46 protein-coding genes and 1 tRNA gene (1 of these 47 running past the window's edge) are annotated in these 57,671 nt (G+C 36.5%); 24 read left to right on the top strand and 23 right to left on the bottom strand.

Going from position 1 to position 57,671, the window contains the following annotated elements; genetic code table 11:
- Positions 1-67, bottom strand: the beginning of a protein-coding gene (locus tag D9O48_RS09225) for a hypothetical protein (RefSeq protein ID WP_126972679.1). The gene continues 929 nt to the left of window position 1, outside the view; the window shows 67 of its 996 coding nt (coding positions 1-67); its start codon is at positions 65-67; its stop codon lies off the left edge, out of view.
- A gap of 296 nt (positions 68-363) precedes the next feature.
- On the opposite strand from D9O48_RS09225, the gene D9O48_RS09220 reads away from it, so the two are divergent.
- Genes D9O48_RS09220 through D9O48_RS09210 form a run of 3 tightly spaced genes read left to right on the top strand, consistent with a single transcriptional unit; the run spans position 364 to position 2,077 of the window.
- On the top strand, positions 364-729 hold the full coding sequence (locus D9O48_RS09220; RefSeq protein WP_126972678.1) for an ArsR/SmtB family transcription factor: 366 nt from the start codon (positions 364-366) through the stop codon (positions 727-729).
- Positions 695-1,636 carry an SRPBCC family protein gene (locus D9O48_RS09215; protein WP_126972677.1) on the top strand — a complete coding sequence of 314 codons (942 nt, stop codon included), beginning with the start codon at positions 695-697 and terminating at the stop codon, positions 1,634-1,636. Before D9O48_RS09220 ends, D9O48_RS09215 begins: the two co-directional genes overlap by 35 nt.
- 21 nt (positions 1,637-1,657) lie before the next feature.
- Positions 1,658-2,077, top strand: a complete 420-nt coding sequence (locus D9O48_RS09210) for an SRPBCC family protein (protein WP_317127862.1) — start codon at positions 1,658-1,660, stop codon at positions 2,075-2,077.
- Between the two features lie 29 nt (positions 2,078-2,106).
- Here the strand turns inward: D9O48_RS09210 and D9O48_RS09205 are convergent, their stop codons facing one another.
- The 4 genes from D9O48_RS09205 to D9O48_RS09190 form a co-directional block, all read right to left on the bottom strand.
- Entirely contained in the window at positions 2,107-2,973 is an 867-nt protein-coding gene (locus D9O48_RS09205; RefSeq protein WP_126972675.1) for an alpha/beta fold hydrolase, read from the bottom strand.
- Between the two features lie 67 nt (positions 2,974-3,040).
- Positions 3,041-3,619 carry a Crp/Fnr family transcriptional regulator gene (locus tag D9O48_RS09200; protein WP_126972674.1) on the bottom strand — a complete coding sequence of 193 codons (579 nt, stop codon included), beginning with the start codon at positions 3,617-3,619 and terminating at the stop codon, positions 3,041-3,043.
- A gap of 197 nt (positions 3,620-3,816) precedes the next feature.
- The gene (locus tag D9O48_RS09195) at positions 3,817-4,881 is read right to left on the bottom strand and encodes an ATP-grasp domain-containing protein (RefSeq protein ID WP_126972673.1); all 1,065 of its coding nucleotides are present in this window, start codon (positions 4,879-4,881) and stop codon (positions 3,817-3,819) included.
- Positions 4,882-4,971: 90 nt separating this feature from the next.
- Entirely contained in the window at positions 4,972-6,234 is a 1,263-nt protein-coding gene (locus D9O48_RS09190) for a serine hydrolase domain-containing protein (protein WP_126972672.1), read from the bottom strand.
- A 292-nt stretch (positions 6,235-6,526) separates the two neighbouring features.
- Here D9O48_RS09190 and D9O48_RS09185 point away from each other — a divergent pair, with 292 nt between their 5' ends.
- Positions 6,527-7,513 (top strand): sialidase family protein, encoded by a 987-nt coding sequence (locus tag D9O48_RS09185; protein ID WP_233589223.1) that lies wholly within the window; start codon positions 6,527-6,529, stop codon positions 7,511-7,513.
- A 110-nt stretch (positions 7,514-7,623) separates the two neighbouring features.
- Here the strand turns inward: D9O48_RS09185 and D9O48_RS09180 are convergent, their stop codons facing one another.
- On the bottom strand, positions 7,624-8,811 hold the full coding sequence (locus D9O48_RS09180) for a serine hydrolase domain-containing protein (protein WP_126972670.1): 1,188 nt from the start codon (positions 8,809-8,811) through the stop codon (positions 7,624-7,626).
- Positions 8,812-9,074: 263 nt separating this feature from the next.
- Here D9O48_RS09180 and D9O48_RS09175 point away from each other — a divergent pair, with 263 nt between their 5' ends.
- Positions 9,075-9,533 (top strand): hypothetical protein, encoded by a 459-nt coding sequence (locus D9O48_RS09175; protein ID WP_126972669.1) that lies wholly within the window; start codon positions 9,075-9,077, stop codon positions 9,531-9,533.
- A 93-nt stretch (positions 9,534-9,626) separates the two neighbouring features.
- On the opposite strand, the gene D9O48_RS09170 is transcribed toward D9O48_RS09175, so the two are convergent.
- Positions 9,627-12,098: a glycoside hydrolase family 95 protein gene (locus D9O48_RS09170; protein ID WP_126972668.1), complete on the bottom strand. Its 2,472-nt coding sequence runs from the start codon at positions 12,096-12,098 to the stop codon at positions 9,627-9,629.
- A 240-nt stretch (positions 12,099-12,338) separates the two neighbouring features.
- On the opposite strand from D9O48_RS09170, the gene D9O48_RS09165 reads away from it, so the two are divergent.
- The 6 genes from D9O48_RS09165 to katG all read left to right on the top strand — a co-directional run bounded on the left by D9O48_RS09165 (position 12,339) and on the right by katG (position 16,980).
- On the top strand, positions 12,339-12,725 hold the full coding sequence (locus tag D9O48_RS09165; RefSeq protein ID WP_126972667.1) for a group III truncated hemoglobin: 387 nt from the start codon (positions 12,339-12,341) through the stop codon (positions 12,723-12,725).
- On the top strand, positions 12,722-13,150 hold the full coding sequence (locus tag D9O48_RS09160) for a hypothetical protein (RefSeq protein ID WP_126972666.1): 429 nt from the start codon (positions 12,722-12,724) through the stop codon (positions 13,148-13,150). The genes D9O48_RS09165 and D9O48_RS09160 overlap by 4 nt, the downstream gene beginning before the upstream one ends.
- Before the next feature lie 84 nt (positions 13,151-13,234).
- Positions 13,235-13,573: a cupin domain-containing protein gene (locus D9O48_RS09155; RefSeq protein WP_126972665.1), complete on the top strand. Its 339-nt coding sequence runs from the start codon at positions 13,235-13,237 to the stop codon at positions 13,571-13,573.
- An 18-nt stretch (positions 13,574-13,591) separates the two neighbouring features.
- Positions 13,592-13,930: a phosphoribosylpyrophosphate synthetase gene (locus D9O48_RS09150; protein WP_126972664.1), complete on the top strand. Its 339-nt coding sequence runs from the start codon at positions 13,592-13,594 to the stop codon at positions 13,928-13,930.
- Between the two features lies 1 nt (position 13,931).
- Positions 13,932-14,369, top strand: a complete 438-nt coding sequence (locus tag D9O48_RS09145) for an RrF2 family transcriptional regulator (RefSeq protein WP_126972663.1) — start codon at positions 13,932-13,934, stop codon at positions 14,367-14,369.
- Positions 14,370-14,703: 334 nt separating this feature from the next.
- Positions 14,704-16,980, top strand: a complete 2,277-nt coding sequence (katG, locus tag D9O48_RS09140; protein ID WP_126972662.1) for a catalase/peroxidase HPI — start codon at positions 14,704-14,706, stop codon at positions 16,978-16,980.
- Positions 16,981-17,118: 138 nt separating this feature from the next.
- Here katG and D9O48_RS09135 read toward each other — a convergent pair whose 3' ends face one another.
- Together D9O48_RS09135 and D9O48_RS09130 are read right to left on the bottom strand one after the other, a co-directional pair.
- A complete protein-coding gene (locus tag D9O48_RS09135) occupies positions 17,119-17,760 on the bottom strand; it encodes a hypothetical protein (RefSeq protein WP_158624857.1) in 642 nt (213 codons plus the stop codon).
- A gap of 184 nt (positions 17,761-17,944) precedes the next feature.
- Positions 17,945-18,439, bottom strand: coding sequence for a MepB family protein (locus D9O48_RS09130; RefSeq protein ID WP_126972660.1), 495 nt, complete (start codon positions 18,437-18,439; stop codon positions 17,945-17,947).
- 137 nt (positions 18,440-18,576) lie between these two features.
- Here D9O48_RS09130 and D9O48_RS09125 point away from each other — a divergent pair, with 137 nt between their 5' ends.
- The 5 genes from D9O48_RS09125 to D9O48_RS09105 all read left to right on the top strand — a co-directional run bounded on the left by D9O48_RS09125 (position 18,577) and on the right by D9O48_RS09105 (position 23,845).
- Positions 18,577-19,512: a ketopantoate reductase family protein gene (locus D9O48_RS09125; RefSeq protein WP_126972659.1), complete on the top strand. Its 936-nt coding sequence runs from the start codon at positions 18,577-18,579 to the stop codon at positions 19,510-19,512.
- A gap of 8 nt (positions 19,513-19,520) precedes the next feature.
- Positions 19,521-20,264, top strand: coding sequence for an SDR family oxidoreductase (locus tag D9O48_RS09120; protein WP_126972658.1), 744 nt, complete (start codon positions 19,521-19,523; stop codon positions 20,262-20,264).
- A 26-nt stretch (positions 20,265-20,290) separates the two neighbouring features.
- Positions 20,291-20,593 carry a cupin domain-containing protein gene (locus D9O48_RS09115; protein ID WP_126972657.1) on the top strand — a complete coding sequence of 101 codons (303 nt, stop codon included), beginning with the start codon at positions 20,291-20,293 and terminating at the stop codon, positions 20,591-20,593.
- A 71-nt stretch (positions 20,594-20,664) separates the two neighbouring features.
- Complete coding sequence (locus tag D9O48_RS09110) at positions 20,665-21,234, top strand: hypothetical protein (RefSeq protein ID WP_126972656.1); 570 nt, start codon at positions 20,665-20,667, stop codon at positions 21,232-21,234.
- Positions 21,235-21,466: 232 nt separating this feature from the next.
- Positions 21,467-23,845: an ABC transporter permease gene (locus tag D9O48_RS09105; protein ID WP_126972655.1), complete on the top strand. Its 2,379-nt coding sequence runs from the start codon at positions 21,467-21,469 to the stop codon at positions 23,843-23,845.
- 299 nt (positions 23,846-24,144) lie between these two features.
- On the opposite strand, the gene D9O48_RS09100 is transcribed toward D9O48_RS09105, so the two are convergent.
- Positions 24,145-25,881: an amidohydrolase gene (locus D9O48_RS09100; protein WP_126972654.1), complete on the bottom strand. Its 1,737-nt coding sequence runs from the start codon at positions 25,879-25,881 to the stop codon at positions 24,145-24,147.
- Between the two features lie 522 nt (positions 25,882-26,403).
- Here D9O48_RS09100 and D9O48_RS09095 point away from each other — a divergent pair.
- The gene (locus tag D9O48_RS09095; RefSeq protein ID WP_158624856.1) at positions 26,404-29,463 is read left to right on the top strand and encodes an amino acid adenylation domain-containing protein; all 3,060 of its coding nucleotides are present in this window, start codon (positions 26,404-26,406) and stop codon (positions 29,461-29,463) included.
- Positions 29,464-29,592: 129 nt separating this feature from the next.
- On the opposite strand, the gene D9O48_RS09090 is transcribed toward D9O48_RS09095, so the two are convergent.
- From D9O48_RS09090 to D9O48_RS09030, 13 genes are all read right to left on the bottom strand, one after another.
- Positions 29,593-29,997 carry a DUF5367 domain-containing protein gene (locus tag D9O48_RS09090; RefSeq protein ID WP_126972652.1) on the bottom strand — a complete coding sequence of 135 codons (405 nt, stop codon included), beginning with the start codon at positions 29,995-29,997 and terminating at the stop codon, positions 29,593-29,595.
- Positions 29,998-30,174: 177 nt separating this feature from the next.
- Complete coding sequence (locus tag D9O48_RS09085; RefSeq protein WP_126972651.1) at positions 30,175-34,248, bottom strand: hypothetical protein; 4,074 nt, start codon at positions 34,246-34,248, stop codon at positions 30,175-30,177.
- A gap of 6 nt (positions 34,249-34,254) precedes the next feature.
- Positions 34,255-35,559, bottom strand: coding sequence for a ComEC/Rec2 family competence protein (locus tag D9O48_RS09080; protein WP_126972650.1), 1,305 nt, complete (start codon positions 35,557-35,559; stop codon positions 34,255-34,257).
- Between the two features lie 1,158 nt (positions 35,560-36,717).
- A complete protein-coding gene (locus tag D9O48_RS09075; RefSeq protein ID WP_126972649.1) occupies positions 36,718-37,767 on the bottom strand; it encodes a serine hydrolase domain-containing protein in 1,050 nt (349 codons plus the stop codon).
- A 310-nt stretch (positions 37,768-38,077) separates the two neighbouring features.
- A tRNA-Lys gene (locus D9O48_RS09070) sits at positions 38,078-38,150 on the bottom strand.
- Between the two features lie 111 nt (positions 38,151-38,261).
- A complete protein-coding gene (locus tag D9O48_RS09065) occupies positions 38,262-38,474 on the bottom strand; it encodes a PLDc N-terminal domain-containing protein (protein ID WP_126972648.1) in 213 nt (70 codons plus the stop codon).
- Between the two features lie 136 nt (positions 38,475-38,610).
- Positions 38,611-40,941: an outer membrane beta-barrel family protein gene (locus tag D9O48_RS09060; RefSeq protein ID WP_126972647.1), complete on the bottom strand. Its 2,331-nt coding sequence runs from the start codon at positions 40,939-40,941 to the stop codon at positions 38,611-38,613.
- Positions 40,942-41,125: 184 nt separating this feature from the next.
- Positions 41,126-41,656, bottom strand: a complete 531-nt coding sequence (locus D9O48_RS09055) for a hypothetical protein (protein ID WP_126972646.1) — start codon at positions 41,654-41,656, stop codon at positions 41,126-41,128.
- An 86-nt stretch (positions 41,657-41,742) separates the two neighbouring features.
- Positions 41,743-42,375: a transcriptional regulator gene (locus tag D9O48_RS09050; RefSeq protein WP_126972645.1), complete on the bottom strand. Its 633-nt coding sequence runs from the start codon at positions 42,373-42,375 to the stop codon at positions 41,743-41,745.
- A gap of 291 nt (positions 42,376-42,666) precedes the next feature.
- Positions 42,667-43,875 (bottom strand): tyrosine--tRNA ligase, encoded by a 1,209-nt coding sequence (tyrS, locus tag D9O48_RS09045; protein WP_126972644.1) that lies wholly within the window; start codon positions 43,873-43,875, stop codon positions 42,667-42,669.
- Positions 43,876-44,164: 289 nt separating this feature from the next.
- Entirely contained in the window at positions 44,165-45,631 is a 1,467-nt protein-coding gene (locus D9O48_RS09040) for a cellulase family glycosylhydrolase (protein ID WP_199750541.1), read from the bottom strand.
- A gap of 197 nt (positions 45,632-45,828) precedes the next feature.
- On the bottom strand, positions 45,829-47,562 hold the full coding sequence (locus tag D9O48_RS09035) for a UvrD-helicase domain-containing protein (RefSeq protein WP_126972643.1): 1,734 nt from the start codon (positions 47,560-47,562) through the stop codon (positions 45,829-45,831).
- 42 nt (positions 47,563-47,604) lie between these two features.
- The gene (locus tag D9O48_RS09030) at positions 47,605-48,993 is read right to left on the bottom strand and encodes an aminotransferase-like domain-containing protein (protein ID WP_126972642.1); all 1,389 of its coding nucleotides are present in this window, start codon (positions 48,991-48,993) and stop codon (positions 47,605-47,607) included.
- 80 nt (positions 48,994-49,073) lie between these two features.
- On the opposite strand from D9O48_RS09030, the gene D9O48_RS09025 reads away from it, so the two are divergent.
- From D9O48_RS09025 to D9O48_RS08995, 7 genes are all read left to right on the top strand, one after another.
- Positions 49,074-49,559, top strand: coding sequence for a GNAT family N-acetyltransferase (locus tag D9O48_RS09025; protein ID WP_126972641.1), 486 nt, complete (start codon positions 49,074-49,076; stop codon positions 49,557-49,559).
- 284 nt (positions 49,560-49,843) lie between these two features.
- Complete coding sequence (locus D9O48_RS09020; RefSeq protein WP_126972640.1) at positions 49,844-50,797, top strand: DMT family transporter; 954 nt, start codon at positions 49,844-49,846, stop codon at positions 50,795-50,797.
- A gap of 189 nt (positions 50,798-50,986) precedes the next feature.
- Positions 50,987-52,075: an FAD-dependent monooxygenase gene (locus tag D9O48_RS09015; protein ID WP_126972639.1), complete on the top strand. Its 1,089-nt coding sequence runs from the start codon at positions 50,987-50,989 to the stop codon at positions 52,073-52,075.
- Between the two features lie 57 nt (positions 52,076-52,132).
- Positions 52,133-53,200, top strand: a complete 1,068-nt coding sequence (locus tag D9O48_RS09010) for a serine hydrolase domain-containing protein (RefSeq protein ID WP_158624855.1) — start codon at positions 52,133-52,135, stop codon at positions 53,198-53,200.
- 474 nt (positions 53,201-53,674) lie between these two features.
- Positions 53,675-55,300, top strand: a complete 1,626-nt coding sequence (locus tag D9O48_RS09005) for an FMN-binding glutamate synthase family protein (RefSeq protein ID WP_126972637.1) — start codon at positions 53,675-53,677, stop codon at positions 55,298-55,300.
- Between the two features lie 268 nt (positions 55,301-55,568).
- Positions 55,569-55,958 carry a GreA/GreB family elongation factor gene (locus tag D9O48_RS09000; RefSeq protein WP_126972636.1) on the top strand — a complete coding sequence of 130 codons (390 nt, stop codon included), beginning with the start codon at positions 55,569-55,571 and terminating at the stop codon, positions 55,956-55,958.
- Positions 55,959-56,189: 231 nt separating this feature from the next.
- Entirely contained in the window at positions 56,190-57,581 is a 1,392-nt protein-coding gene (locus D9O48_RS08995; RefSeq protein ID WP_126972635.1) for a hypothetical protein, read from the top strand.
- The last annotated feature ends 90 nt before the right edge of the window (positions 57,582-57,671 follow it).

Below are 57,671 nucleotides of genomic sequence, written 5' to 3'. Positions count from 1 at the left end.
CAGAAACCTGCGTGTAAGCTGAAAAATGAATCAATAACAAACTCAGTACGGTGAAGATAATTTTCATTGTAACTATTATTAATGGATAATTACTGTAAAGATGAATGGAATTTAAAAGCTTCACAATACGCAATATTTCGTATTTATATTATTTACTATAATACACGAAAACCGATCTGAATATATACACGGATGACATAGCAGTTAAACAACAGGTTAAAATTTATATTTAAAGTAAAATCGATAAATGATTGATTTGTTGATAATTATAAGTGAAGTGTAATGTTTTTGATGAATTGGTCAGAAAAATATTTGCGCAAGCAAATGCTTTCTTTTAAATTGCAAGCAAATACTTGCATATTTATGGAGGCACGCAGAGATGTTTTTCAGGCAATTGCTGATCCGACCAGAAGAGCGATCATCGGAATGGTAGCGAAAGAAGCTACCTCTGTGAATGTAATTGCCGAACAATTTGATGTTACCCGTCAGGCAATCAGCCTGCATATTAAAATACTCATCGAATGTGGTTTATTGAATGTTCGGCAACAGGGACGTGAACGTATTTGTGAAGCCAGGCTCGACCAGTTGCAGGAAGTCAACGAATGGGTAAAACAATACCGGAAATTCTGGTCTCAAAAATTAGACGCTTTGGAACATTACCTCAATACTATTCCTGATCATAAAACAAACAGCCATGCAAAATCTGGGAAAAATATCAAAAGAAAATGAAGGTTATAAAGTTATATTCGATAGAATACTACTACATCCGGTTGATCGTGTATGGAAAGCCATTACCGATCCAGATCAATTGAAATACTGGTTTACTGATATTACATTTGATTTTCGACCCGGAGGTCAAATCGTTTTTCAATTTCGCGATGAAGAAAAAACAAAATCGTATGGAGAAATTGTATCGATTGATGTACCCAACCGTTTTGTATGGACCTGGGAAGGTGAGCTCGCTGTTTGGGAATTAACCGCCCTTGACGAGTACACTACCAGATTATTGTTTACTTATAGTAAAATAAATGGAGATTATGCAGTGAATGTTGCTTCCGGATTTCATGACATCTTACAGTTACTCGAAAATCGCTTGGCAGGAAGTGAAGCAATGTCTCCTTTTGGAGCTACAGCCAATGCGCCGGAGTTTCTGCCAATCCGTACGCGCTATGCCGCTGCTGTTTACACCGATTATCCGGAAATTGTACAACAACCCCCTGTTGTTATTGAAAAAGTACTGAAAGCTCCTGTAGAAAAAATATGGGCGGCTCTGACGAATAAAGAACAAATGCTACAATGGTATTTTTCGATAGACGATTTTAAACCTGAGCCGGGTTTTGAATTTAGATTTGCCGGAGAAGGTTCTAAAGGTGATCATTATATGCATCGCTGTGTAGTAACAGAAGTAAATCCACTTAGTAAGTTGCAATATAGCTGGCAGTATGAGGGATATACCGGCTATTCACTGGTTACGTTTGAATTATTTCCACAAAAAAACGGTACAAGAATCAGCGTCAGCCATCAGGGACTAGAAAGTTTTCCGCAAGAATTGGCCGACTTTACCAGAAATAGTTTTACACAGGGCTGGACCGATATTATAGGTAAAATGTTACCGGATTATTTGCAGAAAGATTAAACCGGTACAAAGAAAAAATTAATTATAAAGAGACGATTTTCTATCCCTCCCAATCTGTTATTTGCTGCTTTTTCAAAACCGGAACATATGCGTTCATGGTGGAGAGATGATACTGTTTTTGAAATAAGCTTACAGGTAAACGGCAAGTGGAAAATTATCAGAAAATACGGTGAAAAAACTTATATTGCCTCAGGGAAGTATCTCGAAGTTAAACCTCCGCAAAGATTACAATATACCTATACTATGCCGCAATTTTCTGAGAATGAAGATATGATTACTATTAAGATTGAAGAGAAGGAGGGCGGTAGTTATTTTATCTTCGAAAAATCAGGGCCTGATATAGAAACAGAACTGGCGGCATTATCAGAAAATGAAATTTCTGAAAGCGAAAAAGGATGGCAACAAGGTTTTGATTTGATTGGAAAAACATATACTAAATAGAAAAGAGGTGAACAATCAGTTCACCTCTTTTAGTTTAATTTTTCATTTATAAATTTATTTATTAGCTGAATGGTTTTTTCCGGTGCATCTTCCTGAATATAAGTTCTCGCTTCGGGTATTTCCTGCCATTCTGCATGAGGAAATACATTTAACAATTGCTGCATTAGTTTTTTCGGAAACAGGCTTGTATCCAACCCTCCCCATATAATTAATACCGGTGATTGAAATGTTTGCAGTTTTTTTGCTGCAGTTATTGTATAGTATGGCCGCCAGTGTATGACCGCTTTCTTAAAGTCATCGCGTATTGCCGGATCGTGAACAAATGAGTGCACATATCCCTGCGACAATTCTTCACTAGTTACCTGTACTGATAGTTTTCCTAAAACAAATGAACTTTTCAGCCATTTTTTCTTCGAAAACAATCTGCTCATGACAAATAAAAAATAAGGAATATGTACGGCATATCTTAAATATACAAAAGATGCCGGTGGAAATACTTTTTTTACTTCGCAGTTAGAAAGTATCATACCCCGGATGCGTTGCGGATATAACGAAGCAAATACCTGCGCATAAGCACCCCCGGTATCATTGGCAACGATTGTAAACCGATCGAGTTTCAGATATTCAACGAAATCGTTGAGTAGACGTGAAATACCGGCAGGACTAAGGTCTGTTTGTTTGCTCAGGGCAATCTGATGTCCGCCCAAAGGAAGGTGAATAGCAATACAACGAAAATGTTGACTGAGCTCCGGTAATATTTTACGCCAGGTATAGCCATTGCCAAGCGCACCGTGCAAAAAAAGTAAGACAGGCCCATTTCCTTTTTCCCAATAACTGATACCATTATCGAGAGGAGCGATTTTTAGCTGTTCTGAGTAAGTTGCAAATGAAATCATATATCAATTTTCTTTTCTCAAAGAAAAGAGCCGGAGACGATATGATTGGCAGACAAATGTCCTTTTTTTAAGCAGTACAGATTTCTTTTCTGAGCCTGGTCAGGTGCCGGTTGCTGATGCCCAGATAAGAAGCAATATAATACAGCGGTACTTTTTGTAAAAGTTGGGGGCGTTCACGAAGTAGCCGGAGGTACTTTTCTTTGGCCAGATCGGTTTTACTTTGTGAGGCATGTTCTTCCATTTTCAGATATTCCTTTTCAGTCAGTAACCTGGAAATTTTATTCCAGAAAATAAATTTATCTAAGAGGTATTGTAAGTCTTTTTGGTAGATAACAAGAAGTGTCGTGTCTTCTAAAGCCTGTATAGAAAGTTCAGAAGGTGTATGAGTAATAAAGCTTTTAAAAGAGGTTTCAATATCATTATCGGTACAAAAGCAATAGGTGATTTCATTTCCCTTTTCATCTACAAAGAACGACCGTAACAGTCCCTGATGTATATAAGCCAGCTGTTTGCATATTTCTCCGTGCCGGATAAAATAAGCACCTTTCTGAAGTTTTTCCGCATGAAAATAGGGTTTAGCTGAGTCGAAAGCATGTTGATCAATAGTCGTAAACCGGGCTATTAATTCTTTAAAAGAATCCCACATACTCAATTTGATTTTGGTAATGAAAATACAAAAGATCCTAATAGCAGAACGCCGAAAAATAAGGAATCATACACCTGAACCAATAAACGTGCTTTATTTGTTAATTTATTGAAGGTAAACTGTTAAAGTACTGCTGTATTTTTGTTTATTCGTCTTTTTTGGGTATCTTATTAAGATATGTCTTTCCTTCTATAAAACTAATGATGTATGGCAAGTGACCAATGTTGCTTCAGCATATTCATCACTAAATCACTAAAACTCCAACCGATTTTTTGTGCAGCTAATGCAGTTAAACTGTCCTGATCAGGCCGATGCGGGCGGGCGGCACCAGTCATATTCGGTTTCATATTCAGGTCAAACAAAAAATACTTACCAGCAGCATTTGCCCGGCAATCAATTCTTACCGGAGCTTTTGCATTAACCAGTTTCGTAGCAAATTCACATTCTTTACGAAGCTGTATCATTGACTCTTCGTTCAACTCATTGTCTGATAATACCGCACTGTTATTTACAATTGCAACAACACCGTTATAAGGTGCGATGCCGTTCTGATGATTGAATCTTTTTACAGGAGGTAATGACCAATAATCTGGTTTTAAAACATTTTCACCATGAATGATATAATCGCCCGGTGGCATAATTGTAATAGTAACTTCTTCGCCGGTTAGATATTCTTCTACATATAACGCATTACCATAAATGTTACTATCTAACATCTCTATTAACAAAACATCTAATGATTGCTGATTGTTTACCAATGAAACACCCTGACTACCTCTTCCTCTGACGGGTTTTACCACTACCGGAAAGGAAAAATTTAAAGTGTAATTGTTCAGGTTTTCATGAGTAATCATTACTGATGCCGGAACAGGTAACTTGTGATTTTTTAATAACTCATTCGTTAACCATTTATCATCATAAACGTCGACATTTTCAGGAATCTGACCTACTACCGAAATACCTTTTTCTAAAAAGTATTCAATGGGATGGCCTTTGTATAACACTGTATTTAACCAGATAACAGTAGCTCCTTTATCAATAGCAGATTGTATGCCTTCTTTTGTATCAGGAAAAACCCAATCAAAGTCATTCATGATTTGAGGAGTTTTGGCCGGTGTTATTACCGTTATTTGCTGTTGCATCAGTGTATAAGCAATATCTGCACCGCTATCTGAATAACCGCCTGATTTCATCGGCTTAATAATTCCGTCTTTTGAAGGAGATATATTGGCTTGATAAATGATAGCTACCTTTTGCTGCATATATATTCGTTGATGCTATGTTGAGTGGTCAGTGTTATCAAATATACAAAACACCGGCATTAATTTTTTGTTCGGAAAAACACTGGTTTATTATTTTAAAGCCTCTTTTAATTTAATAGTATACTCGTCCAATAATGCATAAATGGCTTTTTGATGTTTACCGGTTTCATCACCGTTCCAATCGGTATTGATGATGAAATATCTACCGGTTTTATTTTTTACATCAAACCATATTACCGCAAAAAGACCAGGATCACCTCCTGTATGGCCAAAGTTTCCGGTAGAGCCGAATCCCATGGTAATACCCACATTATTTTCGTCGCTGTATTCACTCATACTCCGATTGATAAAGTTTTCGTCTTTTAATTGTGGTTTGTAATACTCGCGGTAACTGTCAACGGATAATAATGTTCCCTCCCCAAGATACCCTTTCATCAACTCACTGATCAGCTTACTCATGTCATCAGTGGTGGTAAGCAGGCCGCCATCAGGATAGGTGTTTAAAGTATAATACGGATAAGGAGTTGTTTTGTTATCGAAAGTCTGAGTGTATTTAGAGAAGTCAATTGTGTTCAGGCTCCAGCCGGAAGTATTCATTTCTAATGGCTTCAGAATATATTGGGTGGTAAACTCATCGTATCTCATTCCGGTAGCTTTTTCCAGTACCAGGGCGGCCAGTGTGGTTCCTACATTTGAATAATTAAAAATTGCCCCGGGCGCATGTTCAGTAAAATTATCTTTCCGGTACCATTTACCCTCTGTGGTTAACACATTTTTACAGAACTCTTCAATAGATATTCTTGCATCGGGAGGATTGAACTTTGTAGGAGAAATATCAATTTGAAGATTACGTTTCAGATCTTGGGTATCTTTCAACAGAACAGTATGGTCTAAATAAGCTTCGGTATCGTTGATAGATGAAGTATGTGTTGCTAATTGACGGATGGTAACAGGCGCCTCCGGATAATTAGGATTAGCAATTTTAAAAGACAGGTATTGATCGATGGTGTCATCAAGTTTCAATTTACCCATTTCCTGCGCTTTCATTAATGCAATGCCTAAAACCGGTTTTGACACCGATGCTATATTTTGAATAGTATGCTGGTCATAAGGTTGTTTCGTATTGATATTGGCAATGCCGAAACCATTTTGATAGAGTATTTCTTTTTCATTGACCAATGCTACACCAAAACCATTGAAATTAGCTTCTTTACTGATGGCTGATAATTTTTCGGTCAGTTCCTGCTGAATCGCCAGAAATTCTTCTGAGTGCTCCGGTTTTTCTGTTTTACAACCAACCAATAGTACAATTGTAAAAAAAGCGTTTGAAGATAAACGAATAATTTTTTTCATTTTTGTGCTATACTAATTTAACCATTAAGAAAATAAATTGATTTAAGCCTGAAGATCAATTAAAATTTTAAAATTAAAAATTAATAATGGCTATGAAGTTGTAAAACTGAATAGCATTAGCAGTATTCAATTATAAAGGGCTATTCAACACCTTCCACTTTCCATTATTACCGTCGGCTTAATTCTTTTTAATAGAATAAATCCTTAATTTCATCATACTTTCTAAAACTACACATTCTGTTTTATGTTTTGTACTGTTCGAAAAACTATTTTTCTTTTTATCTTGATATTGGTGAGTGCTTCGGTCTTTGCTCAAAGCATTATCCAATCAGATTTTTTATTTGAAGAAGGAAAGTATTTTTCCCAATGTCATGCATCTACTATTGTTGAATCACATGACGGTCTTTTACTCACCAGCTGGTTTGGAGGAAGCCATGAAGGCAATAAAGATGTTGTTATCTGGGGAATTACAGGCCATGAAGTACCAAAAATATGGGCAGACGGTAAAGTAAATGATACGTTACAATATCCCTGCTGGAATCCGGTTTTATTCAGGGCAGAGAAAGAAACAAAAATTTACCTCTATTATAAAGTCGGCCCCAATCCGCGCGAATGGTGGGGAATGGTTAAGACGTCTGACGATAACGGCCGTACATGGTCGAAACCGGTAACGTTGCCAAAAGGAATATTAGGCCCCATTAAAAACAAGCCTGTTGAACTGAATGACGGTACTATTATAGCTCCATCCAGTGTGGAGGTAACTGAAAACAGATGGGTGGCGCATGTTGAAGTGAGTACCGACCGGCAAAAAACCTGGAAGGCTTATCCGATTGATCATTATTCACGTTTCAATGTTATTCAGCCGGGTATTCTGGTACATCAGACCGGAAAAATACAGGTGCTATGCAGAAGTAAAGAAGGAGTCGTAGTTACATCATGGTCTGAAGATAAAGGCAAAACCTGGTCAGCGTTAGAAAAAACGAATCTGATTAACCCTAATGCTGCTACCGATGTTATTACGATTGGAAATAAATTCTATATCGTGTATAATCCTGATTTGCCGGGAAGGGACTGGTGGGAGGGAAGAGCTAAATTAAGATTAGCAGAATCAACTGATGGCCTCCAATGGAAAGATGTACTGATTCTGGAAGATCAGGAAAAGGGCGAATTCAGCTATCCGGCTATTCTGCAGGATAAAAAAGGAAGAGTTCATATCACTTATACCTACAACCGTAAAAATATAAAACATGTTATTGTTGACCTATCAGATGCTTATTAAAACAGATTAACTTTCTGTTGTACCTGTATTGCCTGAGGATAAAAATAACGATATGAAATTTTATATATTGAAAGAGCCTGTTAGTTATAGAACAAGCTTTTTTATTTAAATTACTTATTGAACACCATATCATATGGAATATACTGATTCCACTTCCATGGCGTATAAATGTCGGCAATTCCTGTTTCAAGCAGGTATTTCAGTATACCTATTGTATTAAAGCTATTCGACATGATAATCATAGCAATACCTTTATCAGGAAATACGATACTGTAATTTTGGAAACCACTGCCATGACCTTCTTTAAATGCAGCCCATCCGTAAGGTGATTTCACCAATCCCCAGCCTAAACCGTAGGAAAGCTGAGTTGAATCATTCCAGGTACCCTCTTCCAATGATCCCGGACCGAACTGTGTTTTTGAATAAATACGTATTTGCTGCCCGAATAACTCTTTATAAGAAGCTGCTTTTAATATTTTTTTATTCAATATTCCATTGATAAACTTTGAATAATCCTTCAGTGTGGTTTCTAATGTTCCTGCTCCACGCGGGGCATTGTCTTTATCTTTTTCAAAAACTTCTCCCTTTTCGTTATAACCAACTGCATAATCTTTATCAAAGGCAGACTGCCATTGATAACTGCTCATTGTCATTCCCAATGGTTTAAATAACTTTTCCTGTGCCAGCTCTTCCAGGTTTTTACCAGTTATTTTTTCCAAAACTACCTGTAAATAGGTTAGCCCTTCTCCTGAATAACTATAACGGCTGCCGGGTTCGAAATGTATTCTAAGTTTTTCATCTGGCTCAAACCAACGCCAGTTCGGTAAACCGGTGGTATGATTTAAGCACATACGTGCAGTTATTTTTGCATAAAGTGGTTCATTTTTCAGATCACGATAGTCTTCATGCCATATTTTGTGCGGATAAGCATAAATAGGTTGTGGCAGATAGTTCTGCAAAGGTGTGTCGAGCTCAATCACATCTTCTTCTACGAGCTTCATTACCAATACGGCAAAAACCGCTTTGCTGAAAGAAGCTCCATACAAATTGGTAGTAACTTGTAATGGTTTACCGGTTTGAGTATTACTGACACCAAACATTTTTTGATAAACCGGTTGCCGGTTATTAAAAATCGTTATGCCTAATCCCTGAACATTCGCTTTGTCAACAAGATACTGAATGGCTTTTGTAAGTGAATCGGCAGTGATTGCACTATTATCGAGCCGCTTAATAGATTTGTTCTGTGCATAACTGCCTCCTCCCATCAATACTAAAAGAAAGAACACCGCTATTCTCATATAGAGTGGTTATTAATTGAATAGATGTATATCCAAAATATATTTCGCAAGAGGTGCGAATATTTGTTAAACAGTTTTAGTAAATCAAATATAATGTAAAAATGGAATTTCCGCAACTTGGGTATAATCCACTTAAATTGAGTTGTATTGATCCGTAATGTATTACTATCCGGCTAAATAAAGTAAGACTGGGCACAAGATTTGAATATATATGGATGGATATCAGATATTTTATATAATAAACGATAATAAACAAGTTGACAATGAAAAAAGTAATTGCAGTATTGGCAACGATTGCCACTTTATATGCCTGCGGCAACGCTGAAAATGGCAAGTCGGATGCTACTAAAGCTACAGAAGAAACACCGGGTACTTCAACCATGAAACAGGAGGCCACTTATAAGTATGATGCGAACGGTGATAAGGTAATGTTACACCTGATTTTAGATGGAACAAAAGCCAGCGGACATTTAACTTATGAGATCAGCGGCAAAGATAAAAATGACGGAACCTTTGAAGGAGTGATACGTGACAGCCTGTTAATTGCTGATTATACTTTCAGGTCTGAAGGTACATTATCTTACAGACAAGTAGCTTTCAAAATTTCAGGTAATACAGCTATTGAGGGATATGGTGAAATAGAGCAAAAGGATGGAAAAATTATTTTCGTTGATGCTTCTAAATTGTCATTCGACCATAACATGGTGCTGCAACAACAATAATTGTAACATTCATTTAATGTAATACTATAATAAACAAAAGCAATCTGTAAAACACAGATTGCTTTTGTTTTTATGGCCGGCTTTTCAATAAAATTATTCAGCGGTAAAAACATATACACTACCGGTTTTGGTAGAGAAGTCAAAAACCTTAGAAGGTTTTAGGTGTAAGGTTTCTATAATTGCTTTGTTTGATTTTATCGGAGCTTTGATTTCAGGAACATAATAAAAGCTATTGGTGTTTGCTCCGGTTGCAGGTTTTAAAACAACTTTATCAGACTTTATGTCATTATGTATTCTGATGCGACAATTACCTCCCAGTTTTGAATAAATTTTGAGGTGGGTTATTTTTCCTTCTTTCCAATCTATATCAATTACAAAACCTCCGCGGGCGATTAGCCCTTTCACACTACCGGCTGGCCATTGTGCAGGTAGGGCCGGCAGGAGGTGGATCGTTCCGTCATGCGATTGAACGAGCATTTCTGCAATACCGGCGGTACAACCGAAATTACCATCAATCTGAAAAGGAGGGTGTGCGTCCAGCAGATTTGGATAAGTGCCTCCGTTTTGGCCTTTTTGTTCTTCCGGTGCAGGTGTTAGCTGATCTTCGATCAGTTTGTAAGCACGATTACCATCAAGCAACCTTGCCCAGAAATTTACTTTCCAACCCATTGACCAGCCGGTTGATTTATCTCCTCTGTAGACTAAACTATTTTTAGCAGCCTGAAATAGTTCCGGATGTTTATAAGGAGAAACCTGTGCAGCAGGATACAGGCCATACAAGTGTGAAATATGCCGGTGCTTACTGTTTTTGTTGTCCCAATCGTATAACCATTCCTGTAATTGAGCATGCTGTCCGATCTGCATCGGCGGCAGGCGTTTTATTTTTTCCCGTAAAGTATCTGCAAACAATTTATCAGTACCTAATATTTCTGAAGATAAAATAACATTATTAAATACATCGAATACCAGTTGATTGTCCATGGTAGCGCCGGCAGTAATCCCAATACCGGATTGGTAAGCATTTTCGGGCGACATGGAAGGTGTTACTACCAACCATTTATGATCCGGCTCTTCCTGTAAAACATCTGCATAAAACAATGCAGCTCCTTTAAGTACGGGATAATATTCTTTTAAGAATTTTTTATCACCGGTATAAAGATAATGTTGCCAGATGTGTTGGGTTAACCAGGCACCGCCCATTGGCCACATGCCATAGAAGCCTCCGTCAACAATTCCACTGATTCTCCACAAATCGGTATTATGATGCATATTCCAGCCGCGTGCTTTATACAATTGTTTGGCTGATTCTTTTCCGGTAACGGACAGGTCTTTCAACATTGCAAACAACGGTTCATGCATTTCTGGTAATGCCGTTATTTCAGCGGGCCAGTAGTTCATTTCGGTATTGATATTCACTGTGTACTTGCTATCCCACGGCGGAGATAATAGTTCATTCCATTTTCCCTGAAGGTTAGCAGGTTGTGTGCCGGGCATAGAGCTGGAGATCAGAAGGTATCTGCCGAATTGAAAATATAAGGATACCAGTGCGGGATCATTTCCCTGCGCAAAAGAAGCGATTCTCGAAGGGGTCGTTTTTTGAAGAGAGCCGTTACTGCCTAAGTCAAGACTTACACGGTTGAAATATTTTTTATAAGTGTGTATATGTGCTGCTTTAATGACAGCATACTTTTTATTACTAATTGCTTTTAAGTGTTTCTCTGCCTCCAGTGTTTCGTTTCCGCTGATATCCCGATAATTTTTGAAATTAGTACCAATCGAAATATACAAGGTAACCGTGTTGGCATTCTGAATACGGATAGAAGTATCAGTATTCGTCACGTAACCCCCCTCAACAACCGGCATTGCACGTACCTGATACCTGATTTTGCCGGTTTTGTTATCAACAGAAGAAGTAGTTCCGGAAAGAATTAACCGGTTATTTTCCGTTTGTACGGAATAGGTTTTAAAGGGAGTAGTAAAACTCATGCTAAAAGAAATACTCCCCGGTTTACTGGCGGTATATCGCACAGCGATTATCCGGTCGTTTAGAGGTGCGAGGTACTCTCTTTTATATTCAATTTCTCCGGCTGAATAGCTCACATTGGCAACCGCATTGGCAATATCAAGATTCCGTTGATAGCCGGATATTTCTGGTAATGCGTCAAAGCGTACCAATAAACTTCCTGCTGTTTGGTATTGCATACCATAGTTTAAATTTGCAGGTGCCTGCCGGGGAAAAGTGGCATTCGATAAATCCTGTGCTTCTTTATACTTTCCTGCAAATAAAAGTTGTCTTATCTGAGTAATAGCAGGGTGGGCATTCTCTGGAATATTATTTCCGGGTTCACCGGCCCAGATAGTTTCTTCGTTTAATTGAAGACGGTCTTCTGTAATACCTCCAAAAACCATGGCAGCCAGCGCTCCGTTTCCGATCGGAAGTGCTTCATTCCAGTTCGAAGCGGGTTGATCGTACCAAAGCAATAATTTCGGGTCGATATTTTGCGCAGAAGCACTGATTCCAGCGCTCATGAACAATAAAATGATGAGTGTTTTTACAATTTTCATACAACAATAAGCTATTTAATCTAAGGCATGGCCGTTTGCGCGGCGTTTTGTTAACAAATATATGCAATCGGTTGCAGTAAATGAAAGCTTTCAATTATAGTTTATGATTTTAGTCACCCATGTTCTTACACAAATGAAAAGATGATGAAAATCATACGTAGAATAGAGGATAGTTTTGTCTTTTATTATCCGATGCTGTTATTTTTGTATTTCTGACAGGTAGCATAAACCATTACAATTATGAAACACGATATAACAACATTAGCCGATATACAGGTGCTGGTGGATACGTTTTACGGACAGGTACAGAAAGATCCGCTCATTGGCGGAATATTTATCAGTGTCATCAAGGATTGGCCGGCACATCTCTCAAAAATGTACCGTTTCTGGCAAACAGTACTATTGGAAGAGCATACTTATCATGGAAGTCCGTTTCCGCCACACGCTGAAATGCCTTTGATGGCAGTACATTTTGACCGTTGGTTAGAAATATGGAGAACGACGGTCAATTCATTGTTCGAAGGCGGAAAGGCAAAAGAAGCTATCTGGAGAGGAGAGAAAATGGCAGCAATGTTTTTATCAAAAATTGAATATTACAGAACGACTCATAAAAAGCCCCTGATATGAATAAAAACTTTGCAATCGGTTCAATTTTTATCTGGATAGGTTTTGTGGCGGCCATCAGTTTCATGGAAGCCTGGCTAAAGTTCAGGGCGCCGGGTATTACACTGCCATTAGGTCTGGGAATCGGCCGTTTGGTATTCGCCGCATTGAACAAAGTTGAAATCACCTTACTGTTGGTAACCGGTGTGGTTTTGTATCCCTTCAACACTTTACGTCTTAAAACAAAGATTTCCTTACTGATACCTGCCGTGATTGTGCTGTTACAAACCTTGTGGATGTTACCGGTACTCGATCACCGTGCAGAATTGCATATTACCGGTGCGGATGTTCCGCATAGTAACATACACCTGATGTACGCTGTTTCGGAAGTGGTTAAAGTTGCTTCACTCATGACAGCTGGTATTTCTTTGTTTCGTGAAAAAGTATAATTCTTCAGAAAATTGAATCATCACGTAATGTAAAATTAACCGGATTAATTAGTTCTTATCGTAATAAAAAATTAAATTTATACTATGCAACTGTTCTCTATTTTGGATGATGTTGAATATGGTGAACATCAACCTGTCGTGAAAACATTTTTCAGTACTACAGAAGTGAAAGAAATCAGAATTGTTTTCAGAAAAGAACAGGTAATGAAAAAACATATTGCCCCGCACCCCATAGTAGTGCAGGTAGCAAAAGGTTGTATTGATTTTGGCGTAAATGATAGCCGGTATCTTTTAAAAGAAGGAATGTTGATTACTTTGGAAGCGGCTGTACCACATGATTTACTTGCAGTGGAAGATAGTATCGTTCGCTTATCATTACACAAAGGAGATGCCGTTAAAAGAGTAGAACAGGTTATTCAATAATGTATAAATAAAACTGATATGGAAAACAATAAGAAACGTTATACTTATGACACTCTGAGCGAAGCCGTAAATGACCTTCAGAAAAGAGGATATACTTATGATTTCCTGATTCCTGAAGAAAAAGAGTGTATTTATTGCCAGCAAAATTCTCTGGAACTGTCGGCAGATGAATTTTTTATTGACGAAATTTATCGTTTTGAAGGAATGACAGATCCGGGTGACGAAAGTATCGTATTTGCGATTTCTTCAGAAAAACATAATATCAAAGGATTGGTCATTAACAGCTTTGGCGCTGATTTTGGCTATCGCTCTTCAAAACTGGTAGAAGATCTCTACCGTAAATCAAGACGACTATAACATGGGCATTTTTTCGAAAACCTGTGAATATGCCATGCGCGCTGTTTTTTATATTGCCAGTCAATCGAAAGAAGGACAGCGTAAAGGGTTAAAAGAAATTGCTGAAAACATCAACTCACCCGAACATTTTCTGGCTAAGATTCTGCAGAAATTGAGTAAAGAAGGAATTGTTCAGTCGGTGAAAGGACCGAATGGTGGATTTTACATCGCACATAAATCACTTCAATTACCCCTGGTATCAGTAATAACGGTACTGGAAGGAGAGACGGCCTTTACAGGCTGCGGATTAGGATTAAGCAACTGTTCTGAAAAAAATCCTTGTCCTTTACACCTCGAATTCAAAAAAGTAAGACGCCAGCTGAACCGTATGTTTCGTGAAACTACCATTGGTGATTTTAATGAAGAATTGCTCAAAGGCAACTTTACGCTGAACAGATAAAAGAATATAAGAAAATATAACAGAAATCTTCAAATAATCACAAGAGTCTCGATCATATGGAGGCTCTTTTTTATGGGTAACAGTGGGGCAATTTTTGCATTAAAATGCTGTTTCTCATATAAAAAGAAGGTATAACAAAATGAAAATGTTAACTGTAGTTCTACAATCAGTTCTTTATTGACAAAAATTATTTTCGAAGCAAAGTCTTATAGATTTTATCTATCAAATTATAGAATTTATTGATTATGATTATCGATTTAATGTCATAATTTTGTCATTGTGCACGAATACCAGGTGCCCGGATTGTTCATCAATACCATAAACGTAATAAAAAATGGAAAAAGATTCAAAAGACATTAGTATGTGCCCGTTTCATAATGGGAAAATGAAGACAAATGTTGCAGGTGGCGGTACCACAAACCGTGATTGGTGGCCTAATCAGTTAAAGGTAAATATGCTTCGTCAGCATTCCTCTTTATCAAACCCGATGGGGGAAGATTTTAATTATGCGGAAGCTTTTAAAAGCCTTGACTTAGAAGCGGTGAAAAAAGATCTTCACGCATTGATGACCGATTCACAGGATTGGTGGCCGGCAGACTTTGGTCATTATGGCCCGTTATTCGTTCGTATGGCGTGGCATAGTGCTGGTACTTATCGTGTAGGAGATGGTCGTGGTGGTGCAGGTGCAGGACAACAGCGTTTTGCGCCGTTGAACAGCTGGCCTGATAACGTGAGTCTGGATAAAGCACGCAGATTACTTTGGCCGATCAAACAAAAATATGGTAACAAAATTTCATGGGCAGATTTATTAATACTTACCGGTAACGTAGCATTGGAATCAATGGGCTTAAAAACCTTTGGTTTCGCAGGTGGACGTGCAGATGTATGGGAGCCGGATTTAGATGTATATTGGGGTTCTGAAAAAACATGGTTAGGTGGAGACGTTCGTTATGCTGACGGCTCTGAGGGTGTTGCAAAAGCACACGGAGTAGTTTCTTCAGATGATAACGCTGACGGTAAAATTCACAGCCGCAATCTGGAAAAACCTTTGGCAGCAGTACAAATGGGGTTGATTTACGTAAATCCGGAAGGACCAGACGGAAATCCTGATCCGATTGCAGCAGCTAAAGATATCCGTGATACATTCGGTCGCATGGCAATGGATGACGAAGAAACTGTTGCATTAATTGCCGGTGGACACACTTTCGGTAAAACACACGGTGCAGCTCCTGCTACACACGTTGGTAAAGAACCTGAAGCAGCTGATCTTGAAATGCAGGGTTTAGGTTGGAGTAACTCTTACAAAACCGGTAAAGGTGGTGATACTATTACCAGTGGTTTAGAAGTAACCTGGACAACCACACCTACCAAATGGGGCAATAATTTCTTTGAAAACCTGTTTGGTTTTGAATGGGAACTTTCTAAAAGTCCCGCAGGTGCTCACCAATGGGTTGCTAAAAATGCAGAAGCAATCATTCCTGATGCGCACGACAGCTCTAAAAAGCATTTACCAACCATGTTAACAACTGATCTTTCTTTAAGACTTGATCCTGAGTATGAAAAAATCTCAAGACGTTTCTTTGAAAATCCTGATCAGTTTGCTGAAGCATTCTCACGTGCGTGGTTTAAATTAACACACCGCGATATGGGACCACGTTCCCGTTATTTAGGTGCGGATGTTCCTCAGGAAGAATTAGTATGGCAGGATCCTATTCCGGCCGTTGACCATAAATTAATTGACGATAAAGATATCGTTGATTTAAAAGCAAAAGTATTAGCATCCGGATTAAGCGTAGCTGAATTGGTTTCTGCAGCCTGGGCTTCTGCTTCTACTTTCCGCGGATCAGATAAACGCGGTGGTGCTAACGGTGCACGCATTCGTTTGGCGCCTCAGAGAGATTGGAAAGTAAATAACCCTGTTCAATTACAAAAAGTATTGAACGTGTTAGAAAGCATCCAAAAAGAATTTAACGCCGCTCAGAAAGACGGTAAAAAAGTTTCTTTAGCTGATTTAATCGTTATTGCAGGATCTGCTGCTGTAGAAAGAGCTGCAAACGAAGCAGGACATAACATTACTGTTCCTGTAACTGTTGGCCGTATGGATGCTTCTCAGGAACAAACTGATGTTGAATCTATTGGTCACCTTGAACCAATTGCAGACGGTTTCCGTAACTATACGAAAACTAAATTCACTGTATCAACTGAAGAGTTATTAATTGATAAAGCCCAGTTATTAACCCTGACTGCTCCTGAATTAACCGTGTTGGTAGGTGGTATGCGTGTTTTAAATACAAACTTCGATGGTTCAAGCCATGGCGTATTCACTTTACGCCCGGGTAAATTAACCAACGACTTCTTTGTAAATCTTTTAGACATGAGCACTCAATGGACTGCAGCTTCTGAAGATAAAGAATTGTATGAAGGGCGTGAGCGTGCTACAGGAAAAATCAGATGGACCGGTACCCGTGCCGATCTTGTTTTCGGTTCTAATGCCGAATTAAGAGCTGTAGCTGAGGTATACGCCAGCAGTGATGCACAAAACAAATTCGTCAATGACTTTGTAGCTGCATGGGCTAAAGTAATGAATTTAGACAGATTTGATTTAGCTTAATCATTATTCCTCGTAAAGAGGCTATCAATAGATTAATTTAAATAGACAGGTATTTAAAAATGGGTAAAAAGGCACCGTAAGGTGCCTTTTTTATTGTTATCATAAAAATTTAGAAAAAAATAATTTTCGTAATAGTACTTAGTTCAGATTTAGTCCGAAAGAAAGTCCTAACCAGGGTCTGTTCTGGTAAATCCATACGTTCCTGTTCTTATCTAACAGATGATCTAAACCGATGGCCAATCCAACCGTTACATTATTAACAGCAACAATACCTGCAACGCCTGATGACCATACAATACCATCATATTCCGGTACAATCATATTGGCAGTAGTTGTATGCGTGATGGCCGTATTACCAAATCCGCTGAAAGCACCAAACGACATCGCAAAATGGTTCACATTCCGTTCTGATGAATTCAACCCTAAAGGTGTTTTAGCTGAACTTAAATAATAACGGTCAATCCGGTAACCGGCAAATAAAGCACCGTTTAAATTTGCATTTAATTGCGAAGGTACTGTTGCACGCGATGGTCTGAACTTTAAAGGAATGGTAAGAAAGTCAAGATCAAATGATGCCTGTCTGAAAGTGGTCATTGAACCTGCAATGATTTCATTTCCGTAAGTATTGATAGGGTGGGTGGTGTCAATCCGCCATTGCCCGTCTGTTACCCGTACATCATATACTTTGATTTCGGTTTCATCATTGTCTATATATACTTTTTGTGTTACACCATCAGATTTTTGAATATAGAACCCATCTTCCAATTCGTTTTTACGCATCTTTTGAAAGACGTTACAAGAGCTTATTGCGATGGAGAGTAGCAGGTATGTATAAATTGTATTCTTTTGTGTCATAGAATTCGGTTGAAACTTTTATACCGTGTTTTCTAAGAAATATTCATTCCGATAATGGTATAAAGGTAATAATACTTTTGCGAATTGACTGAAAAGGATATTTGATCTGCTACTGTGGGAGACTGTTGAAAAGGGGATTTTTTTCTCTGTCTGACTCATCTGTTAAAGCAATAAAATAGGCCGACTGCCATTGTTTTGTTTTTTGTGCCTGTTTGTTTATTGCATCATCCCACGGTGCATATAACCTAAATCCTCTCTTACCTTCAGTGGTTGAATCACTGATGATTTTATTGGTAACCAATACTGCTGCCGGAAACAGAAAAATACCGGTGTTTTCACCCTTTTCTACAGCAATAATAAAATAATCAAATTGATCTTCCATATGAAAAGGAATCGTTTTGCCGTATTCATTTCTCTTCCACATAGCTACAAAAGATCCGTACTTTTGCGGAGTTAGTTTTGCTTTGCGGAACTTTATTTTCAGGTTTTTCAGTTTGAAATTATATCCCTGATAAGCCGAACTTTCGGGGTCCTGCTCTATATCGGTAATGTATACTCCGTAATCAAGCAGCAGTTTATCAATTGATACAATTTTACTCATCATATAGATTCGTATATAAAACAAAGCTAAGGAATTAAGCCGGCACAAATCGAACTGATACCAATAATTTAGTTAAAACTGTATCGGTGCAGACGAGCTATTTTTTTAGACTTTTGTTTTATACCTGATATGATTTATATATGGATTCGTTGAATACTGATAAGATATTTATTATAGGACCGGGGGCAATTGGTAAGTCACTGGCTGTATTTCTTCAACTGGCAGGAAAAGAGGTGGTTTTGTTGAGAGGAAGTGTTCGTAATAACAGTTATTATACTGAGGAGATAAGTGTTGAAATGCCCGGCGGAATTATTCATACAGCTAAAATAAAGATAGCCACACCAGATTATTATTCGCAGATAGAAGGAACAATTGTTTTCGCCAACAAATCTTTTGGAAATGAACGATTGGCGGGCCTGTTGAAAAATAAAATCAATCACTCTCCGATTGTTTTATTACAAAACGGTTTGGGAGTAGAGCGGTCTTTTATTGAACATAATTTCACGAATATTTATCGTTGCGTATTGTTTGTTACATGCCAGGTTCTGAATGATAAATTAGTAAGGTTTAAACCGGTGGATAGTTGCCCGGTGGGTATTGAACGCGGTAATTCCGGGCAATTAGAGAATATAGTGAATCAACTGACAACCGAACATTTTAAGTTCAATGTTGAAGAAAATATAGCTACTGTTGTATGGAAGAAAACAATCGTAAACTGTGTGTTTAATTCTGTTTGTTCTTTACTGGAAGCCGATAATGGTATTTTTTACAGAAGTAAAACAGCGTTGATGATTGCTCAAAGAATTATCTCCGAATGCAGAATAATTGCGAAAGAAAAGCAAATCAATTTAAGCCAGGAAGAGATTACGGAAAGTTTATTGAAGATTAGTAAATTGTCTGACGGACAGCTGATTTCAACTTTACAGGATATTCGGAATCACCGTGAAACTGAAATAGATACCTTAAATGCAGAAATAGTAAGAATTGCTGCGCAAATAAACAAGCTGAACGAAGTGAAGGAAACAAGACTGTTGGGAGAGTTAGTGAAGTTGAAATCTAACACAAATCACTCATAAAATATTATATGAAAACAATGATCATTACCGGAGCCAGTCGTGGAATTGGTGCAGCTACCGCACTGTTGGCTGCAGCAAATGGTTTTTCCGTAGTAGTAAATTACCGCAATAATAAAGCTGCTGCTGAAAAGATTGTTGAAGATATTATCGCTAATGGTGGTAAAGCTATAGCAGTTCAGGCTGATATTGCTCAGGAAAGAGAGGTGATAAAACTCTTTAGAGAAACAGATACTGTTTTTGGTAACCTCCATTCATTGATCAATAACGCAGGGATATTGGAAAAACAAATGCGTTTTGAAGATATGGATATTAGTCGTTTTCAACGCATTTTTACTGCTAATATTACCGCACAGTTTCTGTGTGCCAGAGAAGCTATCAAACGAATGTCTTTGAAACATGGAGGCAGTGGAGGAACCATTGTAAACGTTTCTTCCATTGCAGCGAAAACCGGTGCCCCGAATGAGTATATTGATTATGCAGCTTCAAAAGGAGCTATTGATTCTTTTACTATCGGTTTGTCAAAAGAACTGGCAGACGAAGGTATCCGGGTGAATGCTGTTCGACCGGCATTTATTCATACTGATATACATACTGACGGTGGGGAACCGAACCGGATTGAGCGTTTGAAAGAAAGTATTCCTTTAAAAAGAGGTGGTTTGGCAGGCGAAGTGGCAGAAGCTATTTTATGGCTGGCTTCGGAAAAGTCATCTTACTCAACCGGAACATTTATTGATGTTACGGGAGGCCGTTAAATTAGAGGGAGATAAATCGTCTGGTTATGATAAAAATTGAACAGGAACAAGCCTTAAGTGAACTTAAAAAATCATCAAAGGAGTTTGTTTCACTTTTTGCTTACAACAATTTAAGGGTAGAAGTATATCAACCTGATCGTATAGATCATCAGCAGCCTCACGAACAGGATGAGTTTTACCTGATTATTGCCGGAACGGGTAATTTTGAAATGGCAGGTGAAATTATCTTCTTTAAAACAGGCGATTTCTTGTTTGTTCCGGCTTTAACACCACATCGATTTTTAAACTTTTCAGAAGATTTTGTTACCTGGGTATTTTTTGTTGCTTAAGTAGGAAAATACTTATTTACTATACCGGCTTTTTATTATATCTTTTTGCAGACTAAATCTAAAGTACTCATATGCGGTTACTGCTATTGATTATAATGATATTATCCTTTAACACACCTTTTTGTCAAACAGCTGATAATGATATTTACCGGTTTGCAAAAGAAGTATTTCGATCAAAAAAATATCAGAAAAAAAGTTATCAGCGTTTTAATGATAAGGTGGAAGTGGTTGATGGCCAATTTTATCATTTCGGAGATAAAGTACTTACCATTGAATTAAAAGATAATAAATATAAAGAAATATTTTCAGCAGGTATTTTCAATCCTGATATTATTTTTGGCCAAACAACGCCTGTAATATCAGCCTCTACATATGATTCATTATCGCAGCAGCAAAAGATTTTCTACAACTTATCAAGAAACGATAGTTTATCGATTTGTTGTTTAAATGAATTAACAAAAATAAATCCTGATCATCACACCAGACGCTTTGTTATTTGGGTTTGGAGAAAGGGTATGATGAATCCGACAGAGTACTATTTTGAGCTATTTAATAATAGAGCTACTGCCTCCACTACTACAGAAGAATTTATTCGCCATTCTAAGATGACGTTTTACTATCAGGGAACTATCCTTTTATAAAACAAAGCAGGTTTTTGTTACTCTAAAGCTGCCAGCAAGTGCCTTAATGCTGATCTGACTGTAACAAATTCGTACAACAGGTGTTCGCTTTCGAACAGTGATTTTCTTGTTAATCTCTTCAATTGTTTAGTTATTAAACAGTTATGCAGTGGCATAGTTGTTGGCAAACCCTTACGTGTGAGATGCATTCGTACACAGGTATTCTTATAACATTAACCACTTTATACTCTATATGTTCAAAAATTATTTGAAAACAGCTTGGCGAAGTCTTGGAAAAAATAAAGCATTTTCTTCCATTAACATACTCGGATTAACAATTGGTATTACAGTATGTATGATGATTTTTGTTTTCATCATTAACGAATTTAGTTTTGATAATTTTCATAAAGATGGTGACCGCATTTACAGAGTGATGCGTGGATTTAAAAAGGAAAACAAACTGGCGAATGTAGCCTATGTGTCAGGCTTGTATGCTCCTGCAATGGAAAATGATTTTAAAGGACCGGTTGAAAGTGTGATTCGGGTGGGGCAGAACAGTAACCTGGTTACCATCGGCGATGTGTCTTTCCAGGAAAAAGAAGTATTGAATACTGACGCTAACTTCTTCTCGTTTTTCTCTTTCCCTTTAATCAGAGGAAATGCTGAAAATGTTCTAGAAAATCCTGCAAGCGTAGTGCTGACCGAAACAACTGCTAAAAAGTATTTTGGAAGTATAGATGAGGCTTTGGGACAAACTATCATGCTGGATAAAACATTGCCTCTGACTGTAACCGGTATTGCAAAGGATGTTCCTTCTAATTCTCATCTTGAGTTTGATTTGATTGTTCCTCTGGATAATTATAAAAATTACGGCTATATGACCGTTTGGATCAATAACGGCATTTACACTTATCTTAAAACTGCTCCGGGAGTGATTAAATCCGATATTGAGAAACAGTTTCCCGGATTCATGGAAAAATACATGGGGAGCGACATGCGTAAGTATGGCTTTGAGTTTATTTTATCATTAACTCCTTTAAAAGAAGTTTATTTTGATAGTGAAGCTTATGATTCTATTAAACACGGAGATAAGTCAGTTATTTATATTTTCCTTTCTATTGCTGTTCTGGTACTGCTGATCGCCTGTATTAATTTTATTAACCTCTCTACTATCCGCGCAGCTGAGCGTTCGAAAGAAGTAGGCGTGCGCAAAGTATTAGGAGCACTCAGAAACAGCATTGCCTGGCAGTTTATCGGAGAATCTGTTTTGTTAACCACTATCTCTTGTATTTTGTCTATCGGCTTATTATTATTGCTGATGCCATGGTACAACCAGTTGTTAGGTTATTCATTAATTGTTTCATGGAATGCATGGCCGATTTACCTGTTTTTGCTGGGAGTGATCATTATTGCCGGTTTTTTGGCAGGAAGTTATCCGGCTTTGTTTTTATCGGCATTTTCGCCGGTGCAGGCACTAAAAGGAAAACTACGCTTAGGAAAAGGTGGTGCTTCTTTCAGACAGGTATTGGTAGTGATTCAATTCAGTATTTCGGTATTTCTGCTCATAGGTGTATTTATCATTACTAAACAAATGAACTTTGTTAAGAATAAACAACTGGGATATCATCAGGAGCAAACTTTAGTGTTGCATATTGATAATATGGACATTTTCACCAACCGGTACTCTTTTAAAGAAGAATTACTGAATGAAAGCGGGGTGCATTCCGTTGCTTTAATGTCTGGTGAACCCGGCGGTTTTTTTGATACACAAACATTCGATGTACAGGATCATACAGAAAAATGGAATGCCCGAACTGAATTTACTGATTTTGAGTTTGTAAAAACTTTAGGCTTAAAAATCATTGCCGGCAGGAACTTTTCTCCTGATTTTGCTACTGATACTACAGATGCACTCTTGATTAATAAGACTGCTGCAGCCAAATTAGGCTGGACTCCTGAGCAGGCAATTGGTAAATGGATGCAAAATGCCATACGCGATGAAAAAAGAAGACAAGTAATAGGAGTAGTAGATGACTTCAATTTTGAGTCTTTAAAAGCTACTATTGAACCCCTGGTTATTGCTCCGAATCCGGATAGAAGAGTAGCCGTTGTTCGATTACAGGCCGGGAATATTCCGGAAGGAATTGCGTTGGTAGAAAAAGCGTATAAAAAAGCAGCACCTTCTTATCCCTTTGAATACAGTTTCCTGGATGAACAATTTGATGACCTCTATAAAAAAGACATCCGCCAGCAAACTATTTTACTCATATTTGCCGGTATGGCAATATTTGTAGCCTGTTTGGGCTTATTCGGATTAGCTTCTTTTACTGCAATCAAACGCTTTAAAGAAATCGGTGTGCGCAAAGTATTAGGATCGTCAGAAAAAGGTATTGTAATACTTTTATCGAAAGACTTATTAAAACCTGTTATCATAGCTACCTGTATAGCGCTACCGGTGGGCTATTGGATAATGAATAGCTGGCTGGCAGGTTTTGCCTATAAAACAACATTGAACTGGTGGGTTTTTGCTTTAGCAGCCCTGCTAACGTTCGGAATCGCCTTTATAACGATTTGTACCAAGGCAATCAAAGCAGCTTTTGCCAATCCGGTGAAGAGCTTGCGCACAGAATAATCTGTAAACCCGTAATCATTTTCTTTTTTTGCATTGAAAGCTTCAACCAAAAGTTGGAGCTTTTTTATTGATATTCAGATTGTTGTTGCTGACTTATCAGGGCTATTTACAATTTGGGCAACCACTTGACAATAATGATTTTTTTTTGTATCTTTTAAGAAGAGTTGACGTGAAATCGCCTCCTGACTTCCATATGAAAGCGTTTTTGTTGGCAGCTGTATTGTTGCCTATACTGTATGCATGCGATAACGAAACCGGTCACTGATACTTTTCGATATTAATAGCTGCGTTTATATATGTTATTGCTCAATTGATTTTTTGAATACTGTTTTTCCTTCTTTGATTGTTTCAAATACGCGGATTTTTCGAAGATCTTTCGGATCTATGGTTAATGGGTTTTGTTCCAGAATAACCAGGTCGGCTAATTTCCCTTCCTTTAATGAACCTTTCTGATATTCTTCATGATATTGATAGGCTGCATTGATCGTAATTGCTTTTAAGGCTTCTATCACACTGATACGCTGTTCTGCACCTAAAATTCTTCCTGAACGGGTTGTTCTGTTTACTGCAGCGTATACACCTGTTAGTAGGTCAGGCGGAGTAACCGGTGCATCGTGGTGAATGGTAAACGTAATACCGGAATTTTCTGCTGCTTTTGCCGGACTGATATACGCTGCCCGCTCAGGCCCGAAAACGCTTTGATAATGCCAGTCTCCCCACAAATAAACATGTGATGAAAAATATGACGGAATTAACCCGATTTCTTTTATTTTGTCAATATGGTCAGGCCGGCTGTTTTGAACGTGAACCAGCGTTGCCCTGAGTTTCTGGTTATAGATACCTTCCTGTTTTAACCGGTTGATAATGCTGAGTGCCTGATCAATTGCCGCATCACCATTTACATGCAGTTGAGCTGTTATATTATTTGAGAAGATTGTTTTTAAATCAGCGTATAACGTGTCATCCGAAAAAATAGGAAAACCTTTGTAATCGGATGATTTTCCTTCAGGTGGTACTAGATATGGTTGTGTAAGCCAGGCCGTTTTTCCTTGTGGTGAACCATCATCAGAGAACTTAAATCCTCCGAATTTTAAACGGTTCTCATATTTCATATAATAGGGTAGAAAAGATTGCCAGTTCTTTCTGTTTGCCTCAAAATCTGGAAAATATATTACATCGGCTATAAATAACCCCTTATCTGCAGCTTCTCTTAGTAAATCGATACTGTTACCCATGGTACGCCCATCACAAATAGTAGTTTGTCCGTAACTAAGCCACTCTTTCTGTGCTTTCAACAGATCTTTTAGTGATTGTGAAAGTTCTCCTGGTAGTGGCTCAGGTTTAGGTAAAGATGATGTAACCTTTAGCAGCGCTGAGAAACTGGCGTTTTCTTCCAGTTTTCCGTTTAATCGCCCTGTTTCAGGATCTCTACCATAATGACCACCTGCAGGGTCTTTTACATCTTCATCAATTTCTAAAAAATTGAGCATGGCACTGTTTACAACACTGGCATGTCCCGATGAATGAATAACTATGATCGGATGAGTTATGCTGACCGAATCCAGTTCTTGGCGGGTCGGGTGGCGATGTTCTGACATAATTGCATCATCATAGCCGTTGCCAATAACAGGTATACTTTCCTGTAGCTGAGAATTATTAATAAACTGACGTAGTTTTTCCTGTAAGTCTGCAATAGCATTCACTGTTCCATAAGGATCGGGTGATAAATCAATTACCTGCTCCAGCCCCGCGCGTGATGTTAAATGTCCGTGTGCATCTATAAAACCTGGTAAAAGTGTTTTCCCTTGAAGGTCTTCAAGACGGGTTTTTTTACCGGAAAAACTTTCTGCTTTATTCCTGCTACCTGTAAAAATTATTTTTCCATTCTTCACAACCAATGCCTCTATCTGAGGTTGATCATCCTCCATCGTAAGTATAGTACCTCCAACGTATATAACATCTGCTTCATCTTTTGCTGTTTGACAATTTAAGAAGAGAAATGAAAATAAAACAATGAACGGTATTTTTATCGGCATATGGTTGTTTTTTAATTTTTGATTTATCAGCAGATAAATAGCTTCTTGTTATATGTTCAACTGATAAGCCTCTTTAAAGATATACGTATATGTAAGTATTACAATAGGTATCGTATAGAATTAACAACAGAAATAATAAATATTTTTTCAGTGTTTTGACATTAGAATATAATTCTTCAATTTCATTTGTAAAAGCTGTTAACATGTATAAATGCTGTATGCAAACAGGTTAGTGTATGGTGAAGAATATTGATCTAAAAAGAATAAAAAGGTCTGCGAAAATATTTTTTTGTGAAGATGTTTCCGTAAAATACATTATTTGTATTTTATTTTCATACTTCTTTATTTTTCCTACTCTCTATATTTATTTCTTTTAACCGGGTGCTTTTGCTTCCGATAGAAATTGTATTGCATCAATCGATAGTAATTATTCCGCACATAGGTCTGATAAAAGCAAAGCATTTTTATGCTTTACAATTAAGAGATGGACATTTTTTTTCACCTTTTAATAAATTGATGAGTATGGAAAAAACTTTTTTTGTTCAGGCGGGTACGCATCCTTCCAATGGTTCATTGGATAATGTGGAAAATATCGTATCGAAAATAAGTAATGTCTCGGGTAAATACCCACAAAAGAATGCACTTCTTTTTAACGAGCATGCTATTAATTACAGTCAACTGGAAAAAACATCTGATGCACTTTCAAAAATGCTATATGAACTGGGAATATCAGCAGGTAAGGTGGTTGCCGTTGCAATGTGTCAGTCACCCGAAAGAATTATAGCAATGTTATCGGTATTAAAAGCTGGAGGATGTTATTTACCGGTAGAAAGTAGTCTTCCTGTAGCCAGAATACAAAATATGCTTGAAGATTCGGATACAAAAGTTTTAATTACTGATGACGCCGATAGATTTAAAAAAGAATTTCCTGATCTGGATATTATTGACTTTAATGAATCGAACGCCGGTCATTTTTTACTTCCAGATACATCTTTAGCTGCTGTTGCCATAGATAAAAATCAACCTGCTTACATCATTTATACTTCAGGTAGTACAGGTGTTCCTAAAGGAGTAGTTATTCACCATGAAGCACTTTCTCAATTTCTGGAAAGTTTTACCAGACTGTGGCAGTTCTCTTCTGAAGATAACTTTTTGCAGTTTGGATCTCCGGCCTTTGATGTATCTATTATAGATATCTGGATTCCATTATCTATCGGTGCAACGGTTCATCTTTATCCGGATAATAAAATTATCGGACAACCGATATTGGATTTTGTAGTCAAAAATGAGATTACTGTGATTCCTTCATTAACACCAACAGTAATGTCAACGCTGCCAACCAATCATTACATAGGTAAACTGAAAAAAGTAATTCTCGTAGGAGAAGCCCCATCTGAGCGGGTGGTAAGAGACTGGAAGAACAAAGTTACACTTATCAATGGCTACGGGCCTACGGAAACAACCGTTATTGTGGCCAGTCATTTATTTAGAGAAAATGATAGTCCGACCATCATTGGCAAATCTATTCCCGGTACTGATATCTTTATACTGGATGATGAGCTGAAATCTGTAGAAACCGGTGTTGAAGGAGAATTGTACATTGGAGGTAAACAGTTATCCAAAGGTTATTTAAACCGACCGGATGATACCCAAAAAGTATTCATTGATGCTCCCAGCTGGATAAAAGAAATAAAAGAGGAAAATTATAAATTATATAAAACCGGTGATCGGGGAGTGTTAAGAGGTGATCAGACAATTGAATTTATCGGCAGGTATGACGACCAGGTGAAACTCCGCGGCTATCGCATAGAATTGAAAGAAATCGAACACCATATCAGACAATTGGGTAATTTTTCAGATGTTTCGGTTACTGTATACCGATCTAAAAACAGAATGCCTATGCTGATCGCTTTCGTTGAAGTATCTGCGGATAACAGCGATGGTGTATTGCAGATGAAAAATAAATTGAGAAATATTGTTCCGGTGTATATGCTGCCTGATAAAATTTTTACGGTAGACAAGCTTCCTTTGACGATTACCGGAAAAGTTGATAAAAAAGAATTAGAGTCGCGACTGGAAGATTTATTAAGCCGGGCGCCGGTAGCACAAAAAACAAATAACCTGGAGGAAGAGGTTATCGAGATCTGGAAAGATTTATTGGGTTTAGACAACGTAGGTACCAAAAGTAACTTTTTTGATTTAGGCGGGCATTCATTGATGGTAGCTCAATTGTACGGACGACTACCGCAGGAGGTGAAACTACGCATGTCTCTTCCTGAAATATACAATTATCCGACGATTGAAAGCTTTATACAGGAAATAACAAAAAGAGAACAACAGGAAAGGGTGAATATCAATACGCGGGCAAAGGCGGTAGAAAAGCAACTCACGGCAGATGCTACACTTCCTGAAGGCTTTGAAGTCAACTGTACGCCTGATTTAGCTGCCTACGCTAACCCCGCTAATATCTTTTTAACCGGTGTAACCGGCTTTGTTGGTTCACAGTTATTGGTTGAGTTGATAAAAAGAAACCCCGCTGCAATGATTCACTGTCTGGTAAGAGCTGAAAATCCTGAACTGGCATTAGAACGAATCAAAAGTACTTTTATTAAATTCAGAATACCCTGGGAAAGCGTTTATGAAAAAAATATCAGCATCATTTTGGGAGATATTGAAGATAGGTTTTTGGGGATGAGTACAGAGCAGTATATGAAAATATCTCAATTAATAGATGTTGTATATCATATGGCCAGTAATGTCAGCTACATACAGCCTTATGAAATGATTAAAAAGCCGAATGTAGAAGGAACACAGAATATCCTTCTTTTCAGTACACAATCAAAACTTAAATTATTGATTGTTTCGTCTTCTACCGGCGTTTATAGCTGGGGCAGGGCGCTGACCGGTAAAACATGGATGACCGAGGACGATCCGATTGAACAGAATCTGCCCGCAGTGAGCCGGGATATGGGATATATAAGGAGTAAATGGGTGATGGATAATATTATCAGTCAGGCACGCGCTAAAGGATTACCGATAATGAATTTCCGTCTCGGTTTTGTGGTATGTCATAGTCAGACCGGCGCTACACCGCTCAATCAATGGTGGAGTTCAATGATGCGTTCGTGTATAGAACTAAATTCATTTCCATTAGTGATGGCACTGAAAGACGAGCTCGTAACGGTAGATTATGTATGTGAGGCGATTGCCCATATTGGAAGAAACACCGATGCTATCGGACTCAATTTTAATTTGTCGCCAGCTGCTGAACACGACCTCTCGCTGACCGATTTTTGTGTAAAGATTGCTGAATATTGCGATATTGAAATGAAAGGACTTGAGTTTCATGAATGGTTTAAGCAATGGGATGGTAATGAAGAACTGCCGATACATTCTTTGTTATATCTATTTAATGAAGAAGTGTATGAAGGTAAGACATTGGTAGAAGCCTATGAAAATACCTATTATGTAAAAAGTACCAATACAGTACGTTTTCTGAAAGGTTCAACCATTCAACAGCCGGTATTTACACGTGATGTAATCAGGTCTTATGTACGGTTTATGAAAATGGGGAAAGAGTAGTGGTTTGCTTTCATTTTGTACTTCTGTTCAGACTATTAAAAGTAAATTCTATAACATCAAAGTCTCAGCAAGGCTGAGGCTTTGATGTTCAAAACAATTCATTTTATAGTAATAATTATAATAACACCATCAACTTTGATTCTGCTGCTTTTTTCTCAAAAGTCCTGAAATTAAAACAACAGAGTATGCAAACATCAGCCATGAAGCAAAGCTTTTACTATAGCTTTCAGGCATATTAGGGAATAGTTTTTCAAAAAACTGTATGCATAATGTATCCAGTAGCATACCGGGTAAAACCATAATGGCCGCAGACTTTATACTTTCAAGGTGAGTCAGGTTAAATTTATTAAAAACCGAAGTTGAAATGAATCCTAATGCAGGAATCAGTATAATATACAAACCAACCATTACTGATGGATTGCCGACAATAAAAAAATATTGCCCTGCCACTCTAAATAATACAGTAGCTGACAGCCATACCAGAAATCCAACAATAAAACTAAACCGCAGGTAATTATCTTTGGTTGTTTTCATAATTTATGAATAAATAAGTGAATAAGTTTTGAAAAGAGAGTGGATTTGGCAGTGATTTTTTTCAGCTCAAATTTCTGTTTTCAGTTTATCGGGTACAAAGTTAATCATCATAATAGTAAAAATAAAAGCAACTTTTTAAAAGTTGCTTTTATGAGATTTAAGATACAAAAATAGAATCTAAATATTATTAACTTTTTTTCTGAATTTTTTATAAAATTCAGACTTGAAAGAAATATGCTGTCTCATCAATTTTTTACTTTTCTCTTTGAATCTATTAACTAGTTTTGGATTGTCTAATTCTTTGTATATAATAGCAATATTAAAAGCTATAATACTTTTCATGTAAACATCAATGTCCTTGTCTTTATATGTTATCAAATATGAATCTAAAAGATCTTCCGAACTACTCTCAATGTTTTCAGTTATTCTATTACTGATAACCATACTTTTAGTAAAAATCTTTGGATTCCCAAAAAGTTGATTCACATTATACTTACTTGAATTAAACATCTGACTTGAACTTATAGTCGTTTCATGAACTGTTTCTAAATCAGATATTATGTTTAAAATTCTTCTGCCATGACTTTTTAATCTTGGGTTAGTATTGGAGGAGTTTAATTTTAATGAACCATCCCGACTTACATTTTCAATTATAGATTTGAATTCTTGTAGATTTTCTTGTTGTGTATTCCAATTATTGATTCTTTTTTCTGAACGTGATTGATATTCTTCCAGATCTGAGAAATACTCAAAAATGTTTTTTTGCTTCTTACTATTTGTATTATCCTCGTATACAAGAGATGAGTAATCATTCATAAAAGATGAGTCAATATCACAGTTATTTATAATATTTTCAAGAATATACAATTTTTTTACCGGGGATGAATTATTATCCCTAATATAAACATCTTTATAAAAATCAAGCTCCTTGTCACTATTAAGACTTATATAATTGATATACTTATTTTTTTTACTTCCATAAATAGGTGAATTACTTAGATAGTATTTTGAACTATGGTCATCTTTTTCAGAAATTGCTTTAATTTTATTTTCCAAATTACTTGATTTTTTATCATTTGATAAATTAAATTCTATATTCTCTTCATAATCAACTCCCAGTAATTTGAAGCTAATATTACCTTTAAAATATAAAGAACTTTTTGTAATAGTAGCATTAGCTTCTATTTGACGTATTGAAAATACCCAATCTAAAGTATTGCCAATAATTTCAGTTAGTATACTAATACCTTTCAGAGCCAGAATATAGGCTTCACCGGTTAGGTCAGTGATGGAATCAATTAATTGTAAAGTTGCTTTTGCCGCTTCTAATAGACCTATTGCTATTTTTTTTGAAGTCCAATCAGACCCTATTCTGATTGAATATCCACTAATCTCTGCATAAACTGGAATATATTTGTAACTTTCGTACCAACTAAAGCTTAGATTATTTAAATAATTGATTCTGTTCTGACAATAATTTATATCTTGATCTAATGAGTTTACTTCCTCAACATACTTATTTATCTGTGTTTTATATTCTTCAATTTTTATTTTTTTCTCCTCAAGGGTACCTTTGACTTCTTCTGCTGTCTTTTTCATCCCTTGGGAAATTTTTTGTGTAATCGCTGTAAATCCATTTGACCTGAATAAAACTTCTAGTGACAAATCGATTCCTGATGAAAAATTTCCGTAATTACTTTTTAGTTTAAAATATATATAGTATTGCCAGATTATTGCTTCTGCTTCTATGTGAAGAGAACTGTTGTTAATGTTTATATAGGTGTCTGCTGTTAGTAATCCGTTTAAGAAATTTAGATTACATGATAAATTAAAATAAGGATTATCAGGGTATGTAGAAATTTTTAGGTAGGGACCAATGTTATCAGGAGAAGTATCAAATTTTGATTTGCCCAGCTCTATAATATCTCCAATTTTAACTGGTTTATTAAACGATACCTCACCCATTATTCCTTTATTCCTTATTGCGGAGAAATCAATTACTACAGAAGTATCAAAAATAGTTATCAATCCGGAAAATGAGATTCCTTCCTTATATTCTTTTTCAAATAATTCTACGCTAACTGTTGATTCATAAAAATGAACATACTTATAGTATTCAATAATACCATTCTCTAATTTTTCTTCATAAACGTAAAAATTATCTCTGTCAATGTATAAAATATTATTAGGAAGAGATAACTTGTTTTTTATAGTTTTCGATATGTCTTCATTAACTTTAGTTGGCATCAAAGATATTTCACCAGGAATCGGGTTATTTTCTGCACCTAGAATATCAGAGATGATTTCAGTGAAATTTATTCCACTAAAGTTTATTCCTACTAGTTGAAATTCCGGTTTTAACAAATCAACATAAACTATACCATTTATAATTTTATCTCTGAATGCTAACATTCCATAAAGACCAATACCTTGAGAGTTTGGCTGAATTAGAATTTGAATACTGGGGTCAATGATGTATAGGTTTTCCAGTATTTTAATTTTTGCTATTACTTCAGCACTTAAACTAACTCCACTGGTGCCAAATATTAAGCTGCCACGAAATATTAATTTTTCTTCTTTAACGGTGAATTCTACTTGTCCTCCTATTTTGAAATTTACTGAAGTTGTACTTATAGATAAAAGTAATTCAGCTTTAGTTATTTTTAAACCAACTACTTCTATGTCTAAATTTTTAACGCCGGCCTCTAATGATTTTTCCCTGAAAACATATGAAAATGTGAAGTTTTCAATTCTTGCCTTACTAAGATTAGGGTTGCCCGTAAATCCACAAAAGTTTTCAATAATACTAAGTATGTCTATATTATTACATACGATTTCTAGTTTTTCATTCGAAATCTCAAAAGTGGTAGTGTCTGCAATGAAATTTTTTATTTCACCTGCAAGTTTGAAACCATTGGTTTTAGAAAATTCGAAATGTTTGATGAATAGCTTCGGGTCAGACCCTCCACTTGAATGATATTTAAAGGGTAAACTAAATTCACAACTGAGTTCTCCTTTGATTTCAAACCCTGACGAATGTTTACTGATCGTTAGTTCATCTCCTTTTAGGATATCAATAAAATCAGGTTTTTCAATATCAATAAATTTGAATACATCTAAATTATAAATACTAAAGTCAAAGGTAAATCCTTCTTTTTTGTCATATTTAAAATATCCTGCTGTTTGTATACATTCGTCATTTTTGAGTATTTCACCTGTTATTTCGAAAGAAATTTCATAGTCTTCTTCTTTTTTGACATTTAATATTATTTCTTTTGGCATAACATTATAGTCGCCTATTTCAATTGAAATATCCTCGAAATCTATTTCAATTGTAACACTATAGTATTTGTTATCTATTAGGTAAAATTCAAAATTATTTATTGATATATTATCTAACCAGCTTAATTTACTCAAATGGTCTTTAGTTATTCCTAATTTTTCTAATAAAGATTTGATTGTAATATCCTCTAAAAGTTTTATACTAAATAAAGAAATTTTACTTTTAATATTATATTCAAAACCAATTTCAAACTTTAAATCCTGAAGTATTCCCGTAACTTGTCCGATAAATCCAACTGAATTTATTTGAGGTTTTTTGTCTGCAAAAGAAAATGACGTATTGAACTTCTTTATTGAAAAGTTGAAAGAATTGTTGAAATCAAATCGGGTATCAATTCCGACTATTTCAGCTATATCTTTCAAATTAATAATATCATTGTTTGTATCTACGGATTCTATATTTATCGAAATTTCATTATCATATCCTAAATGCCACTTTGAGATAAGTTCTTTGTCTCCAATTTTTAATTCAGTCTGAAAATAAAGTGCTCTGCTGCTTAATTGATCTTCATAATATCTGTTTTTGCAATAAAGTAGAATATTAGAAAAACATAACTTTTCTGACAGTTGAAATGTTCTATTAAATTGAATTTTATATTCATCATTTAGCCTTGTGTTAGAATCAATATCATACTGGCCTTTCAGCTGGAATATAATTTTATCACTTTCATCTGAAATATACCTGAGAAATTGATCTATTGCTTCTGTTTTAAATACACTGTCAGCAATAATTTTGGTATCTTCAAATGGTATTTTTATCCTGTAGTTTAAATAAATATTTTTTTTATTTAAAATTCCGATTGTTTCACCTTTACTTACAATATTATCACCTTCAATTTTTATATACTCAGATAAAAATGAATTATTGTATTTAGATAATGTTGTTTTAATTTTTTCTATAGCTTGCATTGGTATTTAATAAGTTTTTATAATACTATCTTCCTTGCTTTCTATGTATTCTTCGAAATGCTCTAATAAATCTCCACATTTGAGATAGTCTTCATAAGTTACTTTCTTAGTCATTAAACTTTTTCTCAGATTCCTGTATGCATTTATTTCAATTTTAATGCTTTCTTCCGGATTTAGTTTTTCTATATTCTCTATTGCAAGATCACAGCCCATTACATAAGCTGTTAATTCGGTGATAATTAAGTTTTCAATATCATCTAAAGTTGGAGATTTTATAGTTTTTAAATGAGAAAATAAAATGGGATCCAAACAACCTTTATGTGCTTCTAAAATACTGTAGGACTCAAATCTGTCAGATCCTTTTGAATAAACAGATAGTTTCTGGGCAGCATTTTTTTGAATAGTTAAAACCTTATTTACATTTTTATCAATTTCTAATGTTGTCGTAATATCTCCATTATTCATATTGAAAGCCGGAGTAAAGTATGGTGTTTTATCTTTAACAGCTCCCTTAGTTATACAATTCGTTTGAATAATACTTACATAATTATTTTTATTATTATGCACAAGATTGTATAACGGTTCAATATTCGGGTGGCCATGTCCATTTCCATGAGATATATACGCTAATGCAGGGATAGTTCCATTTACGAACTTTAAGCTTGTTGATCCTCTTGAGCCATGATGACTCAATTTCATAACGTCTATTTTGAATACATCATCTCCAACGAGCTGGTCTTCGTGTTTGCTTGGTAGATCACCCGCTGTGTAATAGGTAAATAATTCTTTATGATGATCGTCATGTACAACAAATAAACAAGCTATACTAGATAAGTTTTTAGCTGTATCTCTTAATTCTCCTAATGCAACTTTAGGTTTCCAGTGTACAAGTTTTTTAATGTTACTAATGTCATCATTAGCAGCATGAAAAGATAAAAAACAGTTATTGGTAAGTTTAATACCACGCTCATAGTAAGTGTCTATTGCTGATTCTTTCATCAGTGTCTTCCAGATAATATTATTTGCATGGTATTTTTTTTCACCCGCATTTACACATATGATTATGACCTTTTGTTCTTTTAATATTGTCAGTAAATTTGTAGACTTTAACCCTCCCCAATGATCTAGATCTGCATGCGTTATTATTAAAATATCTATTTTTTGGGAAAATATAAGGGTTGCTATTTTATCTCCATGCGCAATCGTTTTGCCGCAGTCTATTAACACTCTTCTTATTATATTGTCTTGACAAACTGTAACAATTTGTGCATCTGCCTGTCCAACATTTATATTTAATATTTCAAAAATCATTTGTTGATTTTAATTTAAAATAGTTTACCTGGTATATTGAAGATTATTTTTTGAATAATACCTTCAGAAAAAATAATCCCTTACCAAGATACACAACCTATCCTTATAGGATCCAAATGAAAGTCTTATTTATTTAAATTTTGTTTAATTATTTTGCTGTATACTTTGTTGTGTAACTGCACAATAGATAAAATTGATTTTAATCAATTTTGTGTTGATGGAATGGCGGTATATTTCATACGGTAAGTAGATTCGATAATATTAATTTACTAATAATTTTATCGAACTATTTCTATAAGTTTTTGACAACAGGATATTTCTATGCTTAAAAACTTAATTATAATCTGTTAAAGAGTTTGATAAATATAAGCATAATATTCATTTAGTTGTTAATGTTTATATTTTGATATGAAATTTACATAAATGAGTTTGTTCATATGAGCTATTAATTTGACATTAATCATTTACGTTATTTTATTATATATTATGATTTTCACATCTAAAATATAAGGATAAGTGTTTTTTAGGATATTTTCATAATATTATTACATTATGCTATCAGTCTATAGTACTAATGTTAAACTATTAAGATATGTATGACTATGATTGGGATTATATATTGATGAAGCATTTAATGCTGCCATTTCTTTTTTTGATATATCAAAACTATTGGCAGTGCTGCTTTTGTTTGATGGGTAAAGCTGGTTCTTCAGAAAAGATTTTACCGAAGTTAAGGAGTAGAGTCAGTTATCGAAAAATGAACCGGATAGCAAAATTCGTTTATAGATTGCCTGCTGAATGAACTTCTATATGTTGTTCAATCACTTTTGATTAAATTACAGAAAAGTTCGATTACTGTGGTGTTAATGAACAGGGTTAATGATTGGGTAATTATGGATTTCTGAAATTACTTATCAGAATAATAAATGGCAAAATATATTTGCTCTGGAATGGATACAATATTAGTGAGTTAATTATTCTTCTGTTAAAGAATTAATTCAAGATATTATTGATCTTCAACAAAATCAATTGAACTATTGATTAATTGATAGCTTCTACAAGCGTACACTCTGACTTTTGAACTCTGCATAAATTTTTAATAAAAGCAGATCTGCCAATATATCGCCAAACCTATTTTGTGTGATGGTTACTATTGAGTCATCGTATCTCTGGTAACTTAAATTCTTCCTTGTAAAGAATACTAACTATATTTTCTACGAAAGTATTTGCTGGAACTCTTTCGCCATTTGTACAATAGGAGATGGATATTTTATCTTTTGGATTGTAAATAAGTCGTGAATGAGAACCAAGTACATCACCACTGTGTCCTAGAAACAAGTTTTCTCCATATTCAAATAATGCCAATCCTCTTCCCCAATTTTCTTTTCCTATAACAGGCTTCATTATTTCAAAAATCTCCTTTTTTACAATCTTATATTGGAATAAGCTGTTGATTAGAATGTTCATATCTTCAGTTGTACTTGCTATATCTCCAACACCTATAACGTTGGTATATTCAATGTCTTTAATTTCAGTCCAATTTTCTAAGAATTTATACGACTTAAATGTGTTGCTTGTAGTTGATTTTATTGAAGTAAAGTTGTTTAGATGAAGTGGTTTTGCTATTTTTTCTTCAACTATTTTATTATAATCCTTTTTATATTTTTTTTCAATAATCATTCTCAGTAACAGGTATGCCGAATTTGAATAAAGCACTTTTTCATTGGGTTCAAAGCTTACACCTTGTTTCTTTATTTCCTCTAGAAGTTCTTTTTCTGATACTTTTTCTGTGACCCAGATAGCTCCATTTTTTATGGCAAAGTTTCCTAATCCACTGGTGTGTTCCAATAGGTTTTTGATAGTTATCTTTGCTGAATTTGGGATTTCCGGGTAATAATCAGACAATTTATTATCTAATTTTAATTGACTCTCTTCAACTAATTTTAGAATTAAAGTGGCTGTAATCATTTTAGTTACTGAAGCAATCTGGTATTTTGTATTCTTATTATAATTTACATCTATTAATTTTTCTTGCCCGAAACTCCTGTTATAAATTTCCCGACCGTCTTTATAAATTGATAAACTTCCAATTCCTCCGTTATGGTTTTCAATGTAGGTGATGTAATTATCTAATTTGTCTTTATTGATTTCCTGTGAAAAGAGATTTGCTGAAACAAGTAGTAAAATGGATAAGAATTTAAATTTCATTTTTACGTTATTTTTATAATCTCACACCGCCAGCAACTTAGCACTGAAATAGAAGCGAATACGAAATGCTCTTTTTTTCATAACCTTACCAATGCTGTGAGCCGTGGCTAAATTACCGAAAAAAGGCACTGCTTAGTATATCAGCTTATCATGTTTCAGTTCAGTTTTTAGTTAGCCTTCCTAAGATAAAAGCTTTCCTTTTGTAGTTATTGAACTAAGCTGCATATTTCAAGTTTAGAAGGATTTTTTGACGTTTGTACTTAAACCGGGCCAGAAAACAAAAAACCTCAACGAAAAGTTGAGGTTTTTGTGATCCCGCTGGGACTCGAACCCAGGGCCCATACATTAAAAGTGTATTGCTCTACCAACTGAGCTACGGAATCTCAGACTCTGTACATCCCCAACTGGTTGGGGTGGAATCGTACTGATTGGGCTGCAAATATAGAAAAATTAATTACATATCTGCATCATTATCAGCTTATTTTTTGAAAAAATTATTGATAACTGGGGTCTAACCGCTGAGAACTGCGGCTGAACAGCTGTAGTGCATATAAAATCATGCCCAGAAAGGGAAGACAAAAAATGATATATGTCCATCTGATTTTTGCCCGGTCAGATAACCCATCGTGGTTAGAAACATGGAACAGAACAAATCCGTGAATAGTGGCATAGGCCAAAAAGAGTAGATAGGCTATTAAGAATTTCATAGATTGGGCAAAAAGGGTTTGTAAAATAAAGATAGCTTAAAAAAACGGATTATGCAAGACCCTATTGAATGAAGAATGATGAATTACTAATTAATGGTGGTGAGCAGCTTATCGCTATCTGCCAGTTGATGATTAGCTATAAATTATATCTGTCTGATTCTTTGTTATACTCTGATTGATAGTTTCTTCTGTTTACATGATTTTGACGGAAAAAGTAGGTTAATCGTAATACCACCCGCCGTGAACTTTCGTTGATAAAGTATGACTGCTCAGTATTATTTACACTGAACTGATGTATGGCAGGCCGGGTATTAAAGATATCTTTTACCTGTAAGTTTAACTTCATTGGAATTTTGTTAAAACGCTGGTCAAGTTCTACATTCAACGCATAACTACCTTTTGCCTGAAAGTAAATTGCCTTTTTGGGGGGATCCACGTGCCCTGATACATTGATATAAGTATTCTTATGATTGTATTGTAATTGTGCGTTATAGTATACTGCCCATCCGTTAAAAGGTTCTGCTATCTTCGAGTAATCATTATGAAATCTGGAACTGTTATAATACACGTACGCCATATGAATCAAGCTCCATCTGGAGGTAAAACGATGGAGTTTACTAACCGATAAGCCAGTATTATGTAAAGTGAAAAAATTTTGCGGTTGGGATACCTGTAAATTTGTAAGAGTATCCAGAAAATATACAATTGCCTGTCCGTTTTTAGTAAGCGCATAATATAAATTGAACGACAGGTTATTTTTTGTATTATAACCTATTTCAAAGTAGTGTTTAAATTGCGGCGATAAATAAGGGTTTCCTACACTATAGGCATTATCATCATAATATTTTCTAAAAGGTGTTACATCTGAAAATTTAGGACGCTGTAAGCTGTAGTTATATCTGAAGCGGACATCACTACTTTTACCTACTGGTCTGCCAATAGAAAAACTGGGAAATAACCTGGTAAATTTATAGGCGTACTGGTCAGATGATAAATTATTATGTGTACTGAAATCGGTATGCTCTAAACGAAGTCCGGCCCGTGCATTCCAAAAAGATTTTGTATACGTTGCATCTGCAAAAGCAGCTGATATTTCTTCTTTTACATAATAAAGCTGACCTAAATTCAAGCCTGCATTCTGATTAAAAGTAAATAAATCATTGCCGGTTCTGTTAAGATTATATTTGGCACCCCAACTTAGATGTAAAGTTTTTATATCATAATTGAACCGCCAGTTTACAGAGTAGTTATTGTAAGTAAATTTATTTGTACTTCTGATGTCATTGGTCGAAGATGTTTTAAAAGTCTGTACTAAACGGTCATCTTCCTGAGCAGAAAAAACATAGTCCCAGTCAATTTCCATTCTTAACTTATTTCCAATCTGTTGATTCAGAAAGAGTGAATAGCTTTTTAGTTTTCCTTCGCGGTTACCTCTGGCTTTATAGTTATAATCTGCATTGCTGAGGTTTTGATAATGATAATTTCCGTCAGTGGAATTAGGGGCATCATAAATATTCCAGAAGAATTGTCCGCCTGCTGCTGTTTTCTTCGTTAGCTGATAGTATAGATAATAATTTAAGCTGAAAGGGTTTGCCTGCCGTTTGGTAAAATCTTCACCTTTCCAGGAATATTGGTGATTGTCTAAAGTTCGTTTTTCCCGAACCTCTTCATAACCACGTCTCCCTGTTAACGAAAGATAGGTTTCGAGTCGTGATGATTTTAATGAATAATAAGCGCCCATCCGTTGAATGGCATATTTGTTCTGATCATGCTCAAGGTACGCATTTGAATTGGTAACGGCTTTTACCTCTTTTTTATAAACAATGTTTACCATTACACCGGCCCCTGCAGCATCATTTACTGCACCTGTATTGTAATGATATTCAACTTTTTCAACCAATTCTGATGGTATGTTTTTCAGAAAATCCAGTAACTCTGTTCCCCGCAGTCTGGAGAGTTTTCCGTTTACGGCAATCATTATTTCTCCGATTCCGAATTTAAAGATGCTATTATCCTGTATTAATATGCCCGGTAATAACTGGATGGCTTCTTTTGCCGAAAAACCTTTTTTAAAAGGAGTGTTTTCCAGAATAACAGAAATTTTATCCGGCTCATTTAATAGCCAGTTTTTTTGCGCAACAACATTTACAGATTGTAGCGTTTCTCCACTGATAGCAAGCGTTAACTCGATGTCTATGGAGGAATTGACAGAAATAATTGTGTCTAAAAGAATTTTTCCAATATGCGTAATGAGAAGTTGGTATTCCGAAGCCGGAACATTTATTTGAAAATACCCATTATGGTCAGACTGAACTTCGAAGCTTAATTGTTGTTGTATGAGCTGCACGGTAGCATACTCGACAGGAGTATTATTTTTGTCTTTCAAATGGCCTTTTACAAAAGCCTGTGACCAAACAATTAACGGAAAAAATAGAATAAAGGTTAATGAATATAATCGAATCCTCATCTCAACGCTGAATTACACAACAATGTACATCATTGGATGATAAATAACTATTTTTTTAACAATATTAGCTATATGTTACCACTTTTATCCTTACACGATTTTAAACTGTTTGTATATACGACTATTTTGATAGACAATTGATCTTTTAAGAATATCAAATGATTATGATAAAACAAGAGAGGTTTTATCTCCACTTCCAGCCGGGTCTAACGGTGAGTGGAATACTCTTTTCTTTTTGTAAAAACTGGAGTATTTCATCTGGCATTTTTTCATGTGGTACAGCTATTGTTCTTTCTTTTGGAAACAGGAATAATACATAATTTTTAATTGCTACCAGTTGATTGAGTTCCTGATAGGTATAGTTTTCGGTTTGTTCGCCGGATACAATAGTAATTTGATCGCCAAAAGTAATTACATTATCCTTATCCAGTATGTCTTTTGAACTTCTTTTTAAACCGTTTTTATAGGATTTTTTAAATCGGTTTCCTTCCCAGAAAGGGTAGAGTAGGATCCATAAAAAACTAAAAGCGAAAAAAAAGTAAACCATTTTTTCACTTCCGTTAGCCCAGAATATATAGCCGAGTACACCATATAAAACCGGAATCATGAGCCACGAAAGCAGCCTTCTCTTTTTAATAGACGGATTTGTGCTGGTATTGTATAGTTTGGCTATCAGTAACTGATCTTCTGTAATGGTATACCTGGTAGATAACATATGTGTGATGATTATTCGGCGATAATGTATTTAACGTTTGCTAATATAATTCATATTTGTTGAATATAGGCATAAAAAAAGCGGCATTAAGCCGCTTGCTGTTCCAGTATTTGTATAGCATTTAGATTCTTTTTGTAGAAGTCGAGTACCAGCTTGATTTCTTCATATCCTGCTCTTTTGAGTGCTTCGCTGATGGTGCTTTGTGATTTGAAGTTCAGTAACCTGGCCAGTTGTTGTTGATTGGCCCAGGGTGTACTGAGTGCTTTTACCACAATAGGAGCAGTACTGGTCGTCCAGCTATCGGTATAAGTACCTAATAACTTCAACATGATGTTCATTTGTTCATTGAACGATGGCATGGCTGTTTTGATACACATTTTTTCTTTCTTCATCTGTTCTATGCAGTGTACAGCAAATTCATGTGCCGAGCCGTTGGCTTCAGAAATTTTACTGCCGTGATAGTTAATGGTTCCTATGCCGGCGCCGATCTTAACGTCGAGCCCTTTGTGTTGCCGGATATATGCCTTTACCAGTAGCATCGCTTCTAATGCCTGATTCGGAGGGGTTTTTAATAAGAAGTGGTCACTGTTGTAAATTTCCCAATCTGCTCCCTGATGTCCGAATTGCATTAAAACTGTTTTTAATGAATGCATCCAGTGTTGGGTCGGAATCTCTTCCATTCTCAAAATATGTCCGGTTAAAAAGGCGTAATAACTCATTTTTTAGTGATTATCGGTTGTTTTAGCGATTATTGGATTTATCGGTCTATTTAACGATAATCATTCGTTTTTTAGTATAAAATGGCCCTGTTTTGATTTTTTAGAACTTGTAAAGGGGATTTGAAATTCAGAGGGGAATATATATAACGACGATCATTAGTGTTATAGTATCTGTTACTCAAGTTTTTTTAACAGACAATGAACTCAACAGAAATACAATAAAGGTTGATACATATTTTGATCAACCTTTATTTTCAGCTTCTCCGGATTGATGAATGTTTTCATGATCTATTAAACCAATTCAAAAAAATCTCTCTTCCCAACCTTTACTTTTATACCGTGCACCATTTTTATCATTACAAGCGGATCTACTATTTTTGTATCATTGACCTGTATCCCTCCACCCAGAATTAACCTTCTGACAGCCGACCGGGTCAGCGCTGGTTTTAGTTGATGGCAGAGATCCAACAGGTTCTGCTCACCATTTTGTGTAGCACTAAAAGTATTCAGTGGTACCGGGGTGAATAGTTTCTCCTCAAAATTCCTGTTCTGAAACTGATGCTGAAAAAAGGCAGCTGCTTCTTCTGCTGCTTCAACAGAGTGGTACTGACGGATGATGTTTTTTGCAATTTCCTTTTTAACAGTCATCGGGTTTTCTCCTTGTTGGAGGGATCTATTCATTTTCTCTTTATCCTGTATGGAAAAATCTGTAGTAAGGTATATAAATTCCTTGATTAATGTATCTGGTATTGACATGGTTTTGCCAAACATCTCGTTGGGCGAATCGGTGAGCCCGATGATATTATTTAAAGACTTGCTCATTTTTTCTTTTCCGTCGGTTCCTTTTAACAAAGGCATGCACAACACGATCTGAGGCGACAGGTTAAAGCTTTCCTGCAATTGCCTACCCATAGTACAATTAAATAACTGATCGGTGCCGCCCATCTCGATATCACACGAAATCTTTACAGAATCGAAGCCTTGCAGGATGGGGTATACCAGTTCGTGCAGGGCAATGGGCGTGTTTTCTGTAAATCTCTTGTTGAAATCATTCCGGTGCATCAATTGAGCGACGGTTACCTTTGATAGTAGCTGAATAATTTCAGGAAAATTCATTTGATCTAACCAGTCGCCATTAAACAAAATAGTAGTTTTATTTATATCAATCACTTTTGAGAGCTGGTTAATATAAGTATTGGCATTGTGTTGAACTTCCTCGCTGCTTAACGGTTTACGGCTTTTGTTTTTGCCGGTAGGGTCGCCGATTCTGGCGGTAAAACTACCAACAATGATGATGATTTCATGTCCCAGCTCCTGAAACTGTTTTAGTTTTTTCAATACGACGGCATGCCCGAGATGCAAATCCGGTGCGGTAGGATCAAATCCTAGTTTAATTTTCAGCTTGCGTCCTTCTGATGCAGCTTGTTGTAATTTTTTTTCCAGCCCGTCAGCCGGTAATACGATTTCAACGTTTTGTTTAAGAATGCTTGTATGTTCCATGATAGTAAAAATAAAAATGCCCGAACTGTGATGTTCGGGCATTCATTATATTGAATAAATGATATACGGTGAGTGATTAACAGTACACATTGATTCCCCGAACGGTGGCCGGGAAATAATAATTATTGAAGAAAGGAAAACGTAATATGTGTTTGTTAGTTGTCATCGACAAAGCAAAGGTAGACTTTTCTGTTAAAGATGTTTCTTTTTATTTGTTAAAGGATTGTTTCAGGGAAATCAAAAGTATTTATTTTCCTCATTCATAAGAAGATATAACTGTTTGTTTTGATTATGGTTGTATGGCTGTCAGCATTGCATTCAATGCGTCAGGGTCTGCTACGGTATTGTTCTGACGGTTAATCAAACCGAAGGTAACCGAGTTTTCAAATACACCATTATCCCAGTACACAGGAATCATTTTATTGGAAATAGCCTTTTTTGTAACATAATTCAGATAATAGTTTCTCGATTGAAGGTGGAGGGCTAATGCGTCTCCTGTTAAGTTGGTTCTTCGAAGTGCGCCGTATTCTCCCATGATTACCGGAATATTCTGATCAATGAACTTTTGTTTCATGAGTTTGAAATCTGCTTCTACAGTTGCCTCTTCGCCCCATGTCGGGTTGCGTAATGGATCTGTAACAGAATGATTGCCGTAGCCCCAGTAGTAGAATTGATTGCCCCAGGTTTCGTCAGTGGTGAGCCCTGCAAAATTCCAGGGAGTATAATAATGTACTTCTACCATTAAGCGTCGGGCTACTTTATCTTCCGGCAATGCATTCATCAGACGATTGGTTTTTTCTATATCTGTAGTTGGCCCCTGAACAATTAAAGTACGGTAAGCATTTCTGCCACCCGTGGAGCGAACAGCGTTCACAAATGTTTGGTGATAAGACAATAATACGGCCATTTGTTCTGCATTCTCCACTGCTGGTTCATTGGCTCCTGCAAATAACAACCGTTGGTCAAAGTCACGGAAATGTGTAGCAATCTGCTCCCAGAAAGCTTTTTGCTTAGCATTCACCATTACTTTTTTATCCGGCGTACAATTGTTTTCAAGCCAGCCACCGTCCCAATGTATATTCAACATTACATAGAGATCATTGTCTATACAATACTGAACTACTTGTTTAACGCGATTCAGCCAGGTAATGTTAATTTTGGCAGTCGTTTGATCTGCATACTGATTCCATGCTGCGGGTAAACGGATCACATTAAATCCGCTTTGTTTAACGCGTTGAATCAGTTCGATCGTTGCAGCAGGATTGCCCCAGGCCGTTTCTCCGCCGGTGGCTTCCAGTGTATTGCCCAGATTCCAGCCTAAGGTCATTTCAGCCGCCAGCACGGTGGCGTCTTTATTCATATCCGTCATGTCTGCTGCAATCGGATTCGTATTATAGTTTGGGTAGATAGAAGATTGTTGTTGTATTGTTACTCTTACCGGAAGTGCATCGCCGGCTTTTATATTCAGAATAGCTGTTCTGGTTGTTTGGAGTGGATTTTCGGAGGCGGTTACCTGTACATTCGAGTTATTACCGGATCCTTGCAAAGCACTTAATTCAATCCATTCACCACCAGGTTCAATAGTGATATTCCATGAAGAAGCATTGGTTTGTATATCAAAAACCTGCATTCCTCCGGTAGCATCAAAGTTAATTGTGTTGGAGGAAACGGAAACTACCTGTGTTTCTTCATCTTTTTTGCATGCCAGTAAAGTAATAGTAAAAATGAATAATACAAAAGAGCAAAACAATCGCATATATAATCAGATTTAAGGTGATCTAATATAACTAAAACTAACTATAAACAGAAGGGCAGAGCTATACTGCTTTTATAGATTATTCTTTTAAGTTAGGCGATTAGTACGATATAAAAATATCTCAGTATTATTTTATCAATTTGTATTATTATCTTATCCGTAACGATGAGTTGGCATCACTCGCAAGGGTAGCAGTATTATTCCAGGTCTATTCCGAGTTTCTTGATGCGTAACCATATCGACGCTTTTGTTCTGCCGAACAAATGTGACAGATCGGCAATAGAATCTCCCTTGAAATATCTCTTTCTCAATTCTGCATCTAACTCGGTTGTCCATTTCTGTTGTGATGAATTGTGTTTCGGCTGACTGAATACTTTTTTTATTTTTTGTGCAGGTGCAGAGGATGTACTGCTGTTTTTGGATTTTGTTTGAATTATTTTGATAGAAGCGTTTGCTTCAAACTCAACCGGTGTAAGATTTTCCGGAACCTCCAGTAATACTTTGGCTCTGGTAATAGCAACATACAAAAGATTGATTTCTTCTCCGAGCTTTACTTCGAGATTAATTGGCCGGTCACTTTCTTCCACCATGTCTTTGATGGCTTTTTCTGTAAGAAAATCATTGGTTAGAATCACATGATCGTATTCCATCCCCTTCGACTTATGCACAGTACTAAAAATCCATTCAGCACCGGTTTTATCATCGGTATGTAATTCTTTAAGGTCTTTCAATAAAGTGAAGATATCATTTCCGTATTCTTTCACAATTTCTACCATTATGCCGAGTTGTACGTCTTCTGTATCTTCAATATATTTCTCCAGGTCATCGATGCTGTTCATTTCTTTAATCACTATATCTCTGATATGTTCTTTTTTGCCGTTTTGCAAATTGAGCACATCGTATAAAGAGGCACCGTCTTCAGCATAAGTGTAGCTGTTAAGTTGTCCTTCAAAGTGAATTTTTTTCAACAAAGGGTTTTTCTTCATTACTTCAATTGCCATGGTAAGCAACCCGAGATTGGTTCGGGCAATGACAGCTCTTGTTTTAATAACCTTATGTTTTCCTTTTCCGGATATTTTACAGAAATGTGTTTCGTCAAAATGTTTTTTCCGGTTTAATACTTTAAATGCCAGCTGTGCCAGTGCTTCGTTGAAGCGAAAACTGTTTGACAAATGAAACGTAGGGTAGTTTACTTTCTGGAGTGAATTGACTGCATTTCGCCAGCTATAAATCTGTTGATGGGTATCGCCCACCATAACAATTTTTGCAAACTGATATTTCAATATGTCTAGCATACAGGCTGAAGCATCCTGTGCCTCATCGAATAATATATAATCGAAGTTTAAAACCGGACGTGATAATTGAAATTTTTTCAGGTAGAAATCGTGTGTAACCGGAATTTCATTTCTATCCATCCGGGCCAGAAACAGTCTGGTTTGTTGAAGAATATACGGAAAATGAGTTTGTACGAACTGGATAGAGCTTTCTTCTTCGAGGGTACTCAGATAATCCAATTCCTGTACTTTAAAAACCTGGCTATTGCAAAACAGTTGTACGAATTTCAGAATGTGGTTAGCAATGATATAAGCAGAGTGTTTGTCGCCCGTATTTTTCAGCGATAATAATTGTGCTATTTCAGAAACTTTATAACCGCTGGCTTTGATTTCATAACGGTGTTGAAAAACAATATTTTTATAAGCCAGTGAATGCGCGGTTTCAATTACTACATGGTGTAAGCCGGCAGCTTCAAATTTCCTTTTTGCTTCTAATCGTACAGATTTATTATATGCGATGTACAGTATACGTGCATTGGAAGGCCTGGACGCAGCATAGGCAATTAAAGTAGTTGTTTTGCCCGATCCGGCAACGGCATTGATTTTAATACTTTCATTCGTTTCTATAATCTTTTTTTGTTCTGCTGACAATTCCATTACTACACATTGAAGTACAAAACTACTTAAAAATCAGCTTTGTTAAATCAGATTTCCAATGGTTCGTATGGCTTTTTCTACGGTGCTGTCGAATTCAAGTCCCAGATTGAAACGCATACAATTTTCATATTGATGTTGTAAACTGAAAATACGACCCGGTGTAAAGGCAATTTTTTGTTTAAGGGCTTTTTCAAACAGGTGACCTGTATTGATGTGTTCAGGAAGTGATACCCAAAGCGAAATGCCGCCTTGCGGTTGGCTGAGTTTGGTACCTTCCGGAAAATGTTTATAGATGGCTTCAACCAATTGATGATAATTATTCTGAAAATGCATTCTTAATTGCTTCAGGTGTTTTTCATATTTACCCGAAAGGATAAATTCTCCGATAGCGTTTTCGCCTAATCCGACAGTAGCAATCTGATCAGAGTACTTGATTTTTAAAATTTGTTCAAAGTATTGTTCATTCACAATCCAACCAACCCGAAAGCCAGGTGCAAGTGTTTTTGAAAAACCACCACACCAGATAACGGTCGCATTTTTATCGAAATATTTCAGCGGCCTGGGCCTTGAACCGCTGAAATATAAATCACCGTACAAGTCGTCTTCAATAACAGGTTTGCCGTGTTCATGAAACAGCTCTACAATCTTTTGTTTGTTTTCATCAGGAATGAGTGAGCCCATCGGGTTATTAAAGTTGGCAATAAAAATAGCCGTTGCAATTTTAGGCATGATCTTCTCCAGGCTTTTCAATTCTACTCCTTGTGTAGGGTGCGAAGGCAGTTCAATTACTTTTAACCCGAAGCTTTGCGCCAGCTGTAGTAAACCAAAATAGCAGGGGCTTTCCAATGCGATGATATCACCGGGTTTGGTAACGGTTTTTAAAGCCAGTGCCAATGCTCCGATTGCGCCGTGTGCACTGATAATATGGTTAGGCTTCACTTTTCCACCCCAGGTATAAGTATACTGTGCTATAGCTTTACGTAACAGTTCGGCACCTTGTAATGAGTTATAGTCTAAACTGGTCAGGTGTTTATTCAACCCTTTTTTTAAAGCTGCAATCGGCAGGTAACTTTCGTCGGGGAGGCCGATTGACAACCTGACTATATTTTTAGCGTTGATGGTATGCATTACTTTAGCCGTTAGCTCATCAGCCGAAAGGTTAGAGGGTTTCAGCAACGGGTCTGTTATGGCAGGTAATTCCTGCTTAAAGGCGGGGATATTCGATACAAAATAACCTGATTGAGGTTTTGAATAAATGAGCCCCTTCTTCTCTAACCACCAGAAAATATTACTGGCAGTATTTACACTGATGTCAAACTCTGCAGTGAGCTTACGTACTGAAGGTAGTTTCTGGCCCACCTGCAAAACACCGGTAAGAATCTGCTCTTCGAATTGTTTACCGATGACTTCGTATTTAGTTTCCCGTTTCAAACTGTACTCATTTGTTTGTTAAAAACTGTAACTGTTTCAGTAGTGAAAATAAGAATAAATTTGTAAATAAATCACCGGTCATGCAAATAAGTAAAGTTGTGAACGATTTGACAATAATTGAATATTCTCCAGCTTATAAATCATACTTTAAGGCGCTGAATATTCAGTGGCTCGAAGCGTACTTTACTGTAGAGGATTTAGACGATTATGTACTGAGTAATCCTGAAGAAGCTATTCTGAATCATGGCGGTAAGATTTTATTTGCTTTGTTAAACGGAGAGGTCGTCGGTACCGTAGGGATCAAAGTGCTGGACGAAGAAACCTGCGAGATTACCAAAATGGCGGTAGACCCTGCTTTCAGGGGAAAGGGCTATGGTAAAATACTTTGTGCGGCGGCTATCGAACATGCAAAGCAAATGCCCTGCAAAAATATCATCCTGTATACTTCGAGCATTCTAAAAAATGCTATTCATATTTACGAGCAGTTAGGATTTCAGCACATTTCTTTTGAAAAGGGATTATATGCCAGAGGAGATGTTAAAATGATATACGTCCCGGAATCCTAATTGCAGACTTTCAATTAGTTATAATCAATAGCGGGTAATCGGGATGAATTATTCGTTTTTTAACATGCATTCATAACAGGTCAGGTATAATGAAAAGTAGATTAAGTAACGCAACTGCTTATATCTACTTTTCTGATCACTCGCTTACTGTTAGTGTACATCCGTTTAACACCGTTTTTAGCGCAAAAGGTATTTTTACTCATTATCTGCAAATAGTTAAAAGAAAAATTTGCAGTTGCCGTATAAAGACGAATTTTGCAATCGAAGAAGCATAAAACTATTTTGTGAACCCAAATATTAAAGGCGCTCTGTACGCCATCATCGCAGCCAGTTTATGGGGAGTATCCGGAACTTTTGTTCAGTTCCTGAACGAAGAAAAACAAGTCGATCCGGCATGGTTAATTACTGTCAGAATGTTTAGTGCAGGTCTGACCCTGGTAATTGTTGCTGCACTAACCAAAGATAAAGGTGTCTGGAATATCTGGAAGGATGTTCCGATCCGCAACCGTTTACTGATTTTCAGCATAACAGGAATGTTTTCTGTTCAGTATTTCTTTTTTATGGCGATACAACATTCCAATGCCGCTACTGCTACTATTATTCAATATATCGGCCCGGTATTAATAGCCGTTTATTATTCATTTGTTCAGAAGAAATTGCCTACCGCAAGAGAATTTCTGGCTATAGTACTGGCTTTACTGGGAACCTTTTTATTGGTTACACACGGAAATATCAGCAACCTGATTATTTCTCCCGTAGCACTAACTTATGGTATTTTAAGTGCGATTGCTCTGGCAGTATATACTGTTCAACCGATCGCCATTATGAAAAAATATAGTCCGATCGTAGTGGTAGGCTGGTCAATGCTGATCGGAAGTATACTCGCCTGTATCATCAAGCCGATCTGGCAGGTAGAAGGAACAATGGATGCCGGTGCAATCGGATCAATTTTGTTTATATTGGTTTTAGGAACCGTAATTCCTTTCAGTCTTTTCTTATCAGCCGTTAAAAAAATCGGTGCACAGAAGTCAAGCCTGATCTCTTGTTTTGAACCGCTAAGTGCTGCACTCATTGCCGTGTTCTGGTTAGGCGTACAAATGTTACTGATTGATTGGGTAGGAGCGATCTGTATTATGTTGACAGTATTTTTATTAACGAAACCTAAAAAGCAAAAACAACCGGCTGTTATAAATCTGATTACCGAAGAGTATGCAGAGGAAGTTTTGAATCATTCATAACAGAGCGCTTATCCGGATATTTAAATTCAGAATGATTTTCAACGATCATAAAAAAGACCGCTTCATTAACTGAAGCGGTCTTTTAATTAGAATGGGTTAGTAATTTCATTATTAACGCAGGTTTCAGAAAAAAAGTATGTATTCAAAGATTGACAGTAACTTTACGGTGTACTAACCTGTTTGAATTATATGGTAGTAGGAATTATAGGTGCCGGTATTGGCGGATTAACAACAGCTATTGCCCTTTTGCAAAAAGGTATTGATGTAATGTTATTTGAAAAGACAGCCAACATTGAAGCAGTAGGTGCCGGTATTGCTTTGGCTCCGAATGCAATGCAGATATTCAGAGAAATGGGGCTTTTCAATGAAGTAAGTGCTGCCGGCATGTCAATGGATCATTTTGTTATTGCAGATGAACAGCTGAATACATTACAAAAGTTTGCACCAACGGTTTTTAAGAGCAAAGAAACGTTAGGATTGTCTATTGGCAGAGCTGCACTGCATGAGCTGCTTTTCTCTAAAATTCCTCCCGGAAAAGTATTTCTTCACCATCATTTCAACTCTTTCGAATTAATAGAAGATCAAGTGTTACTGCATTTTCACAATCAACCGTCACAAAAGGTAGATTGGCTGGTAGGTGCAGACGGAATTCATAGTAATATCCGCAAACAGCTGTTCCCTGACTCGACTCTTATTCAGGCAAATCAGATTTGCTGGCGCGGACTGATACATACCAATGAAGTTGTACCCGCAGTTTCTACAGAACTTTGGGGCCGGGGGAAACGTTTTGGGTTTTCACCCATCGATCAACACACTATCTATTGGTATGCATTAGTAAATAGCCATCATTTACCGGCTGAATGGAATGCCCAATACATTGTTGAACAATTTACGGAATATCACCCCCGTGTAAAGAATCTGATTTTATCAACTCCTGCTGATAAAATTGTGTTGCATCCGATACAGGAATTAAAACCTTTGAGAAACTGGTTTAACCACCGGGTAGTACTGATCGGTGATGCTGCACATGCAATGACACCAAATATGGGGCAGGGAGCTTGTCAGGCCATTATCGATGCCTATACATTGGCTGAAATCTTCCGGAAAAATGAAAAACCGGAGACCTTTCAGAAAATAAGAAAACGCCCGGTCGGTAAAATCGTAACTTTAAGCCGGATAATTGGTCGTATTGCTCAGTCTGAATCAAAATGGCTGGTAACTACCCGAAACTTTATACTCAGGGCTTCGCAGCCATTAATGAAACTTTTACGCTTTTAATAGCCCATTAGGGATATCAGGAGAACATATATTTTAATGTATAGCACTTATCTATTTATGCGAATCATTCTATTCCTCTTATTGTCTGTAAACTTTTTCCTGTCATCAGATGCACAGGTAAAGCATTTGATTCAGCAGCAGTTCAACAGTAGTCGTGTGCCGGGTATGGTGTATGCTGTAGTAAAAGCAGATACTATTATTGAAATGCATAGTCTGGGTTTCAGAAGAGCAGACAAACAAACACCGGAACAGGTAATTCAAATAAATGATTGGTTTCTGATAGGCTCCAATACAAAAGCGATGACAGCTTATCTTGCCGGAAAACTGGTAGAAAAAGGAGTATTAGCGTGGGATACACGTTTGGTGGAAGTGCTACCGCACTGGCAGGATACGATTCACCAGGCTTATCAGTCTGTTACATTATGGCAATTACTGACGCTTACTGCCGGAGTACCTGCTTTTACAGCCGGAACAGAGTTTACGAAGTTTCCTAAGCCTGCAACGGGTACCATTGCAGAGAAGAGAAAACTATTCGCTCAATATGTGTTACAACAACCTCCTGTAAATGCAGCAGGCGTTTTTCATTATTCGAATGCATCTTATTCAATAGCTGCCCTCATGCTTGAAGCGGTGACAGGTAATACCTGGGAAAACCTGCTTACAGAAGAGTTGAAGAAAGAAGGCATACAGATTCAATTTGGTTGGCCAAACCGGATTCATGTTGAACAACCCTGGGGCCATTGGGCATTAGTAAATAATAAGATAACGGCCTTGTCTCCAACAGTCAATTACCGTTTAAGTTTTGTGGAACGGGCTGGTGATGTGAATACAGGATTACCCGATTATATAAAATGGATACAACTACACCTGAAAGGGTTGCAACAACCGGATAATTTATTGATGAAAAAATTACACGACACAACTTTAACTTATGCCGGCGGTTGGGCGGTTAAAAACGGAGTGAGTTATCATAACGGTTCTGACGGCGCTTTTTACGTAACTGCCGAACTGAATCATAAAAATGGTATAGCATTCATTATGATGGCGAATTGTGGTGGTAAAGATGCCAATGAATTAATAGCAAATTGTCTGCAAATTTTACGCGAAGCCTATCCTTCAAAATAACTATCAGGAAAATTATAAGTTTTTTCACATTTGGTTAAATAGTACAAAAAAACGCTGTTTAATTAACAAAAACGAAAGGTTCATCGCCTTACATTATAGAATATCTTTAAAAAGATGTGTTTTATTAAATAAAAGATATCTAATGAATTGCTATTGAACGCATAATAAGCGTAAAAATTCGTTTATAAGACAAAATCCTTTACTTTTGCGTGTCGAAGATTTTCAATGAGTAGTCCTTGTTTTATATCATCTATTGGCTCTTCTAAGAGTGTTCAAATCAACTGTTACAGGATTGGTTTGATTCAGACTGTCTTTCCCACTATTTCCCCGAGCAACTGATCAACACATCTGAGGGGAGTTTACATTTACATAATATTGATATTGGCATTCATGAAAGTGAATGGAATGATATTTACAAGAGTATATATAATTTGAATGAATCTGAGATTTTAGCTGAAATAAATTGAACCAGTCATGCGTCGAATTTTTGTTTTAGTAGCTGTTTTTTCGCTTGTCGTAACTTTTGCGTTGGCATTTTTCTTAAATCCCAACTGGTATGTAATATTCGCTATATTATTAGCCCTGACTATATTAGGGTTTTATGATATGGCGCAAACGAAGCACTCTATCATGCGTATTTATCCGGTATTCGGACGGTTACGCTTTTTAATGGAAGAACTTCGTCCTAAAATTTATCAGTATTTTATTGAATCGGATATCGATGGTCGACCGATCAACCGTATCGACCGTTCTACTGTTTATCAACGTGCTAAGATGGAGAACGACACTATGCCGTTCGGTACCCAACTGGATGTATATTCAGAGGGGTATGAGTGGTTATGTCACTCAATGGCACCAAAAGATTTTAAAAGCTTAGACCATAACCCCCGCGTAATGGTGGGCAATAAAGATTGTAAAAAACCTTATTCGCTGAGTATTTACAATATTTCAGCAATGAGTTACGGTTCATTGAGTCAGAATGCCGTAGAAGCAATGAATGCCGGTGCTAAAATCGGTGGCTTTGCACACAATACCGGTGAGGGAGGATTAAGTCCTTATCACCTTAAACACGGTGGCGATATTATCTGGCAGATCGGTACGGGTTATTTCGGTTGCCGGGATGCAGATGGTAATTTCGATCCTCAGTTGTTCAGTGAAAAAGCACAATTAGACCAGGTGAAAATGGTTGAGATAAAAATGTCGCAAGGAGCGAAACCAGGACACGGAGGTATTTTACCTGCTTCCAAAAATACACCGGAAATTGCTGCTATCAGACATGTAGAACCGCATACTTTGGTGGCTTCCCCTCCATACCATAAAGCATTCAGCACTCCAAGAGAAATGATTCTTTTTGTGCAGAAACTCAGAGAATTATCAGGAGGTAAACCTGTAGGATTCAAACTTTGTATTGGTTATAAAAGCGAATTTATAGCTATCTGTAAAGCAATGATGGATTTGAATATCTATCCTGATTTTATTACGGTAGATGGTGCTGAAGGCGGTACCGGTGCAGCTCCGCAGGAGTTTTCAAATTATGTAGGAGCTCCGTTATTAGACGGACTGGATTTTGTACACAATATCTTAAACGGGTTAAACATCCGTAAGAATATTAAACTGATAGCCTCAGGTAAAATAACCAGCGGTTTTCATATTATCAGAGCGATGGCTCTAGGAGCGGATGCCTGCTATTCAGCACGCGCTATGATGATGGCCGTAGGTTGTATTCAGGCTTTATTATGTAATACAAATAAATGCCCGGTAGGAGTAGCTACACAAGATCCCAAGCTGACAGTTGGTTTAGTCGTTGAAGATAAGAAAACACGTGTGGCAAACTTCCACCGCAAAACAGTGGAAAGTGTAGTAGAATTATTAGGTGCTTCAGGTTTGGATAAAAAGGAAAATATTACACGTTCACATATATATAGAAGAATCTCTTTTCAACATATGCTGACCTATCAGGAGATTTTTCCGACTTATCCGACAGGCTCATTCATCAACGAAATTCCCGATCGTTATAAGAATGATTTCAGATATGCCAGTCCCGATCATTGGGGATATACCAATATCGGAAGTTGGAGCGAATCAAACCAAGCGGTTTAAAATAAAGGGAGTCTGATCAGGCTCCCTTTATTTTTGTATCAAAATCAGCTCATTATGAACGAAATAGAAAGATTTTTTTAATTCAGTTCTTTTTTGTAAATTTAAGTAATGCCTAACGGTAATAAACATATTTCCCCTTTCGCTATTACGACCAGTAATAGTTTACCAACTGCGAGTAAAGACTTTATTCGCCAGGCCCTCCGTTTATCCATTTGCTAGCGGGGGGAGTTATTTTCCTATTTTATAATCATTCTAAAATTATATTACTATGACTCCAATCATTAGTAAATCAGACTATTTTACACTTAAAAATTATGTAATGACCTGCCCGCCACAAATGAAAACAAAAGAGGTGGGGCTTTTAATGGAAGAGCTTGAAAGAGCAGAAGTGATCGAAGATGATCAGATCAGTGAGGATATTATTCAAATAAATTCATCTTTTGAAATTGAAGAAGTGAAGGCAAAGAAGAAAATGAATTTCACGCTGACTTTACCGCATCAGGCAAACCTGAAAGACAAAAAACTTTCTATTTTTTCTCCGTTGGGTGTGGCACTCATTGGATTCAAAAAGGGTATGACCATTCAATGGAACCTTCCCGGTGGTATTAAAAGTATAAAGATTAATAAAGTAAATAAGCTGGCTGAAGTAAATGCATAAAAAAGCCCCACATTAAGTGGGGCTTTTATTATAAAAAAATATATGTAAAAGCTAATGCTATTTTCAATCCACAAACCTGCTTATTTTTAGTAATAGAAAATACTTATTTGGAGAATAATAATTTAAATAATGAAACTTAATAGTTTATTTTTAATTGTTTTGTGAAATTAACCTATCTCTTAAACCATACATAACTGCATGTCTCCAACTCTACGAACATTGTTTTTAATAATGACAGTATTATCAGGTTTATTGACCTATGGTCAGGAAACTGTAGAAACAGGTATGGTAAGCCGGTATCTGTCTGCTATTGATCGTAAAAGCCGCTCATTGGAAGTAAAACTTGAGAAAGGGCAACAGCAATATTTAAAGAAGTTAGAAAAAGCAGAACAACGATTACTGAAGAAGTTGCAAAAAGGCAAAGACTCTGCTTTAGCAAAAGCTTATGCTGAAGATTTAAAAAATCAATATGGATCTCTGGAAAATCGTTTGGCTAATTCGAAAAACGGTTTGCAGAATTATGATGCAGAAATAGACTCTCTCCGCACGAATTTAGGTTTTATCAAAGATTATCTCCCCGGTAATAAGGAACTACTGAATAAAAACATGGGTAGTTTACAGGGATTAGAAAACCAACTACAAAGAAATCAATACTTCGAAGAATTTATTGGCTCGCGTACTGAGTCGATAAAGTCACTACTGGGTGGTCAAACCGCCAGCGGACTATTTAATAATGAACTTAAACAACTGAATAAAGTTAAGTATTATTATAGCAGCCAATTGAATGAATATCGTTCTTATTTAACGGATAGAAAGAAGGCCGAACGAAAACTGGTATCGTTGTTTCAAAAATCACCACTCTATCAGCAATTTGCTCAAAAACACAGCTGGTTCAGTCAATTATTTCCTACAGCCGGCGCTGAGCCCGGTAGCGTAGATTTAAGTCAGCTGGGAAATCTTCAAACCCGTGATCAGTTAAGCTCGTTGCTCCAAAGTCAGTTAGCCACAGGTGGTGAAAATGCTATTCAGGCATTTCAACAACAATTAGGTGATGCGCAGCAGCAGGTTAGCCGTTTGCAAGATCGTGTTTCAGAAGGATTGGGTAACGGAGATCCTGACTTTCCTTCTTTTAAACCGAATAATCAGAAAAATAAATCCCTTTTTGACCGTATAACACTCGGATTTGATATTCAGAACCGCCGTGCTAATGAATGGTTTCCGATTACAAGCGACTATGGTTTGTCTGTAGGGTATAAAATCAATGACCAGTCAATTGTTGGTATAGGTGCGAGTGCAAAAGTAGGTTGGGGGGAAGACTTCCGCAATATCAAAATTTCTTACCAGGGATACAATGTTCGTTCGTTCTTAGAGTATAAACTGAAAGGAACTTTCTGGATATACGGTGGCTACGAATTAAATCATCGTATGCCGAGTGCCATTGCACCGGAATCACATAGCGATGACAAACCGATTGCCAGCGGCTTATTAGGTATTTCAAAGAAAATTCCTGTCAGGTCATCTTTCTTAAAACAAACCCGTGTGCAGATCTTATACGACTTTTTAAATCATCATCAATACGCTAATCGTATTCCGATCGTATTCCGGATGTCGTTCGGAAAGTAATCGTACACTGTCGTATTTGTTGCTTTTGACTCCCTAAACTACTTAACTGCTTATAATGTTATCGAATAAAAGTTTATTATCTTCTTTATT

Origin of the sequence: Gynurincola endophyticus, from assembly GCF_003991195.1 — a bacterium.
GTDB classification, from domain to species: Bacteria; Bacteroidota; Bacteroidia; order Chitinophagales; family Chitinophagaceae; genus Gynurincola; species Gynurincola endophyticus.
Note: the sequence above shows the minus strand (reverse complement) of the source record. Positions and strands in the feature narration are given on the sequence as shown.

What these genes read in the sequence shown, in the direction of transcription:
- D9O48_RS09175 (WP_126972669.1), top strand. Translation starts at nt 9,075, where the DNA reads ATGAAAAAAGTAATTGCAGTATTGGCAACGATTGCCACTTTATATGCC.
- D9O48_RS09190 (WP_126972672.1), bottom strand. Translation starts at nt 6,234, where the DNA reads ATGAAAAAAATTATTCGTTTATCTTCAAACGCTTTTTTTACAATTGTA.
- D9O48_RS09060 (WP_126972647.1), bottom strand. Translation starts at nt 40,941, where the DNA reads ATGAGGATTCGATTATATTCATTAACCTTTATTCTATTTTTTCCGTTA.
- D9O48_RS09160 (WP_126972666.1), top strand. Translation starts at nt 12,722, where the DNA reads ATGAATAAAAACTTTGCAATCGGTTCAATTTTTATCTGGATAGGTTTT.
- D9O48_RS09065 (WP_126972648.1), bottom strand. Translation starts at nt 38,474, where the DNA reads ATGAAATTCTTAATAGCCTATCTACTCTTTTTGGCCTATGCCACTATT.
- D9O48_RS09010 (WP_158624855.1), top strand. Translation starts at nt 52,133, where the DNA reads ATGCGAATCATTCTATTCCTCTTATTGTCTGTAAACTTTTTCCTGTCA.
- D9O48_RS09025 (WP_126972641.1), top strand. Translation starts at nt 49,074, where the DNA reads ATGCAAATAAGTAAAGTTGTGAACGATTTGACAATAATTGAATATTCT.
- D9O48_RS09035 (WP_126972643.1), bottom strand. Translation starts at nt 47,562, where the DNA reads ATGGAATTGTCAGCAGAACAAAAAAAGATTATAGAAACGAATGAAAGT.
- D9O48_RS09195 (WP_126972673.1), bottom strand. Translation starts at nt 4,881, where the DNA reads ATGCAGCAAAAGGTAGCTATCATTTATCAAGCCAATATATCTCCTTCA.
- D9O48_RS09105 (WP_126972655.1), top strand. Translation starts at nt 21,467, where the DNA reads ATGTTCAAAAATTATTTGAAAACAGCTTGGCGAAGTCTTGGAAAAAAT.
- D9O48_RS09100 (WP_126972654.1), bottom strand. Translation starts at nt 25,881, where the DNA reads ATGCCGATAAAAATACCGTTCATTGTTTTATTTTCATTTCTCTTCTTA.
- D9O48_RS09090 (WP_126972652.1), bottom strand. Translation starts at nt 29,997, where the DNA reads ATGAAAACAACCAAAGATAATTACCTGCGGTTTAGTTTTATTGTTGGA.
- D9O48_RS09215 (WP_126972677.1), top strand. Translation starts at nt 695, where the DNA reads ATGCAAAATCTGGGAAAAATATCAAAAGAAAATGAAGGTTATAAAGTT.
- D9O48_RS09050 (WP_126972645.1), bottom strand. Translation starts at nt 42,375, where the DNA reads ATGAGTTATTACGCCTTTTTAACCGGACATATTTTGAGAATGGAAGAG.
- katG (WP_126972662.1), top strand. Translation starts at nt 14,704, where the DNA reads ATGGAAAAAGATTCAAAAGACATTAGTATGTGCCCGTTTCATAATGGG.
- D9O48_RS09040 (WP_199750541.1), bottom strand. Translation starts at nt 45,631, where the DNA reads ATGCGATTGTTTTGCTCTTTTGTATTATTCATTTTTACTATTACTTTA.
- D9O48_RS09080 (WP_126972650.1), bottom strand. Translation starts at nt 35,559, where the DNA reads ATGATTTTTGAAATATTAAATATAAATGTTGGACAGGCAGATGCACAA.
- D9O48_RS09085 (WP_126972651.1), bottom strand. Translation starts at nt 34,248, where the DNA reads ATGCAAGCTATAGAAAAAATTAAAACAACATTATCTAAATACAATAAT.
- D9O48_RS09110 (WP_126972656.1), top strand. Translation starts at nt 20,665, where the DNA reads ATGCGGTTACTGCTATTGATTATAATGATATTATCCTTTAACACACCT.
- D9O48_RS09205 (WP_126972675.1), bottom strand. Translation starts at nt 2,973, where the DNA reads ATGATTTCATTTGCAACTTACTCAGAACAGCTAAAAATCGCTCCTCTC.
- D9O48_RS09145 (WP_126972663.1), top strand. Translation starts at nt 13,932, where the DNA reads ATGGGCATTTTTTCGAAAACCTGTGAATATGCCATGCGCGCTGTTTTT.
- D9O48_RS09125 (WP_126972659.1), top strand. Translation starts at nt 18,577, where the DNA reads ATGGATTCGTTGAATACTGATAAGATATTTATTATAGGACCGGGGGCA.
- D9O48_RS09155 (WP_126972665.1), top strand. Translation starts at nt 13,235, where the DNA reads ATGCAACTGTTCTCTATTTTGGATGATGTTGAATATGGTGAACATCAA.
- D9O48_RS09095 (WP_158624856.1), top strand. Translation starts at nt 26,404, where the DNA reads ATGGAAAAAACTTTTTTTGTTCAGGCGGGTACGCATCCTTCCAATGGT.
- D9O48_RS09150 (WP_126972664.1), top strand. Translation starts at nt 13,592, where the DNA reads ATGGAAAACAATAAGAAACGTTATACTTATGACACTCTGAGCGAAGCC.
- D9O48_RS09055 (WP_126972646.1), bottom strand. Translation starts at nt 41,656, where the DNA reads ATGTTATCTACCAGGTATACCATTACAGAAGATCAGTTACTGATAGCC.
- D9O48_RS09130 (WP_126972660.1), bottom strand. Translation starts at nt 18,439, where the DNA reads ATGATGAGTAAAATTGTATCAATTGATAAACTGCTGCTTGATTACGGA.
- D9O48_RS09115 (WP_126972657.1), top strand. Translation starts at nt 20,291, where the DNA reads ATGATAAAAATTGAACAGGAACAAGCCTTAAGTGAACTTAAAAAATCA.
- D9O48_RS09135 (WP_158624857.1), bottom strand. Translation starts at nt 17,760, where the DNA reads ATGCGTAAAAACGAATTGGAAGATGGGTTCTATATTCAAAAATCTGAT.
- D9O48_RS08995 (WP_126972635.1), top strand. Translation starts at nt 56,190, where the DNA reads ATGACAGTATTATCAGGTTTATTGACCTATGGTCAGGAAACTGTAGAA.
- D9O48_RS09120 (WP_126972658.1), top strand. Translation starts at nt 19,521, where the DNA reads ATGAAAACAATGATCATTACCGGAGCCAGTCGTGGAATTGGTGCAGCT.
- D9O48_RS09015 (WP_126972639.1), top strand. Translation starts at nt 50,987, where the DNA reads ATGGTAGTAGGAATTATAGGTGCCGGTATTGGCGGATTAACAACAGCT.
- tyrS (WP_126972644.1), bottom strand. Translation starts at nt 43,875, where the DNA reads ATGGAACATACAAGCATTCTTAAACAAAACGTTGAAATCGTATTACCG.
- D9O48_RS09180 (WP_126972670.1), bottom strand. Translation starts at nt 8,811, where the DNA reads ATGAGAATAGCGGTGTTCTTTCTTTTAGTATTGATGGGAGGAGGCAGT.
- D9O48_RS09005 (WP_126972637.1), top strand. Translation starts at nt 53,675, where the DNA reads ATGCGTCGAATTTTTGTTTTAGTAGCTGTTTTTTCGCTTGTCGTAACT.
- D9O48_RS09075 (WP_126972649.1), bottom strand. Translation starts at nt 37,767, where the DNA reads ATGAAATTTAAATTCTTATCCATTTTACTACTTGTTTCAGCAAATCTC.
- D9O48_RS09170 (WP_126972668.1), bottom strand. Translation starts at nt 12,098, where the DNA reads ATGAAAATTGTAAAAACACTCATCATTTTATTGTTCATGAGCGCTGGA.
- D9O48_RS09165 (WP_126972667.1), top strand. Translation starts at nt 12,339, where the DNA reads ATGAAACACGATATAACAACATTAGCCGATATACAGGTGCTGGTGGAT.
- D9O48_RS09000 (WP_126972636.1), top strand. Translation starts at nt 55,569, where the DNA reads ATGACTCCAATCATTAGTAAATCAGACTATTTTACACTTAAAAATTAT.
- D9O48_RS09220 (WP_126972678.1), top strand. Translation starts at nt 364, where the DNA reads ATGGAGGCACGCAGAGATGTTTTTCAGGCAATTGCTGATCCGACCAGA.
- D9O48_RS09200 (WP_126972674.1), bottom strand. Translation starts at nt 3,619, where the DNA reads ATGTGGGATTCTTTTAAAGAATTAATAGCCCGGTTTACGACTATTGAT.